The organism is Blautia sp. AM29-29, from assembly GCF_003480555.1.
GTDB classification, from domain to species: Bacteria; Bacillota; Clostridia; order Lachnospirales; family Lachnospiraceae; genus Fusicatenibacter; species Fusicatenibacter saccharivorans.
This window is the reverse complement of sequence record NZ_QUJD01000001.1, coordinates 173,015-230,685: the sequence shown is the minus strand read 5'-3', so window position 1 is coordinate 230,685 and position 57,671 is coordinate 173,015. Positions and strand designations below refer to the sequence as shown.

The window sequence follows — 57,671 nt, the reverse complement described above, 5'->3', positions numbered from 1 at the left end:
GGTTTTGCTATAGACCGTTTCAGACCGAAAAAAATGGGGTCAAAATCGCGGTCGAAAATTAAGGGGAAAAGGAAAAATTTTCCATAAAAAAGTTGATTGTCGGATAGAAAAATGAAAAGGGGAGCAGATATGCAGTTACTAATCAAACAACGTGTATTTTCCTGGTCAGACACGTATGATATCTATGACGAGCAGGGGAACCAAAAGTATTTTGTGAAAAATGAATTTATCTCGCTGGGACACCGTCTGCATGTGTACGATGCGGCGCATAATGAAATTGGGTTTATCAAACAGAAATTATTTTGCTTTCTTCCGACTTTTGAAATTGAATGGAACGGGCAGTTAATGGGACATATCGAAAAACGTTTTGCACTGTTCCGCCCCAAATACGATGTAGATTTCATGGGATGGCGTGCAGAAGGTGACTTCATGGGATGGGATTACGATGTATATGAAGCCTGCAGTGCAGTCGTCCACGTACATAAAAAACTTCTGAGCTGGGGTGACACGTATGTCATCGAATATGATAATCCGAGCAATGAAATTCCGGCATTATTACTGGTGCTGGCGATCGATGCGGCAAACTGTTCACAAAATAATGGATAGCTGGTGGTGTCTGGAATGGCGTCAGGGGAGATGCGGATATGAGAACTTTGGGAAATATTCTGTGGTTTATATTTGGAGGCATGTTCGGCGGACTTGCATGGATTTTTGCAGGATGCATCTGGTGTATTACGATTGTTGGAATTCCGTTTGGACGGCAGTTTTTCAAGATGGCAAGGCTTTCGTTTATGCCATTTGGCACGAGTGTAATTGGATAAAAGGTGTATGGAAAAAGATCGGGTTACCGGTCTTTTTCTATGCATATCATGAGGCGGCCATTCCTTTGATGCAAATAGAAACATGATAAAAGTATTGCGCAGCAGAATAAAGTATGATACCATAAATTTACAGAAAAAATAAAGAAACAATAGAATATTCAGTATTAATTAAAAAATCAGGAAACAGAAGAGGGGAAGTTTATGAAGATAAGACAGACAATCTTTTTATTACCTTTGTTTTTGCTGGCGGGCTGCGCATCTGCAGGAGGATCACAGAGCAGAGATCTGGATTTAAAGGAACTCTGTACAGAGGAGCAGGTTTTCCAGTATGCGGATTTTGAATGGGGAACGGATTCGGAACAGCTTTTCAAACAGAGCTTCCTGAAGTTTGATGAAAAAGATCTGGGACAGGGTGATGAGAGCAGCACAAAGACATACGAGAGCAAAGAAAAATTTTCCCTGGAAAATGCAGAATCTAACATGGATCTGGAATTTTCGGACGGTCAGCTGAGTCAGGTTTCCTTTACTTTTGACATCGAACAGGATGCCAATACATGGATTCAGAAAGAAGTAGACGAACTGAATTCTTTATACGGCGGAGGAATTGCAACTGGACTCGGAAATCAGATTTATCAGTGGCAGGGGGAGCAGGATACGGTTCTGCAGCTGACGGCTTTTACGGAAGGGGATGAAAGCGCAACCGTTATCTTAAGCGTGGCATCGATGGAATACTCGATTGGATCATAAAATTGACAGATACGGGCGCATCAGACGGCAATGTCTGGTGCGCCTGCTTTTTTGTGAAAAAACTTTCCAAAGCTTTTAAAAGCCAGAAAGATAGAATGACAAAAGTGTCACAGATGTGATATAGTAGTAGAATAATGTGAAAAAGAGAAGGATTTGACAAAAGAGATGGAGTTAGGAAATTTTCAGAAATCAGTAGATTCAGATGAAATCAAAACAATGGCATTTGAAATCATCGGAGAACCGGTAAAAGCAGTTTCCCGCATCTGCGAGCAGTGGGGCGAGGCGGAAGATGAAGTGCGGGAGTACGATGTGTATGTGATCGAGACAGATGCAGGAAAATATACACTGAAGAAAACCGGCAGCAAAGAAGCGCAGATTTATGCGCAGTATCTGTCAAAAGGAGAGTTTCACGTACCGCAGTATGTCGGCATGCGGCAGGCAGAGGATGCGGACTGGATCTGCATGAAGTATGTAGAAGGAAACGACATGCGGGATATGACGGACGAGACAACAGAAAAAGCGGCAGAAACCTTAAGTAAAATTCAGTCGTATTTCTGGACACCGTCGATGGACAAAGCGCCGGAAAATGAAGTGGAGCAGAGATTTGTCGAATACTGGAAACGCGTTCTGCGCCGAGCATCGTCCGTAGCGGATGATCCAATTCTGCGGAAAGCGTATCAGATGTTCCTGGACCGCCAGCTGATCTGTCCATGTACGATGTCAAACGGTGATTTCCTGCAGTGGAATGTGATCTATGACGGCGAAAATGTTGTCATGATTGACTGGGGATTTGGTGGAATGATGCCGTATTCTCTGGACATTGCAAGATTCCTGGCACATGCGACTGAGACACGGAGTACTTTCCCGTTCTACATGAACGATGCACAGAAAGAGCTGTTTCTGGATCGGATGTATGAAGCGTTAAAGACAAAGATTTCACGCGAACAGTTCAATCTGGATGTGAAGCTGGCCACGCTGAATGAGTATATCGAGTTTGTGGAAGCAGAAGAGGACGAAGACGGCTGGTATCTGGAGCATGCACAGGCGCTGGCAGAGGAACTTCTCAATTTGTAAAAAAACGGATTGCATTTATCTGTAAGTTGTCCTATAATAGGGAACAGAAAATAAAAAGAAAGAGCACCATTGGTGTAAAGGTGAGGGAATGTTTCTGCGATAATCGACTTTAAGAAAAACACAAAGAACGGACAGCCTGGAAAACAGGCCTGTTTTTCGTGTACGCTTAAAGACGAGAATCGCTGAATCATTTCCCTTTTTTATGAGAATAGAACAGGGATATTTTTTTGCGGGTCTGTTTTGCGTACGCAGGACAGGCTCGTTTTGCGTAAAAAAGCAGAAAAGAGGCTGCCGGAGCAAAGGGGGCTTCTGTATGATGCAGATAAAAAAATTAACACTGACACATAAAAAAGATCTGCGGGTGATTCTCGAAGATTTTCAGCTTGTACTGAATGACGGTGATAAGGCCGTTATCATTGGAGAGGAGGGAAACGGAAAATCGACGCTGCTGAAGTGGATGTACGATCCCGCACTGACGGAAGATTACATCGAATCCACAGGCGAGCGCATCATCGGAAAGGAGCGGCTTGGATATCTGCCGCAGGAACTTCCGGAGGCGGAGAAAACGAAGACGGTGTATGAGTATTTCTATGAAAAAGAAAAGTTCTGGGATCAGACACCGAAGGATCTGGCGGTGCTGGCAAGAAAATTTGGTCTGACGGAAGAATTTTTCTATCGGGATCAGCAGATGAGTGAGCTTTCCGGCGGCGAGAAGGTGAAAGCGCAGATGATGCGTCTTCTCATGGAGGATGCCACGGTCCTTCTGCTGGATGAGCCGTCAAATGATATTGATCTTGCGACACTGGAACTTCTGGAGAAACTGATCCGCGAATGGGAGCATATTGTTGTTTTTATTTCGCACGATGAAACGCTGATTGAAAACACGGCAAATATGGTCATTCATATTGAACAGATTGTGCGGAAGACAAAATCGAGATACACGGTTGCGAAACTTCCCTATCGGACGTATGTAGAGGAGCGCCTGCAGAATTTCGGGCGCCAGGAACAGAAGGCGCAGAGTGACAGGAGAGAGAAAGCGCTGCGCGATGAGAAATACCGAAAAGTATACCAGAGCGTGGAGAACGCCTTGAACAACTGTTCCCGCCAGGCACCGTCCGTGGCGAAAAATCTGAAGGACAAAATGCATACCGTAAAGGCGATGAACCGCAGATTCGAAAAAGAAGATGCCCGCATGACAGAAATGCCGGAGCAGGAGGAAGCGATTTACTTCCAGCTTGGAGGAGCAGAGGCAGCCATGCCCGCCGGGAAAACGGTCATCGAATATCAGCTTCCGAAACTGGAAACGCCGGATGGGGAGCGGGTTCTGGCGGAAAATATCACCTTAAAGATAAGAGGACCGGAAAAAATATGCATTGTCGGCCCGAACGGGGCAGGTAAAACGACACTGCTGAAAAAGATTGCGGCAGAGCTGAAAGAACGGGAGGATCTCCGCGTAGATTATATGCCGCAGAATTATGAGGATCAGCTGGATCTTTCCATGACGCCGGTCGATTTTCTGGATTCCACCGGGGAGAAGAGTGAGAGGACGAAGATTCGGACGTATCTCGGATCGCTGAAGTACACGGCAGACGAGATGGATCACCCCATCCGCGAACTGTCCGGCGGCCAGAAGGCAAAAGTATTGCTTCTGAAAATGAGCCTTGGCAATGCCAATGTGCTGATTCTGGATGAACCAACCCGAAACTTTTCACCCTTATCGGGACCGGTCATAAGAAAAATGCTCCGCGAATTTCCAGGCGCCATCATCAGCATTTCGCATGACAGGAAGTATATCGGAGAGGTGTGCGGGAAGGAGTATCTGCTGGAAAAAGACGGACTCAGACTGATCAGAGAAGAAAAATAAAAATATTCGATAACGAAAAATACGACGGTGGCTGGCCGTCGTATTTTTCCGTAGAGAGATTATGTTTGTCTTAAGAGAAGGTTTCGCAGCAGATTCTGTTCCGGTGAAGTCGGGAAAAATGTTAATTTTATATTGAATTAGGTCGGGAAAAATGTTAAATTAGAGTAAGAATAACCAGGGAAAAATGTGAAATAATAAAAAAGAGAAATGGAGGAAGATCAGCATGCGTCGATTTGCAATGGATAAACTATTAGACTGGAAGAAAAAAAGTAACAGAAAACCACTGATTTTAATGGGAGCCCGGCAGGTTGGTAAAACGTGGTTAATGAAAGAATTTGGTAAGACATATTATGAAAAAACCGCCTACATTTCTTTTTACAATAATCAGAGAATGCAGGCGGTTTTCGATACGGATTTCGATATAAAACGTATTATTATGAACCTCAATATTGAATCAGGCGTAACGATCACCCCAGAGAATACATTGATTGTTCTGGATGAAATTCAAAATGCACCGAAAGCGTTGGAATCTTTGAAATATTTTTGCGAAGAAGCACCGGAATATCATGTAATAGCAGCAGGTTCACTTCTTGGCGTGGCGCTTCATGAGGGAATATCCTATCCGGTGGGAAAAGTAGATTTACTGGATTTATATCCATTCAATTTTAGAGAATTCCTGTGCGCTATGGACGAAGAAGGGCTGGAAAGTGCATTGGAAACAAAGGATTACAATTTAATTGACAATTTTGCGGATAAATATTTGTTCTGGCTGAAAAATTATTATTATACAGGCGGCATGCCAGCAGTTGTGGATGCATTTCGGCTGAACAAAGATTATGCAGAGGTACGACAGATACAGAGTGATATTGTACGGCAGTATGAGGGTGATTTTGGAAAGCACATTGAAGCAAAAGTTCTCCCAAGAATACGAATGGTATGGGATTCTATTCCGATGCAGCTGGCGAAGGAGAATAAAAAATTTTTCTTTGGACAGATAAAGAAAGGAGCCAGAAGCAGCGAATTCGAAATAGCAATTCAGTGGCTTCTGGATTGTGGATTAGTATATAAAGTCAACCGGGTAAATGAGCCTCATATGCCGCTGAAGGCGTATAAAAATATGAATGCATATAAATTATTCGTACTGGATGTAGGACTGCTCGGAGCAATGAGTGAACTGCCAGCAGAATCCATATTGGAGGGTAACGATATTTTTGTTGAATTTAAAGGCGCGCTTACAGAACAGTACGTTCTGCAGCAGTTGATTTCAGATACCCCTTATACGCCATATTATTATGGAAATGAAAAAGCAACTTTCGAGCAGGATTTTCTGATTCAGAAGGCAAAGAGTATTGTGCCGATTGAAGTAAAGGCGGAACAGAACATTCGATCCCATAGTCTTAAAACATATTGCGAAAAATTCCAGCCGGAAGAAGCAGTTCGATTTTCAACATTGAAGTATAAAGAGCAGGAGCGGATGGTAAATATACCATTATACGCTGTTTGCAACTTATAAATTAAAACAGCTATAAATCCCACGAAAGAAGGTGATCCCCATGCCATTTAAAACCATCCGAAACGACATCACAAAAGTTCATGCCGATGCGATCGTCAACACAACCAACCCTTAGCCAGTTTACGTGAAAACGTATCAGAGGGGCGGTTACTTTAATCAAAGCCAGACGTTCCACCCGTTTTACCAGCCGGAGAAGATCAAAAAGGAAGAACTGGACAAAATTCTCGAAGCCGACAGCATCGCTGATGACAGCACAATCCAGAATGCTTTTTACGATGCCCCGACAGTTGTCTATCTGTTTACACCGTATACCTACCCAAACGACGCACAGGACTGCTGCGTTGCAAAATCATTTACGATCAGGCAGAATAAACCGAAAAATCCCGGGGAAATATGTGAACTTCCGGGGTTCATTTTGGATGGAAATATTCTTGCAATTTTACAGCGCAGTTATTATAATAAAGACAAGTTCTGCGGTAAACTCATTTTTCGCAGAAAACGCCAGAAGCGGAGGCTGACGTTCAAAAAACAAAAAAGGAGCGTAAGAGAAATGGCAAAAATTTTAATCAGCCCTTCTAAATATTTACAGGGCGCAGGGGAAATGAAAAACATCGGAACATATGCGGCAAAATACGGAAAGAAAGCACTGGTTCTGATCAGCCAGGGAGGCTACAGACGGATCGGAGCAATGATCGAAGAAAGCTTTGCGGGAAGCGACTGCGACGTTGTTTTTGATTATTTCAACGGCGAGTGCTGTGAGAGTGAGATCAACCGTCTGGTTGCTATCGTGAAAGAAAAAGGCTGTGATCTGGTTATCGGTGTCGGCGGAGGCAAAATTTTTGATACCGCAAAAGCAGTTGCCTACTACGCAGAAACACCAGTATTCATCTGCCCGACCATTGCATCGACCGATGCACCGTGCAGCGCACTGTCTGTTGTATACACAGAAGAGGGTGTATTCGAGAGATACCTCTTCCTTCCGGCAAACCCGAACCTGGTTCTGATGGACACTGACATCATCGTAAAATCTCCAGTCCGCCTGACCGTAGCCGGAATGGGTGATGCACTTGCCACCTATTTTGAAGCAAGAGCCTGCCAGAGAAGCGGAGCTACTTCCTGCGCCGGTGGAAAAACAACCGAGGCAGCGATGGCACTCGCGAAACTCTGCTTTGACACTCTGATGGAAGAAGGCGTAAAAGCCAAAATCGCTCTTGAAGCCGGCGTATGCACCCCGGCAGTCGAGAAAGTCATCGAGGCCAACACCCTCCTTTCCGGAATCGGTTTTGAAAGCGCAGGCCTCGCAGGAGCCCACGCCATCCACAACGGCTTTACCGTACTCGAGGAATGCCATCACATGTACCACGGTGAAAAAGTAGCCTTCGGAACCCTGACTCAGCTCGTCCTGGAAAACGTACCGCTTGATGAACTCGAAGACATCATCTTATGGTGCATCGAAGTCGGTCTCCCAGTCACCTTGGCTGAACTCGGTGCCGGAAACGTAACCGACGACCAGCTCATGGAAGTAGCCAAAACCGCATGCGCAGAGAACGACACCCTCCACAACATGCCATTCGAAGTAACCCCGGAGACCGTCTTCGCCGCCATTAAAGCAGCCGACGCCTACGGTAGATACTATCTCGACGAAGAAGAATAACCCGTATGAAAAAAGATCTCCTGCCAACCCCAGGAGATCTTTTTTCATACCCAAATTTAATCAATACAAAAAATAGAAGTTTCCAACTCCCTTCCTATATGTTAAAATAAACTCACCCCATTTCACAGAAAAAACATAAACCCATGTTAAAGTAAAATGGTAAAAATATCAAACATAAAAACATAACGAGATCAGGAAAAAGCACGAGCGGGCAGGCAGCCGGGCGTTTTCCGTCCGTCATATAAAGGAGACAAAACTCATGGAAAAATTAAAAATCCTAGTAGTAGACGACGAAAGCCGCATGCGCAAACTCGTCAAAGATTTCTTAGTAAAAGCCGGATACGACGTCATCGAAGCCGGTGACGGCGAACAGGCCGTAGACACCTTCTACGCCCAGAAAGACATCGCCCTCATCATCCTCGACGTTATGATGCCCAAAATGGACGGCTGGCAGGTCTGCCGCGAAATCCGCCAGAACTCCAAAGTCCCGATCATCATGCTCACCGCCAAAAGCGAAGAACGCGATGAACTCCTCGGCTTTGACCTCGGCGTAGACGAATACATCTCAAAACCATTCTCCCCGAAAATCCTCGTCGCCCGCGTCGAAGCCATCCTGCGCCGCAGCGGCAAAACCGGCGAAGACGACGTATTAGAAGCCGGCGGCATCCGCATCGACAAAGCCGCCCACATGGCATCCATCGACGGAAAACCGATGGAGTTAAGCTATAAAGAATTCGAACTCCTCACCTACTTCCTCGAAAACCAGGGAATCGCCCTCTCCAGAGAAAAAATCCTGAACAACGTCTGGAACTACGACTACTACGGCGACGCCCGCACCATCGACACCCACGTCAAAAAACTTCGCAGCAAAATGGGAGACAAAGGCGATTTAATCAAGACCATCTGGGGCATGGGCTATAAATTCGAGGCGGACGAATCATGAACGGAACAGAAAAACAAAATGAGACTTCTGTGGAGATGCCTGCAGAAGATTCCCGTGTGACAATGGGAAACCAGACGGAGAAAAAGCACCGGTTTCACTTGAAAATGCCACAAAAGGGAAGAAAACACTCCGTCAAAAAACGAATTGCCTACACTTTTATTGCGACCATGGCAGCTACCCTGCTTATCATCGGCCTGATCAATTACTTCTTTCTCGGGTCCTTTTATATCCGGGATAAAGAACACATTCTGGCAGAGAGCTTTCAGAAACTGAATGCGACAGGCGGAGACAGCGACAATATCCCTGATACCTTCGAGCAGTTCTGCGCTACCAACAACCTGAAAGTCATTATTACCGGACCGGAGCTCAGCAGCTTCGTCTATTCCAACGCAACCGACCGCCAGAGCCTCCAGACCCTGATCTTCGGCCTGATCAGCGGAAATGAGCAGGCAAATACCAAAGTCGTTGACAGCAAAGACAACTATCAGATCCAGAAATTCTACGACAGCCACGCCGATGCCGAGTATCTGCAGATCATCGGCTGGTTTGACAATGGAAATTGCTACTTTGCAAGATGCCCGCTGGAGAGCATCACGGATGCGGTCGGCCTTTCCAACCAGTTTTACCTCTTTATCGGCATTCCGATCATCATCATCGGTGCCATTGTGATCTGGATCATCACCCGCCAGATCGTCCGTCCGGTGCAGGAGCTGACCGAAATTTCGAAAAAAATGGCAGCCCTTGACTTCGATGCCCGCTACGTGAGCGGCGGAAAAGACGAGATCGGCGAGCTTGGAAACAACTTCAATGTCATGTCCGAACAGCTTGAGCAGGCGATTTCCGAGCTGAAAAGTGCGAACGTTGAGCTGCAGAAAGATATTGACAAAAAAACGCAGATTGATGAAATGCGCCGCGAGTTCCTCTCAAATGTCACACATGAGCTGAAAACCCCGATCGCTCTGATTCAGGGTTATGCGGAAGGCCTGAAAGACAACATCAACGACGATGAGGAAAGCCGCGAGTTCTACTGTGATGTCATCATCGACGAGGCGGCAAAGATGAACGAGATGGTCAAAAAACTCCTGAACCTGAACCAACTCGAGTTCGGTGAGGATCAGGTCAATATGGAACGGTTCGATCTGAACGCCGTGATCAGAGGCGTGCTGCAGTCCTCCGACATCCTGATCCGCCAGAAAGAGGCAAAAGTGCTCTTTACCGGCGGCGACCCGCTCTATGTCTGGGGCGATGAATTCAAAGTCGAGGAGGTTATCACCAACTATCTGACGAATGCCCTAAACCATCTGGACTACGACCACACGATTGAGATCACCTGCAAAAAAGAAGGGAATGTCGTAAAGACAACCGTTTTCAATACCGGGGACCCGATCCCGGAGGAGGATCTCGACAAGGTATGGGTGAAATTCTTCAAGGTGGACAAAGCGAGAACAAGGGAATACGGCGGAAGCGGCATCGGCCTTTCCATCGTAAAAGCCATTATGGATTCCTTCCAGCAGCAGTGCGGCTGCCAGAATTACGACAACGGTGTGGCATTCTGGTTCACACTGGAGGCAGATGGAAAAACGGAAGAAGCATGATTGCAAAAAGCGTGCCAGAAAAAGGAAATACAGCCTTTTCCTGGTGCGCTTTTCTTGCATAAAGGAAAAAGATGGTGTAGAATAATAGCACAAACGGTCAAAAAGAGAGGGAGAGAAGAGATGGCGGATTCCAACAGTACAAAGAGTGCGCTTGCAGATGCAATGAAAAAATTGATGGTACGCAAGTCTTTTGCAAAAATCAGTATTTCAGATCTCTGCGAGGAATGCGGTCTGAACCGGAAAAGCTTTTATTATCATTTTAAAGATAAATACGATCTGGTAAACTGGATCTTTTATGTGGACTTTCTGACAAACATGGGCGGAAAGAACTTTGAGAATGAATGGGATGTGCTGGTGGCGGTCTGCAATATTTTCTATCAGAATAAAGCATTTTACCAGAGTGCCCTGAGGATCGAAGGGCAGAACAGTTTTAAGGATTACTTTTACGAGATGCTCGAGCCGGTCATGGCGTTTTTTGTACAGGATCTCTTTCAGGTACAGAATCAGAAACTGTTTGTAACGTTCTTCTGTGATGCCTTCCTGACCGCAGTTCTGCGCTGGTTTTCCATGGAAAGCGAGCTGGAACCGGAAACGTTTGTCGAAGAACTGAAAGAAGTGATATATAGATCATCAGAAAAAATAGCAGCCAAAGCGGAACCAAAGAAATAAAATTCCGCTTTGGCTGTACTTTTATGCATCTGCGAGCAGTTCACGGTAAAATATATTCCGAAGAGACAACTCTTCAAAGGAAACGGTGGGCGTATCGAGTGTGCGGGCCATGTGATCCGGCAGAAGCAGCAGATACGCCGGATGGGCGGTGATAATCTGCTCAATTTTGCGGGAGTCTTCCTGCACTTCGATCGGGAAGAATGGCTGTATGGGGGTGAAGCGGTACTGTTGAACAACATCGGAAACAGCCCGGATACTTTCTTTTGAGCACGAATCATCTGCGACCAGAAAGAAAAAGACACTCTGTTCCATCTGGGAATACAGGTGGTCAAAAGAGAGCAGATAAGCGGCAGCATCTGCATCCTGATAGACTTTGTGCATACCGAACAGCGTTTTCTGATGGCGCAGGGCTTTTGCCATGGAAGCCGTTGAGGGGGCATCAATTGGAAGAGAAACCATCAGGTTCGGGCAGGATAAAAGCAGTTTCTGCTGTTTTTCGGTAAGCGGCGTATTGGAAAGAAACCAGAGAAACGCGCATTCCGGATGCGACTGGATGACGGCAAGGTAGGATTCCATATCCTCATGATGATCCATGGAGCGGAGCTGATAAGAGTAGATGCCGTATGTCAGACCGGTTCTGACCACGGATGCAAAAAACGAGGAATCGTAAGTGTCCGGGATGCGGCTGTCGAGACGGAGCTTGACAACCCAGGGAACAGCAAAGGAAAGTTCTTTCTGCTTCTGGCGCAGAATCTGCGCACCGTAGGTAAAACTGTTGTAGCCGATGTTGATGCCGAACTGACGAAGCGCTTCCGGATCGTTGCTGCGCAGCAGAAAGTCGATCGCCTGATAATACGGGCTTTCATCGTTGCGCAGAAGATCCTGAAAAATGGCAAAAATCTGATTCTGAAAGCGGCCGCGGGAAAACTGGCGGCCAAGATCGCAGAGCTTGCGGACGCTGCGTTTCGGATCTGCGTCCATCTCCACCATCGCGCGTGCAACTGTTGTGTCGATCAGTGCGCGGGTGATGTCCTGTGAATTCATAATGTGTTCCTCCGATCAAGTAAAATAAGCTGTTTTTATCATAGCAAAAAGAACACGGTAAAAACAGGGACAAAGAACAGGAATTGTCTAAAAACTCCATTCCTTAAGGAAAATTTACCAGATCTTCAGAAGAAATTTCTTTTTCTTTTGTGGAAAAAGTGGTAAAATAAAGTTAGATGGTACAAACTATCGATTCTGCCGCGCCAAAAACGCGGCGGAACCATCCGAAACGATTCCAGAAAAATAGGAAAAACGAAATGGTTTTCGAACATGGAAGATAAAAGGAGGCGTTTTGCATGAAATTTGATATGCACTGCCACACAAAAGAGGGTTCGATGGATGGAAAAGTCATGATTGAGGAGTACATCCGAACACTGAAACGAAAAGGATTTGGAGGAATGTTGGTATCCGACCACGATTCCTATGACGGATACCGCGAGTGGAAGAATGCCATCAAGGGAAGAGCACACCAGGATTTTGTGGTATTAAAAGGTGTTGAGTACGATACGTGCGACTGCGGCCACATTCTTGTGATTATGCCGTTCGGCGTAAAATTAAAAATTCTGGAGCTGCGCGGTCTGCCGGGATCGATCCTTGTCAAGATCGTCCATGCGTACGGCGGAATTTTAGGACCGGCGCATCCGTACGGCGAAAAATTTATGAGCATGATCAGCACGAATGAACGGAAGAAAAAGTATCAGCAGCGGATTGCCCAGCTTCTCCCGCAGTTCGATTTTGTTGAAATTTTCAATGCGTGTGAGAGCGCGGAGACGAACGCAAAAGCGAAACGGCTGGCGGAGAAATTCAATAAGCCCGGCTTTGGCGGAAGCGATGCGCACCGGCTGGACTGCATCGGAAAAGCGTATACCGAGCTGCCAGATACTATCAGAAGTGAGGATGATCTGATCGCCTACGTAAAAACGTGCCCACAGATCGAATGCGGCGGCGAACATTACAACGGAACGACGAAAGACCGGATCGGCCGCCTGAACATGGTGCTTGTGGATTCGTTCTATTTCTACAACAAACTTGCAAATGGCTGGCGCTGGCGGAAGCGGAGACGTGAGCTGTTTGATATCATAGAGAAAAAACTCTGATGAATGCCTGGCAAAAAAGCGTGCCGGAAACGTTTCGTTCGGCACGCTTTTTCCTGCCCTGTATTTGAATCGAAAAAGAGAGGAAACATACGTATGCTTGCAATATTTCTTGCGCCGGTCTACATACTGGCAAATGTATTTACCGCCTACTGGCTGCTGCGGTGGATGAAGGAGGTGCATCCTTTGTTCCGCCATCCGGCCGTGCTGGGTGTCATTTTGGTGCTGTATGCATTTTTTGCACTTTCCCTGCTGACGAGCTTTCTGATCAAAAGAGATCCCGTTCACCGGATTTTAAAGGTCATCAGCAACTGCTGGCTTGGCATGTATCTGTATTTTCTTGGCTTCACCGCGATTCTGGTGCTGCTGCGCTTCATTTTTGCGCATACGGCACTGACGAAAACTTGGCTGTATTCTCCGATGGGATTGAAAGCGGTCGGCCTTGGCGCGATCCTTTTTGTGACGGGAATGTGCATCTACGGAATGGTGCATGCAGTCCATATTTACACGACACGATATGAGGTTCCATCGAAAAAGGATGCACATCTGAAAATTGCTCTCGTCGCAGATCTTCATCTGGGGTACAGCATCGGCAGTCATCAGATGGAAGAGATGGTGGAAAAAATTAATGCTGAGGAGCCGGATGTCGTTGTGATTGCCGGGGATATTTTTGATAATGAGTACGATGCCATCTATGAGCCGGACCGCGTGGCGGATCTTCTGGCGGGCTTAAAGAGCCGGTACGGCACGTACGCCTGCTACGGCAACCACGATCTCGATGAGAAGATTCTCGCGGGCTTTACGTTTGAGACGAAGGAGGAGCGCATCGCCGACCGCCGGTTCGGTGAGTTTCTGGACCGCGCGAAGATTCATCTGCTGGAGGATGATGTGGTCTGTATCGATGATGCCTTTTATCTGGCGGGCCGAAAAGATCCCGACCGGATCCGCAAAACGCAGGAGACACGCGACACGCCGTCCGAACTGCTTACCGGACTGGACCAGTCGCTTCCAGTTTTTGTGATTGACCACCAGCCGTCGGAGCTGACCGAGCTGGCAGAGGCAGGCGCAGACCTTGATCTTGGCGGCCATACGCACGACGGACAGCTCTTCCCAGGCAATATCCTTACCGGCCTGATGTGGGAGAATGCCTGCGGGATGAAGAAAGTCGGAGACATGTACAGCATCGTCACATCCGGCGTGGGTCTCTGGGGACCGCCGATGCGGATCGGGACGAAAGCGGAAGTGGTGATCATCGATTACGGAAAATAAGGGTTGACAAAACCGGAACGCAGAATTATAATACAACAAAACTACGAAACAGAGGTTATCAACGATGAACGAGATGCACAGCGTACAGATGCACAGGGACGACGATTGATAGCGCTTGTATCAAAGTGAAGACTACTATACTTCACAGGTACAGGCGCTGATTGTGTTGTACCTGTGTGGAAGATAAGGCAAAGGGAAACCACACTGGGAGAAAAAGAAATACCCCGTGTGGTTTTTCTTTGCCATTTTTTATCCATGCGGGAATGACTTGAAATTTACATCAGAGAAGGGTTGTGATCGTATGGGACATACAGATTATGTCCATATGGATTTTCTGCTGATTTTGCGGCGATAAAGAAAAATCAGAACAGAAAGGCAGAAAAGACTATGAAGACAGAAATGAATACCGTAAAAGTAAGAAAAACAGAGGAACTCGAAGCAGAGCAGTTAGGAGCACACATCGGCGAAATCGTGCGGCTGCATGGAAGCATTTACAAAATCCGAAAAATGAGCTCATTTGCATTTGTGCTGCTTCGGACGAAACGGCAGATGGTACAGTGCGTGTACGAGCCGGCGTATGCCCGGTTTGCATTGGAGGAATTAAAAGAAGAGGCGTGTGTCCGGTTTACCGCGGAGGTGATCCGTGAAGAGCGTTCCAGAAGCGGGTATGACCTGCATCTGTTAGACGTGGAAATCCTCTCCGAGCCGGAAGAAGTACCGCCGGTTGTCATCAACCAGAAGCGGGTCAACACTTCCATCGAGAACCTGCTGGACTACCGGCCTATCACGCTGCGAAATGAAAAAGAGCGCGCGGTTTTCCAGATTCAGGCCAGGATCTGTCAGGCGTTCCGCGAATTTCTGGATGGACAGCACTTCACCGAAATCCACACACCGAAGCTCGTAGCAGCGGGAGCCGAGGGCGGAGCTAATATCTTCTCCCTGTCGTATTTCGGCGAACAGGCATATCTGGCGCAGAGCCCGCAGTTTTACAAGCAGATGATGGTCGGCGTCTTCGAGCGTGTCTACGAGATCGCACCGGTCTTCCGGGCGGAGAAGCACGACACGGCGCGTCATCTGAATGAATATACAAGCGTGGACTTTGAGATGGGCTATATCGAGAATTTTGAGGACATCATGGCGATGGAGCAGGAAATGCTGCGGTACACATTTGGACGGCTGCAGGAGACATGCGGAGCGGAGCTTTCGCTTTTAAAAGCAGAGGTGCCGGTGATCACGGAGATTCCGAGAATCCGTTTTTCCGAGGCGAAAGAGCTGGTGAGCCGCGTATACAAAAGAGCCTTTTCGGAGAAACTGGACTTTGAACCGGAGGAGGAAAAACTGCTGTGCGAATACGTGAAGAAAACGACAGGCAGTGACTTCGTATTTGTGACACATTATCCAAGCGCCAAGCGCCCGTTCTACGCGATGGACAGCAGAGAAAATCCGGCAGAGACGGAAAGCTTTGACCTTCTGTTCCGCGGCCTTGAGGTGACGACCGGCGGCCAGCGCATCCACAATTACCGGGAGCAGGTGGAAAAGCTCGAAAGCCGCGGCATGCATGTTGAAGCGTTTGAGAGCTATCTAATGATGCACCGCTGCGGCATGCCCCCGCACGGCGGCCTCGGTCTTGGGCTGGAGCGGTTTACGGCACGGCTTCTCGGATTTGAAAATGTGCGGAACGCATCCCTGTTTCCAAGAGACATTCACCGTCTGATTCCGTAAACCAGAAGAGTGTAAAAAACTCCGGCGAAGCCGTGGCGCAGATCCACGGGCTTAGCCGGAGTTTCATAAGGTTTCCCTCCCTTTTGAAAGATAGCGTAACCGTTTGGATCTTTCTGTTATACATCAGGGGAGTGAAAATGACAAATTGTTTATTGCAGACAGGATTGCTGTATAAAAGTCAGAATTTTTGCAGAAATGAGCCTTGTAAAGCGTCCGAAAATAGGCTATACTAAACAAGGTTTGGCTGCCGGCAGAATCTGGCAGTATCGGCAAATATTGGAAAAAAGAAAGACGGGAGTTTCCCGGTTTGAGGATAGGAAAATATGAAATTATATGACATTTCCGGAGAGCAGTTTTCCGCAATGGACGCGCCGCGTCATCTGATGACGGAGGAAGGAACGGCGCAGACGACGCTCGACCGGTCACTTGGCATCTGTCAGGTGGCGGAGCTTGAGGGAAAAGTGACAAGAGAAGTGCTCGAGGAGGTCATGGAAGAAGACTGTGAACGTCTCCTGATCCGCGGCGATGCGCAGATTACACGCGATGGGGCAGATTACCTGGCAGAGAAAAAACTGGTGCTGCTCGGTGTGGAGCAGGAAACCGTCGGAAATGAGACATCAGGGAATGATGTTCATCAGCAGTTACTGAAAAAAGGCACGGTGATTGTTGAAAATCTGAATCTGGAGAAAGTGACCTCTGGTCATTATTTTCTCGTGGCTGCGCCGATCCAAAAGAAACACCAATACGGCGGCCCGATCCGTGCGGTTCTGATCGAAAATTAGGAAATGCCCTGTGTGAATCCGAAAATGCAATGTGAAACATAACAGAAAGAGAAAAACAGGAAAAAGTGTTCCCGCGTGGGACACTTTTTTTGATATGTCCAAAACGAGGGAATTTTGGGTTGTATTTTCCAAATATGGAGAATATAATGAGAAAAAGCCAGGATGTGGTATTCAAAACCAGATCAATTCCGGGCGAAAATATTAAACTATTACAAAGGAGATCGTGAACAATGGATGCAAAAATGAAAGTAGAAAGAGCCGCTGCAGGCGCTGCGATCGATGGTGTTTTAAAATATGTGAACCACGGAGACGACAGAACAAAAGCACTGCTGAATCTGACGGATTTCGTACAGAAATTTACCGGAAATATGTTTGCGGAGAAAACGTTCGACAACATCCGCACCATGCTGCAGAACCCGGACAACAAATGGGTACAGTACGTCAACCGAGGACTGGACGAGCTGGATCCGCAGGTGATCAAAATGACCGCTTTAAACCTGGGATTCCAGGCAGCTTTCGTCGGAACGAAACAGATCCGTATGAACCGTGAAAAATACAACTGCAACATTCCATGGACGATGCTGATGGATCCGACAAGTGCCTGTAACCTGCACTGCACCGGATGCTGGGCAGCAGAATACGGCCACAAGCTGAATCTTTCCTATGAGAAACTTTCGGATATCATAAGCCAGGGAAAAGAGCTGGGAACCTACTTCTACATGTTCACCGGCGGCGAACCGCTTGTGCGCAAAAAAGACATCCTGCGTCTGGCAGAAGAGCATCATGACTGTGAATTCCACTGCTTCACCAATGGAACCCTGATCGACGAGGAGTTCTGTGAGGCGGTTCAGAAGCTCGGCAATATCTCCTTCTCCCTGTCTCTGGAAGGCTTCGAGGAGGTCAACGACGGACGCCGCGGCGAGGGTATTTTCGATAAAGTTCTGGCAGCCATGGATCTGATGAAAAAACACGGTCTGCTTTTTGGTACTTCCATCTGCTACACAAGAGCAAACCTCGAGACCGTTACAAGTGACGAGTTCCTGGATCTTTTGATCGAGCACGGATGCCGTTACAGCTGGTATTTCCACTTCATGCCGGTCGGCATGGACGCTGCACCGGAGCTGATGCCGACGGTTGAGCAGAGAAAATATATCTATCACAGACTGCGTGAGATCCGTTCCGATAAGAGCGACAAACAGATCTTTGTTATGGATTTCCAGAACGACGGTGAGTTCGTCGGAGGCTGTATCGCAGGAGGAAGAAACTACTGCCATATCAATGCAAACGGCGATGTGGAGCCGTGTGTTTTCATCCATTACTCCGGCGCCAACATCAACGAAGTTTCCCTGATCGAAGCACTGCAGCAGCCGTTGTTCCAGGCATACCGCGATGGACAGCCGTTCAACCGCAACCACCTGCGTCCATGTCCGATGCTCGAAAATCCGGAACTGCTGCGTGAGATGGTAGAGAAGACCGGCGCGAAGTCAACCGACCTGCAGTCTCCGGAGAGCGCAGAGCATCTGTGCGGAAAATGTGATCTGTATGCTGCTGAGTGGAAAAAAGCCGCAGACGAGCTGTGGGCAGAGAATCCGCATCACAAACAGAGATATGAGAACTATAAGAAAGAGAACCTGGACGAGGAGGCAAAAGCTTCCACAGAGGAGATTCTTTCCGGAATCCGCGGATAACGCGATCGATGAATCGAAGATAAAATAGAAGCAAGACACCGGAAAATGGGACGAAAACCTGTTTTCCGGTGTCTATTTGTGCGGGCAGTGAGCCAAAGTCCGGTCTTGCAGAAAGTGACCGGATCCCGTATACTATAGAGAAGCAAAGCGATATTTTAACGACAGAGAGGATTAAAAAATAGAAGATGAACGATTCATTTTTACAGAAACAGGGCGTAAGCGGGGCGTTAATTGAGAGTGTGCAGAAATTCCGCGAGAGCTATCCAGTGGCGGGGGGCTTAGAGAACCGCATGAGCACGCCGGAAATCCCGTTTTTCGGAAAAGAGATTCTGGAGATGGCAATTGCCGCGCTGCTGCAGGGCGAAAATCTGCTGCTGACCGGCGAGAAGGCAACGGGAAAAAACGTGCTGGCAGAGACACTGGCGTATGTTTTCGGAAGACCGACGTACAACGTTTCCTTCCATGTAAACACAGGAAGCGCCGAGCTGATCGGAACCGATACGTTCCAGAACCAGGAGGTCACACTCCGGAAAGGCAGCATTTACCGCTGTGCAGAGGAAGGCGGTTTTGGCATTCTCGATGAGATCAACATGGCGAAAAACGATGCGGTCAGTGTTCTTCACGCCGCGCTCGACTACCGCCGCATCATCGATGTGCCGGGCTACGATAAAATTCCGCTTCACCCGGCGGCGCGGATGATCGGAACGATGAACTACGGCTATGCGGGAACGAGAGAGCTGAACGAGGCGCTGGTGTCCCGCTTTCTGGTGATTGACATGCCGCCGCTTACAGAAGAGACACTGTTTTATTTGATACAGTCAAAATTCCCGGATCTGAAACCGGCGGCACGCGAAGCGCTGGCCGGCCTTTACCTCGATCTGCAGAAAAAGGCAAAACAGGCGGAAATCACCACGCGCGCGCTCGACCTCCGCGGTCTGTTCGGAGCGATCGGCACGATGCGCCAGGGGCTGTCCCCGTATCTTGCGGTGCAGATCGGCATTGTCAATAAATGCTTTGACCTGTTTGAAAAAGAGATTGTGCGGGATGTCGTGCGCACGCGGATTCCGGAAGAGTGGACGCCGCAGGATATTTTTTAGAGGAAATACGTATGGTGACAGAGGAAACATTAAAAACGCATGAGATGGAGCTGGAAAGCCGGATCCGCAATCTCGTCTGGACTGTCAGCGGCGACTACACGCTGAAGCTGAACCCGGATGTGGAGCGGTATGCGAAAGAGCCGGATACGGTACTGTACGACACAATCCGCCAGGGCGCCTTTTCGTGTTACTTTGATCGGGGAGCCTACAGCCTGTATCTGGTGAAGAAGGTTTACAGCGGCGCAGCGGAGGGAGAACTGATGATGCTCGCCCAGCTGGTGACGGAGGAGGCCGTATCGAAGCGGCTCGAAAGCGAGCGCCCCGGTGTCAAGGGCTTTCGAAGGAGAGCAGCGGAGGAAATACTGGACCACTCTTTTGAAACTCTATCCAGAAATGAGACAGGCCGCCTGAAACTGGAGTATCTACGCGGAAGAAGAGAGGAGGACGAGGGAAAAAGCCCTTCATACTCGGGGAAAACGAGGGAGTGGATGGAGCTGCTGAAGCACGCATCCGAAACAGCGGATACAATGGAACTGATCCGGGTGACGGACGAGCTGTACAATAAGGTCGTCGATCCCGCATTTGTGAAAAAGCACGGTGATCTTGCCTCGGTTCTTGCGGTAACGATCGAGGAGCTCACCGAGTATTCCTGGAAGGATTTCCTTTCGGAGGAACTGTACGAGGACGGGCTCGAGACATATCTGGAGCGAGTTTCGCTTGATATGACAAATTTCACATCAAAAGAGGCGGAAGAGAAGAAAGAAAAAACAGCGGGAAGCGATACCAAAAAGATCGTTGTCGTCGATGAGAAAGCGTTGGCACGGATGTATCAGTACATTCAGCGCAATTACGGAAAAACGTGGCTCTCGGAGAGCGAGGAGAAAAGCCGGAATTACCAGCTCTGCCGCGGCATCCACAGCGACTGCAGCCTCTATTACACGGAGGGTGTGCTGAAAAATCCGGTCGGAAAGTATTATCAGCTCTCCTACGCGCAGAAGCAGAAGGATAAAAACCTTCATGCCTATTACGACCAGCACCGCGCGGTGCGGCAGAACATTTCGCTGCTGTATCAGGAACTGAAAAAAGCGATGCTGCTGCAGGAGGATCAGTCGTTTGCGGATGCAGACCACGGAATTTTACAGCCCGCGCGGATGTGGAAGGTGGGACGGAGCCAGAATGCGGATCTGTTCCGGCTGGAGCAGCGGCGGAATTCGCTGGATTTTGTCGTGGATATTCTCGTAGATGCGAGCGGTTCCCAGCGGCCGCGCCAGGAGAATGTGACACTGCAGACGTACATTCTGGCGGAGACCTTAAGCCGCCTGCACATCCCGTTCCGCGTGATGAGCTTCTGTACGTTCTGGGATTACACGATCCTGCACCGGATGCGCGATTACGACGATCCGCGGGAGAAGAACAGCAATATTTTTGAGTATATCACATCCTCAAACAACCGCGACGGGCTTGCTGTCAAGGCGGCGGGGATGGATCTTTTAAAACGCCAGGAGGACCGGAAGCTGCTGATCCTCTTAAGCGACGGAAAGCCGTACGATGTGCTGGTGAACCGGCCGAATGCGAGAAATCCAAAGCCGTACCGGGATGACTATGCACTGCATGACACGGCAACTGAGGTGCGGCGCCTCAGGCAGCAGGGTGTCTCGGTGCTTGGGGTCTTTGTAGGCGAGGAGACGGAGCTTATGGCGGAGCAGAAGATTTTCGGCAAGGATTTCGCGTATGCGCGCGATATCCGCAACTTTTCCCATATGGTGGGAAGCTATTTAAGAAGAAAAATCGAAGAATAAACGAGCGGAATGCTCCAGGCGGAAAGTGAAAAACTTTTATCCGGAGCATTTTTTTCGATTTTTTTACGCAAACAGGTTGACATTTCCCACAAAATCTCCTAGAATGTTCTATAACGAACTGTTTAATATGAAACAGTCATCTATAGAACAGTTGCTTATGGAACAGTCCTTATTCAAACAGTTTTATAACGAACAGATGGGGACGGCAGCAAAGGGGAAAGGAGGAAAAAAGCAGCGTGTGTTGTAAAAAAAGAAAAATCGGCCACGAACTGCGGACGCTGGACAATATGATGTCACGGAACCTGATGGCAGCCGCCAGAGAGCGGGGCGTCGATGAACTGACGGCCATGCACGGGTGGATTTTGGGCTATCTGTGCAGGAACGAGCACAAAGATATTTTCCAGAAAGATATTGAAGCGGAATTTAAGATCTGCCGCTCTACCGTGACCAACATTTTAAAGCTCATGGAGAAAAAGGGCTACATCAAACGGGAGTCCGTTCCCTATGACGCGCGGCTGAAAAAACTGGTGCTGACCGATACCGGAAGAGAGCTTCACGAGAAGACGAAAGATATGATCGATATGCTGGAAGAACAGACGGTTGCGGGAATTTCAAAAGAAGATCTTGACACTTTCTACCGTGTCATCGATCAGGTCAAAAACAACGTAAAAAATATGTTAGGAGAGACATCATGTTAAAAACACTTGGAGCACAGGTAAAAGAGTTTAAAAAAGCCTCCATTGCCACTCCGATTTTCATGATTCTGGAGGTTATCATGGAGATGATCATTCCTCTTATGATGGCATCCATTATCGATAACGGTGTAGAAAAAGGCGATCTCCATCACATTTACGTGGTGGGAGCATTCATGGTAGTGGCAGCAGCCATCGGTCTGTTTGCAGGTATCATGGGCGGAAAATATGGAGCAAAGGCATCTGCCGGATTTGCAAAAAATCTGCGTCAGGCCATGTTTGAAAATATCCAGGAATATTCTTTTTCCAATATTGACAAATTCAGTACAGCAGGTCTTGTCACCCGTCTGACCACAGATGTGACGAATCTGCAGAATGCATATCAGATGATCCTTCGTATGTGCATGCGTGCACCGGCGAGTATGATCATTGCAATGATTATGTCGTTTTACATCAATGCACGCCTTGCGAGCATTTATCTGGTGGCCGTTATTCTTCTTGGAACGTGTCTGTTTCTGATCATGCGGTCTGCAACCAAATATTTCGAGCAGGCATTTCCAAAATATGATGAATTAAATGCGAGTGTGCAGGAAAACGTATCCGCAATCCGTGTGGTAAAAGCGTATGTGCGCGAAGATTATGAGACAGGAAAATTTCACAAAGCGTCCGAAAATATTTATAAAATTTTCTGTAAAGCAGAAGAAAATCTTTCTTTTAATGCACCGCTGATGCAGCTGACCGTGTACAGCTGTATTCTTCTGATCAGCTGGCTCGGCGCCAAAATGATTGTCGGAAGCAGTCTTTCGACCGGAGAACTGATGAGCCTTCTGACCTATTGCATGAACATTCTGATGAGCCTTATGATGCTTTCCATGGTATTCGTTATGATCACAATGAGCCTTGCAAGTGCGCGCCGTATTTCAGAAGTCCTGAATGAGAAGAGTGATCTCGATAATCCGGAGAATCCGGACTTTTCGATTCCGGATGGAAGCATTACCTTCGATCATGTCTATTTCAACTACAAAAAAGGAGCCGGCGAGCCGGTTCTTTCGGATATCAATCTTTCCATCCAATCGGGTGAGACAATCGGTATTATTGGCGGAACCGGAAGTGCGAAGACAAGTCTTGTCAACCTGATCAGCCGTCTGTATGATGTAACAGATGGATCCGTTAAGGTCGGCGGAAAGGATGTCCGCTCCTACGATATGGAAACGCTGCGAAATGAAGTAGCCGTTGTTTTACAGAAAAATGTGCTGTTTTCCGGTACTATTCTCGACAACCTCCGATGGGGTGATAAAAATGCTTCGGAAGAAGAGTGCAAGCGTGTCTGCCGTCTTGCCTGCGCCGATGAATTTATCGATCGGATGCCGGAGGGCTATAACACCTACATCGAGCAGGGCGGATCCAACGTATCCGGCGGTCAGAAACAGCGCCTCTGTATCGCGAGAGCACTGCTGAAGAAACCAAAGGTGCTGATTCTGGATGACAGTACAAGTGCTGTCGATACCGCAACCGACGCGAAAATCCGGAAGGCATTCCTGACTGAGATTCCTGAAACGACAAAGCTGATCATTGCACAGCGTATTTCCAGTGTGCAGGACGCAGACCGCATCATTGTCATGGAGAACGGAAAAGTAAATGGTTTTGGAAGCCATGAGGAATTACTGAAAACCAATGAAATTTACCGCGAAGTATATGAGTCTCAGACCGGTGGCGGCGGAGACTTTGACGAAAAGAGAGGTGAGTAAGGAATGGCAGAGAGAGTACAGCAGGTAAAGGGGCCGGGAGCAAGACCTCCAAGAGGGGTGAAACCGCAGGTCAAGAATCCGATGAAGATCTTTACCAGAATTATGAAATATGTATTAAAGGATTATACGGTACACTGCATCGCTGTTGTCATTGCGATTTTTGTCAATGTCCTGGCAAATGTACAGGGAACGATGTTTATGAAAACGCTGATTGACGGCTATATCACGCCGATGCTGACCCAGCCGGATCCGGATTTTGGCCCGCTGCTCCACGCAATTTTGCGGGTGGCCGGATTTTACGGAATCGGTATTGTGGCTGCGTTCGTTCAGAACCGTACCATGATTTATGTATCCCAGGGAACCCTGCGGAATCTGAGAAATGATCTGTTCGGCAATATGGAAAAGCTGCCGATTAAATATTTTGATACCCATGCGCACGGCGACATCATGTCGATTTATACAAATGATATTGATACCCTGCGTCAGATGATCAGTCAGAGTATCCCGCAGATCATCAACAGTGCAATCACGATTGTCAGTGTCTTTGTCAGTATGCTGATTCTGAACATCCCGCTGACGATTACAACGCTGGTTATGGTATCTATCATGCTGGGAGTGACAAAAAAGGTGGCCGGATTTTCCGGAAATTTCTTTGTAAAACAGCAGAGGGATCTTGGTAAAGTCAACGGCTTTATCGAAGAGATGATGGATGGCCAGAAGGTTGTCAAGGTATTCTGTCATGAAGAGGAGAATATCGAAAAATTCAAAGAAATTAATAACAATCTGTATGAGAGTGCTTACAATGCCAATGCGTTTGCAAATGTTATCGGACCGATCAATGCACAGCTTGGAAATATGAGCTATGTTGTCTGTGCAATTGTCGGTGGTGCACTTGCCCTTGGCAGCGTCGGTGGCTTTACGCTCGGTGGTCTAGCAAGCTTTCTGACCTTCAACAAGAGTTTTAACATGCCGATCAACCAGGTCAGCCAGCAGCTGAACGCAATTGTTATGGCACTTGCAGGAGCGGAACGTATTTTCCGACTGATGGATGAAGAGCCGGAGCTGGACGAGGGGTATGTAACGCTTGTCAATGCGAAGGAAGAAAACGGAAAACTCACCGAGACGAAAGAGCGTACCGGAAAATGGGCATGGAAGCATACGCACCAGGCAGATGGATCTGTGGATTACCGCGAGCTGCAGGGCCGTGTGGTATTCGAACATGTTGATTTCGGCTACAACCCGGATAAAATTGTTTTGCACGATGTATCGCTGTTTGCAGAGCCGGGTCAGAAGATCGCGTTTGTCGGTTCTACCGGAGCCGGAAAGACAACCATTACCAATCTGATCAACCGCTTCTATGATATTCAGAAAGGTAAGATCCGTTACGATGAGATCAACATTGGAAAGATCAAAAAAGATGACCTGAGAAGATCGCTTGGCATTGTTTTGCAGGATACACATCTGTTTACGGGAACGGTAAGAGAAAATATTGCCTTCGGAAAGCTCGATGCGACGGAGGATGAGGTTGTAGCAGCAGCAAAACTGGCGAATGCGCACGGATTCATTATGCGTCTGCCGCAGGGCTATGACACAATGCTGACCGGAGACGGTGCGAATCTGTCCCAGGGTCAGCGGCAGCTTCTTGCGATCGCGCGTGCAGCCATTGCAGATCCGCCGGTACTGATTCTCGATGAGGCGACAAGCTCCATCGATACCCGTACCGAGCGCATTGTTCAGGATGGTATGGATAAGCTGATGAGTGGAAGAACAACCTTTGTTATCGCACATCGTCTGTCCACCGTACGAAACGCCGATTGTATCATGGTTCTTGAGCAGGGACAAATTATTGAGCGCGGTACCCATGATCAGCTGATGGAACAGAAAGGAAAATATTACCAGCTGTATACCGGAAATCAGGTTTCCGCATAGCAGAAAAAACGGAAAAAGTAAGTCCCGCACGACAGAAAATAAAAATCTGTCTGTGCGGGATTTTTTTGCGAAGCAGCGGCTGGTTTTATGTGCGAGTAGCGAAGCGGATTGCGAATATCCGCTTCGAAATGATGATTGCGAGTGATACAGTAAGTTCCCACAGGTTTTTGGGTCTTGAAAAAGACAGCGGGATTTTATAAAATAGAAGAAGCGTTTGAATATATGCAAAGGAGAAAAACTATGGAATACCTGAATACAGCGCAGGAGCTGCTCGATTTTATCATGCGGGGCAAAAGCCCGTTTCATGTGGTAAAAGAAGCCGGCGATCTGCTGAACGAAAATGGATATACAAAACTGGAGGAGACAAAAGAATGGAGTCTCGTTCCGGGCGGAAAATATTATGTGACGAGAAATGAATCCTCGGTGATTGCGTTCCAGATCCCTGAGAGCGCATTTTCCAGCTACCAGATCATCGCAAGCCACAGCGACTGTCCGACGTTTAAAGTAAAGGGAGAGGACCCATTCGTGACGGATGGTCATTACACCCGCCTGAACGTGGAGGGCTACGGCGGAATGATCCGTTCCCCATGGTTTGACCGTCCGCTTTCCCTGGCGGGCCGCATGGTGGTACGTGACGGAAACAGCGTGAAATCCGTGCTGGTTGATGCCGGACGAGATCTGGTGACGATCCCGAATCTGCCGATTCATCTGAATCGTGACATCAACAACGGAATCAAATACAGTGTGCAGACCGACATGCTCCCGATTCTCGGTGATGAGACAGCGAAAGATCATTTTTATGAGCTGTTTCTGCCGGATACCGCAAAAGAGGATATTCTCTCCATGGAGCTTTATCTGTATAACCGAGTGGAAGGATCCATCTGGGGTGCCGGAAAAGAGTTTTTATCCAGTGGGCGTCTGGATGACCTGCAGAGCGCGTTTGGCTCCTTAAAGGGCTTTCTTGCTGCAAAGGCAACAGGCCAGGTCAATGTCTGCGCAATCTTTGACAATGAGGAGGTAGGAAGCCTCACAAAGCAGGGTGCGGATTCTTCGTTCCTGACAGAGACACTGCAGCATATCAATGCAGCCTGTGGAAAAGACACGATTGCATATCACAGAGATCTTGCGGGAAGCTTCCTTGTTTCTGCTGACAATGCACATGCCTTCCACCCGGCGCATGCGGAGAAATACGATCCGAAGAGCCGCGTCTACATGAACGGCGGCGTTGTCATCAAACAGAGTGCAAACCAGAAATACACGACCGATGCTGTTTCGGAAGCCGTAACAAAGATGATTTGCGAGAAGGCCGGCGTACCGTGCCAGGTATTCGCAAACCACGCCGACATTCCGGGCGGAAGCACGCTTGGCGCAATTCTGAACTCTCTTGTCTCGGTGACAAGCGTGGATATCGGAATGGCTCAGCTTGCGATGCATTCCCCGTATGAGACGGCAGGCGCCAAAGATACTGCTTATCTGGTGCAGTTCGCAAAGACCTTCTATGAGACGACACTGGTGCGGACAGAGCATGGATTTTCTCTGGAAGAAAAATAAAAGTTTAAGATAGAAAAAAGCGGCCGGCGGGACTTTTGAAAAGCCTCTGCCGGTCGCTTTTTGCGTACTTGCAAAGTGTGTTTTAAGGATCAGATTATTCTGTCCGGAGTGCCGTAACCGGATCGCTTTTTGCCGCTTTCTTCGACGGAATCAGACCGCCGATCAGGGTCAGAACGACGCTGAGTGCAATCAGAACAAGCGCCGGGACGAGCGGAAGAGAAGCACTGACCTTCGTCGTATCCGCCAGACGGTGGATCAGAAGGTTACCCGGAATCATCAGAAGCAGCGAGAGCCCGATGCCGATCAGTCCTGCACAGAGTCCGATGATGAAAGTTTCGGCATTGAAGACCTGCGAAATATTGCGTTTCGAAGCACCGATCGCGCGCAGGATACCGATCTCTTTCTTACGTTCCAGAACACTGATATAGGTGATGACGCCGATCATAATCGAGGAAACCACAAGGGAAATGCCGACGAAAGCGATCAGCACGTAGCTGATAATGTTGACGATATCCGTGACGGAGGACATCAGAGTGCCGACTACATCGGTGTACGAGATTACCTGCTCGTTTTTGCCTTCTTTTTCCATCGTGTCATTGTAGCCGTCGAGGATGGAGACAACGTGTTCCTTGCTCTCAAAGTTTTTCGGGTAAATGCTGATCGAAGAAGGTTCGTCAAAATCAGCGTAGCCCAGTTTCTGCAGATTGCCCTCATAGGTGGAAGAGCCGGAAGAACTAAGAGAAGCGAAGAGCTCCTTCATATCATCCTCAGTCATATTCATCTGGAAGGCACTTGCAAAGGCATCGGTGTCAATCTTCATGGCATCGCCCATCGAATCCTGCAGAGAATTCCCGACCTGCGTCATGGCGCGCTCCATCTCGGACTGAATTGCAGAGGCCATCTGCGTCATCATCTGTTCCATCGCGGAAGTGATCTGTGTCTGCAGAACCGAGGCGACAGAAGCGGAGTAGCTTCCCATAACGCCTGCCATATAGTTTGTGAGCGCAGAAGAAACCTGGGACTGCAGTCCGTCGAGATCGACGATTTTTGTGATACCGCTGTTCAGCCGCTGCTGGCCGTCCGCCGTGTTCAGATAGGCGATAAAGTGCTGGCCCATCTCCGTCGGATCCGGCAGGCCGTTCTCCTTCACGTAAGCGAGATAACCGTTGGAAAGCTCCGTCGCAAGCGCAGTGAGCTGGTCGGATGTGATTTCGATATTGCCGTTGTTCTGCATCACCTCGGAAATCCAGTCGTTGATGATCTGAACAGCTTCTTCGGTCTGCAGATACTCCGCAAGATAAGCATCAAACTGTTCCGGATCGGTGTAGCCCATCTTGATCAGGTATGCCTGATACCCTTTGAAGATCCGCTGAATGAGTTCCTGGATCTGTTCCTGTGTAATGGAAACACCGCCGCCGTCTGCAATGATGGTCTGGATGTGGCGCCGCAGGATTTCCTGTGCTTCCGTGGAATTGATGTAGGAGACGAAATCCTCCTGTAAATGGGAATAATCCGCCTCCGGGTGCTCCGAGGCGTAGCCTTGATAGCCCTCCATGAGACTGGAAGCTAGTTCCTGCATGCCGTCTTCGCTGACATTGAGAGTAAGTCCGGATAAAATCTGGCCAAGATCAAGCTGCGGCAGTCCGTCGAAATTAAGAGAGATCTGACTGAGGTCAATCGCACCCGCGAGATCCATGCTGCTTCCGGCGTCCGCAAAGGCACTGGATAAATCAAGGTTCATGGAATCACCGGAAAAAGCACCGGAGAGTGCGGAATCGTCGAACTGGAAAGCGTTCTGCAGCTTGTCCTCATTGACAGTGATAAAGGAATCCATATCAAGACCGCTGTTCTGATCCACGGTGCCGAATTCCTGATTCGTAAAGACATCGATGGAGGAGTCCGCCATCTGCTGTTTCACAATCTCGGATTTCTTTGCTTCCTCCACAACGTGGCGGGTCAGCGATGCCGGGTAATTGATGCCGGCGGTCAGGGCAGAGGCGGCAGAGTCAGGGGACGGCTGGACAATACCGGTGATTGTGAGCTTTTCGCCGTTGGCAACGAGCTTTTTCATATAGTCTTCGTTGTCGCTTTTATCTTTCCAGACCTGATACTGACTGTCGTATTCGTAGCAGTCTGCGCTGTTCACAAGACGGAACGTGGTGCCGAGAATATCATCGTAGGAATACGTGCCGATAGAGGAAGGGGTCTCGACGGTTTCTTCATTTAAAAACTGGCGGACCATCTCATCCAGCTCGAGTGCATCGCGGAGTCCCAGGGTGTAGAGCAGAAAATCACTCATTCCGCCGTCGGAAGTGAGGACAAGCACACATTCGTTATAGTTTTCCGGCCAGTGTCCGGCTTTTAAGTCGTACTGGTTCTCGTACAGGGAAGCGGTGTCCGGCATCTCGTAAAAGACGTTGGTGCTCATCATGGATGACATGATGCTGTTGGAGCTTGCGCCAAGGCCGAGCGAGCGGAACGACTGGTCCGGGTGCACCTGGCGGATGGAATCGCCGTCTTCGCGGTAGATCTGCGGCGTGACGGAGTAGGAATATTCGATGGCATTTGTGTAGTCGGAAATGCCGTCCGCACCGCCGTCAAGGTACTTTTTCAGGGAAGCGAGATCGTTGGAGTTCATGGTGGAGAACATGTTGGTCACGACTTCCTGGACTTTGATTTCATTCTTTTTGCCGGAATCTTTTGCGTCTTTGCCGGCATTCTGTGAGCCGACCATCATCGAAGTGAGGTCAAAGCCGGTGCTCTGGATCTGAAGCGGATATTCGGAGAGAGTTTCCTCTTCCATATTCTGAATATACTCGTTGACACCAGAGGAGAGTGCCAGAATCAGTGCAATGCCGATGATGCCGATTGAGCCGGCAAACGAGGTGAGCAAGGTCCGCGCTTTCTTGGTGCGCAGGTTATTAAAACTTAAGGAGAGCGCCGTCAGAAAGGACATCGACGATTTGCCCATGTTTTTGTGCTTGGGAGGAAGCAGGGTTTCGGAATCCGGCTCAAACGGGTTCGTGTCGGAGCAGATCACACCGTCGCGCAGGGTGACGATCCGGTTGGCGTAAAGCTCGGCGAGCTCTGGATTGTGTGTGACCATGACGACAAGGCGTTCTTTGGCAACTTCCTGCAGCAGGTCCATGACCTGAATACTGGTGTCGGAATCGAGCGCGCCGGTCGGCTCATCGGCAAGCAGAATTTCCGGGTCATTGACAAGAGCGCGGGCGATGGCGACACGCTGCATCTGACCGCCGGACATCTGGCTCGGCCGCTTGTGGAGCTGTTTTCCAAGACCGACCTTTTCAAGTGCCGCGATTGCTTTTTTGCGCCGCACCTCTTTGGAAACACCGGAAATGGTAAGCGCCAGCTCTACGTTTGCAAGGACGGTCTGGTGCGGGATCAGGTTGTAGCTCTGGAAGACAAAGCCGATCGTGTGGTTCCGATAGGAATCCCAGTCGCGGTCCTTATACTTTTTCGTGGAAATGCCGTTGATGATCAGATCGCCGCTGTCGTAGCGGTCGAGGCCGCCGATGATATTCAGAAGCGTCGTCTTTCCGGAACCGCTCGGCCCTAAAATAGCGACAAACTCGTTGTCGCGCAAATTTAAGGACACATCGTCGAGCGCTTTCTGTACCAGCGTCCCGGTCCGGTATTCTTTTTTGATATGCTGAATCTGTAGCATGAAAGGGTAACTCCTTCTGTGATTAATATGTGAACAGTTGTCCTTTATTCTACAACGAAATACGGGAAAAGTCCCGGGCTTTAGAAAAATTTAAGAAAAGTTTATCGACAGAAAAAAAGTTCCGCCTCTGTTTTGGAAAAACAAAAAACGGAACTTTCTTTATCTGTGATACTTATGATGCCGGAAAAGTCAGACTTCCATCAGAAGACCTTTCATATAAGCCTTTAAGATTTTCTTTTTCTCCAGCGAAAGATTATTGTAAAGCGTAATGATTTCCTGCTGTCCTTCGGTGAGCTGCAGAGCGTCCGGCTCATCGAGAAAGAAATCGGCAAGTGTAATGCCAAAGGCGTCGCAGAGCTTCTGCAGGGTAGGGATGGTTGGGATATTGGTGCGGTTTACCATATTGTTTAAGGTAGAATAGGGAATGTCTGCCTCTTTTGCAAGGCGGTAATAAGTCCAGGAGCGCTCGCGGCATAAATCCTGGATATGCTGTATCACATCTTTATCTCTCATAAAAAGATACCTCGTATTCCTATGTAATGTAGCAGTATGAAAAATACTACTCACATATATTATACTTCTGTAAAAGAATAGAAACAGATCTTAAAGAGAGATGCAGAAAAGCTGTACAAATAAGAAATAACTGGATCGTGAGAGGGAAAAAGAAAAACCCGGCAGGAAAACAAGGTCTCCTGCCGGGTTTTGAAACGGTTTCAGATTCTGTGCGCTTACTCTTCGGTGGAATTTTCTTCCAGCTCGTTGAATTCCTCCGTATCCATCAGTTCGTCGAATGCGTCTGCTGCGATTTCGTACTCTTCATCCGAGTCGATATTGTCGAGGTTTGGCTGGCCGTTCTCTTCATAATAGCGGTACAGATAAACTTCGCCGTCCCCGTTCTCGCCGTTTTCATCGAGCGGCAGAAGAGCGATGTACTCTTTCTGGTTCGGGGCCGGGAAAATGGTCAGTACGGCACATTTTACTTCGGTATCGTCGTCCAGTGTCAGGGTAACGGTCGGCTGATCCAGATCCTGGCAGTCGCTGCCGCAGTCTGCGCAGTCTCCGCTGCAGGATGCGCTGTTGAATAATTCTTCACTCATTTGTATTACCTTCCTTTTTCGTGTTCAAGTCTTATCAGGTTCTTGACTGCCATTCTAACAGATAATAAAAAAAAACACAATGGCTGTGCCGGGAAAGCAGAAAAAATGCGGCTGATACAGGAAAATACGGAAAAGATACAACAAATAAGAACGAAAAAATGAAAAATTAGTCGTATTTTCTATTGACTGTTTTCGGGTACAGTTTTATACTATCACTATTGAATCTAAATATACAGGCAGCTGAACAAACTTATCCTCAACTGCCGGGGAGGCAAAAAATGGATATCAGATTTGAAAAAAGAGAACATTTACAGGAAAAACCGGATCAGAAAAATCTTGGATTCGGAAAACACTTTACAGACTATATGTTTGTCATGGACTGGGACAAAGAGCAGGGATGGCATGATGCAGCAATCGTACCGTACGGCGGAATCCCGATGGATCCTGCAACCATGGTACTTCACTATGCACAGGAAACGTTCGAGGGACTGAAAGCCTACAGAACAGCAGAAGGAAAGATCCAGCTGTTCCGTCCGGAAATGAACGCACGCCGTATGATTAAATCCAACGAGAGACTCTGCATGCCGGGCGTACCGGAGGAGATGTTTGTAGAGGCTGTCAAAGCACTGGTTAAAGCACAGGAAGACTGGGTACCGTCTGAGCCAGGTACATCTCTTTACATCCGTCCGTTCATGTTCGCTACTGAGGCAAGCCTTGGCGTACATATGGCAAAATCCTACAAATTCGTTATCATCACCACTCCGGTTGGAGCATACTATGCAGAGGGCATCAACCCGGTTAAGATCCTGGTTGAGGATGAATATGTTCGTGCAGTCAAAGGTGGCACAGGATTTACAAAATGCGGCGGTAACTATGCAAGTTCCATCGCAGGCCAGGTAAAAGCAGAGAAGATGGGATGCACCCAGGTTCTGTGGCTGGACGGCGTACATCGTAAATATGTAGAGGAAGTTGGAACCATGAACATCATGTTCAAGATTGCCGGCGAAATCTACACCGCACCGCTGGAAGGAACTGTTCTTCCGGGCGTAACCCGTGATTCCCTGATCCATATCTTAAGAGACTGGGGATATAAAGTAAACGAAACACATCTGTCGGTTGACGATCTGATGAAAGCAGGTCATGACGGCACACTGGAAGAAGCATTTGGTACTGGTACAGCAGCAGTTGTATCTCCGGTTGGTGAATTTGTATACAAGGACGATTCTGTTGTTGTAAATGACTTCAAGATCGGTGAGCTGACCCAGAAACTGTACGATACCCTGACCGGTATCCAGTGGGGTAAACTGGAAGATAAATATGGCTGGACTACTCCGGTAGAATAAACCATATAAAACAGAAAAATGCAGATAAGGGGGTCCTTCCCGCACAGCGGTGCGGGGAGGATTCTTTCGCTTCAGAAAAAGATTCAGAAATCGTTTGAAAGGAAACAAAGCAGAATGGATCAGAATCGAATGCCTCTTGTGGAGGCGTTACAACAGTTCCGGGAGGAAGCACCGGCCTATTTCCGTATTCCGGGACACCGGTTTGAGCGCGGGCTGGATGAGACGTTAAACGGAGCGTCGCTTGCGGCGTATGACCTCTCGGAGGCAGAAGGGCTTGACGATCTGCATCACGCGGAGGGCGTGATTGCAGAGGCGCAGAAACTGGCGGCGGAAACGTGGAAGGCAAAAAAAACTTTTTTTCTTGTCAACGGCACAACATGCGGCAACGAGGCGATGGTGCTTTCGTCTGTGAAAGAGGGCGAAAAAATCATTGTTCCGCGAAACGTGCACAAATCGGTGCTGATGGGCCTGATTTTAAGCGGAGCCACACCGGTTTATGTGATGCCGGAGTACAGCACGAAATGGCAGATGTGGGGCGGCGTAACGCCGGAGACGATCGAAAAAGCCTTCGCGGAAACGCCGGATGCGAAAGCCGTACTTCTGGTCAGCCCGACGTACTACGGTCTTTGCAGTGATCTGCAGGCGATCGCAGAAATCTGTCACTGCCACAACGCAGCGCTTCTTGTCGATGAAGCACATGGATCGCACCTCTATTTTTCCGAACAGCTTCCTCTCGGCGCACTGGAAAGTGGTGCGGATGCCTGCGCGCAGAGTATCCACAAAACGGCGGGTTCCTTTACACAGAGCTCCTTCTTATCACTCGGTTCTGGCCGTCTCGATGAGGCAAGAGTGGCCGCCAATCTGCAGATGGTACAGAGTACATCGCCGTCCTACCTTCTGATGGCATCCCTCGATGCGGCGCGGCGCGGGATGGCGCTGCACGGAAAAGAGCGAATGGAACGCGCGCTGGAACTCGGCCAGAGGGCGCGGCAGGAGCTTGCAAAGATCAAAGGAATCGAAGCTCTTGGGACTGAGATGGAAGGAACGTGCGGCGTATGGAAGATCGACCCGACGCGTCTTGTATTCTCGGCAAGAGAACTTGGTATTTCCGGCTACGATCTGCAGGTGCGTCTGTACGAGGAATACCGCGTCAGTACAGAGCTTGCCGACGAGGAGAACGTGGTCTGCGTTATTACCTGGGCAAACAGCGAGGAAGATATCACACGGCTGATCGATGCGCTGGCAGGAATTTCGGCAGCAGAGAGCGGGAAAACGACGGGGCGGACGAAGTTTACAGAAAAGCAGTGGCTGTTCCGCAGCCTGCCGGAGATGGTAAAGACACCGCGCGAGGCATATTTTGCGGAGAAGGAAGCCGTTCCGTTTGCAGAAGCGGAAGGACGAATTGCAGCCGAGATGGCAGCCCCATATCCGCCGGGAATCCCGCTCATCTGCCCGGGCGAGCGGTACAGCAGAGAAATGTTGGAACTGATGCGCCAGTATAAAGCAGACGGCTGCGAATTTCACGGACCGTCGGATGCGTCGCTGGAAGTGCTGTATGTTCTGAAAGAGGAATAAAAGAAAACGGAAGTCGGTTCCAAGCGTTTTGCAACAGAAACCGCAGAGAACAGACTGTCAGGAAAAGGAGATGAATTGCGTATGAAAAAAATGATATCCTGGAACGTAAATGGACTGAGAGCCTGCATGAAAAAAGGTTTTCAGGAATACTTTGAGGCGGCAGATGCCGATATTTTCTGCCTGCAGGAGACAAAGCTGCAGGAAGGACAGATCGACCTTGAGCTGCCCGGCTATCATCAGTATTGGAATTATGCGGAAAAGAAAGGATATTCCGGCACGGCCCTGTTTACCAAAGAGGAGCCGATTTCTGTTCGCTATGGTATCGGAATCGAAGAACATGATATGGAAGGCCGTGTGATCACGGCAGAGTTTCCGGAATACTTTGTTGTAACCGTCTACACACCGAATTCGCAGGATGAATTAAAACGCCTTGCCTACCGGATGGAGTGGGAGGATGCGTTTCTTTCTTACTTAAAAGGACTGGAGCAGGAAAAACCGGTGATTTTCTGCGGAGATCTGAACGTCGCAGCGACCGAGATGGATATCAAAAATGCAAAGGCAAATGAGAAAAACGCCGGCTTTACGAAAGAGGAGCGCGAAAAATTTGCTGTGATCAAAGAAAAAGGCTTTGTTGATTCCTTCCGTATGCTGTATCCGGACACCGTGACGTATTCCTGGTGGTCATACCGCTTCCAGGCACGCCAGCGGAATGCAGGATGGCGGCTTGATTACTTTATGGTATCAGAGTCCTTAAAAGATGCAGTTGCAGATGCCAAAATCCATACCGAAATTCTCGGTTCCGACCATTGCCCGGTGGAACTGGATTTAGAGGTATAACAATTGGTAACATTGGTCAATTGACAATTTTATTCAAATGATTTACATTAATAGTATGACAATTGCAACAAATTATAAAAAATAAGGGCGGGAATTATGATACAGACAAAAAACAGAGGAAAATATCGAATTTTACCGGGAAATCCGGAGAAAATGGGCGCATCGGCGACGAAAGACGGATACAATTTTGCCGTAGAAGTATCAGATGGAAAAAAAGCAGAGCTTCTGCTGTACCGGAAAGGTCACCAGAAACCGTTTCTTACCGTGCCGCTTCCGGAAGAGGAGCGCACTGGCGTGATCAGTTCCGTGGAAATCACAGGCCTGACGGTAGGAAAGTTTTCGTATGCCTACCGGATGGATGAAGTTTTCTGCTTGGATCCGTATGCGGGAGCAGTAGAAGGAAGAGAAACCTTCGGTGCACCGATGGAAAAAGAAGAGGGCGCCTGCTGCTGCATTCTCCCGGAGTACCCGGTAATGCGCACCACCTCACTGCACCGGCCGTATGAGGAGACGATTCTGTATAAGCTCCATGTGCGCGGCTTCACCAAAGACGGAAGCTCCCGTGTAAAGAACAAGGGAACGTTCCGCGGCGTGATCGAAAAAATTCCATACTTAAAAGAACTAGGTATCAATGCAGTAGAGCTGATGCCGTCCTACGAGTTTTTTGAGTGGACCTCCCTTACGGAGCCGGCCTATGTATATCCGGCGCCGGCGGAAGAGAAGCGCGTGAATTATTGGGGATACGGCACAAAGGCCCTGTATTTTGCTCCGAAAGCTTCGTATGCTGCATCCTCAGATGCCGTCGCAGAGTTCGCAGAGATGGTCGATGCCCTGCATGAGAATGGTATCGAATGCCTGATGGAATTCTGTTTTGCCCCGGGAACGCCTTCTGGTTTTGTCCTGCAGGTTCTGCACCACTGGCAGCTCCGCTATCAGATCGACGGTTTCCATCTGGTCGGCGATGCATCGCTGGCAGAAGAAGCGTCCAAAGATGCACTCCTTCGGAAGACGAAACTGATTTTCCTCGGTTTTGACGGCGCACGGATCTATCAGGGAAAACGCCCGTGGTTCCGGAATTTAGGGGAACACAATCAGGGCTACCAGTACCATATCCGCCGCTTCTTAAAAGGCGATGAGGGCAGCCTTTCCGACTTCACCTATTATCTGAGAAGAAGCCCGGAGACACACGGTGTGATCAATTATCTTGCGGATCACGACGGTTTTACCCTGTATGACAGCGTTTCCTACGAACAGAAACACAATCTGGACAACGGCGAAGACAATATGGATGGTTCCAACGAAAACCTGACCTGGAACTGCGGCGCAGAAGGCGTGACCCGGAAACTGGCTGTGCGCGCGCTGCGTCTCCGCCAGCTGAAAAATGCCGTTCTCATGCTGATGACAAGCCAGGGAACACCGCTGATTTACGGCGGCGATGAATTCGGCAACAGCCAGAAGGGCAACAACAACGCCTGGTGCCAGGACAACAAAACCGGCTGGATCGACTGGAAAGCAGCCGCCCGGAATCCGGAGTTTGCCGCCTTTGTAAAAGCAGCAATCGCCTTCCGGAAAGCGCATCCGGCGCTGCACGGCGAACGCGAGCCGCGCCTCATCGACTACAAATCCTACGGCTGCCCGGATATGTCCTTCCACAGCCAGAGAGCCTGGTTCTCCCAGATGGAAAATACGTGCCGTTTTATCGGTGTGATGTACTGCGGAAGTTATTTCCAGGACAAAGACGGAAACAAGGACGACGACCTCTATATTGCCTACAACATGCACTGGAATCCGCATGAGCTGGCACTGCCGTCCCTCCCGGAACAGAAGGTCTGGTATCTGACGGCCGACACCAACACACCGGAAGTATTCCTGACAGAAGAAAATCAGAAAAAAGTCAGCGCAAAAACGGTCATCGTGCCGCCGCGCAGTATCATAATTTTAACAGGAAAGCAGGAGAAGAGACAGAATGATGAAAGCATGGCAGCACTTTAAAACCATTACCACACACAAAATATGGGTCATGCGGTACTGCTTCAAAATAGGACTGTACTGGCAGGGACTGACGCACGACCTCTCGAAATATTCGCCGACGGAATTTCTGGTCGGCATGAAATACTATCAGGGCGACCGGAGTCCCAATAACGCCGAGCGCGAAGACACCGGCATGTCAAAATCCTGGATGCACCATAAAGGGCGCAACAAACATCATTTTGAATACTGGATTGATTACGGTATCAATTGTGACACCATCATCAAAGGCGTCCCAATGCCGCGCCGCTACGTCGCCGAGATGATTATGGACCGCATCAGCGCGTCCCGCGTCTACCTCGGAGACGCTTATACCGATCAGGCGCCGTACCAGTATCTCAAAAAAGGAATCGGCCACCTCTGGTTCGTCCATCCCGAGACACTCTCGCAGCTCGAATTTCTGCTGCGCATGCTCTCGGAACGCGGCGAAGACGATACCCTCTACTATATCCGCCACCACTTCCTCAAAGGAGATCCCGTCCCGCGGATGCACCGGTCTGCAGAATGCACCGCCTATGAAGAAGCCATCCGTAAAAAAGTGTTCCCGTCCACTCATTAAGGTATTGGACCCACCCGCCCGCCCATTTACTCTATTGGTGAACCAAGGGAAGCCACCGCAGGACCGCTTCCCTCCATTTACGGGGCCAAAGTCAGCTCAGGAGCATCGGGTGTCCGGGGCGTGGCATTTGCAGGAGGCGTAGGAACCCTTAGGGCGTGGAAATTTGCGTTATTCCCCCAAATCAAACTGTCTGAGCGTATGCGAGTTTTTGATTTGGGGGAATGCTTTTAGCAAATTTTCACACCCTTAGAGTTCCTAGCCTCCGAAACAGCCACACCCCGGACACCCGATACTCCTGAGCGTCCCTTCCCCACAACAAAAATACAACTTGTCACAACAACCGTACAAGTTGTATTATAAATTCCAGAAAGGGGAATCACCAATCACATGGAACCAACCACCGGCAAAGCCAAATACTACACCCTGATGGAAGCCCTAAAAGAGCAGATTCTCTCCGGAACCATAAAACCCGGCCAGAAGCTTCCCTCCGAAAACGAACTGACCCGGGAATACGCCCTCTCACGCCACACTGTCCGAAAGGCCCTCGCTCTTCTCGAAAATGAAGGCTACATCACCGCCCGGCACGGCAAAGGAACCTTCTGCTCCGAGCGCGTAATCCAGCGTCATAATTCAAAAAACATCGCCGTCACCACCACCTACCTGTCCGACTACATCTTCCCCCGCCTCATCCAGGGAATGGATCGAGTGCTGAGCGAAAACGGCTACAGCATTATCTTAAAGAACACCTGCAACAGCCGCTCCAAAGAAGAAAAAGTCTTAAAAGAACTCCTCGACAAGCCCATCGACGGCCTCATCATTGAGCCGAGCAAAAGCCAGATCCTCTGCCGCCACATCAACTTGTACGAAATGCTGGACAAGTACCAGATCCCGTATGTCTTCATCCAGGGCTGCTACCCCCAGATGGCAGACAAGCCCTGCATTCTGATGGATGACTGCAAAGGCGGCTATCTGCTGACCCGGCACCTTTTAGAGACCGGCCGACGAAACATCATCGGCATCTTCAAGGCCGACGACAGCCAGGGCGCCCAGCGCCATAAAGGCTACGTGCAGGCGCTGCAGGAAAGCGGAATCCCGTACGATCCCGAAAACGTCATCTGGTTTCACACCGAGGACCGGAAAACCAAACCGTCCCTGATGCTTTCCATGCTGCTCGACAGCAAAAAGTCCGTCGATGCCGCCGTCTGCTACAACGACCAGATCGCGCTCGCCGTCATCTCCATGCTGGAAGAAAAGGGAATCTCCGTGCCGGAAGACATCGCCGTCACCGGATACGACAACTCGCTGATCGGCCAGAGCAGTCCGATCGGGATCACGACCATTGCCCATCCGCAGGAAAAACTCGGTGAGATGGCAGCAGAGCTCATTCTCGAAAAAATCAGAAAAGTCCCAGAAGAAGAAAGCAGCGTCAAACGCCTGATTTCCCCGGAACTCATCGTAAGAGAATCCACTGCAGGAAAAAATCTGTCAACAGAGACGAAAAAATAGAAAAGAACCCAAGGGAGGAAAAAACAATGGGAATGGATGCAAAAACAGCAATCCTCGAACAGAAAACAGCACTTGGCATTGAGTTCGGCTCAACCAGAATCAAAGCCGTCCTGATCGGCGCAGACAACGCCCCGATCGCATCCGGAGATCACGAGTGGGAAAACCGCTATGACAACGGCGTGTGGACCTACACCCTCGAGGACATCTGGACGGGCCTGCAGGATGCCTATACCAAAATGGCAGCTGATGTCAAAGAAAAATACGACATTACCCTGACCCGCGTCGGAGCCATCGGCTTCAGTGCCATGATGCACGGCTATATGGCATTTGACAAAGCAGGAAACCTCCTCGTGCCGTTCCGCACCTGGAGAAACAATATCACAGAAGAAGCAAGCGAGAAGCTGACCGATCTTTTCGGATTCCACATCCCGCAGAGATGGACTATCGCCCATCTGTATCAGGCAATCTTAAACGGTGAGCCGCATGTGGCAGATATCGACTACGTGACAACCCTTGCCGGATACATTCAGTGGAAAATGACCGGCGAGCGTGTCGTTGGTGTCGGCGAGGCATCTGGAATCTTTCCAATCGATTCTGAAACCAACACTTACTTTGCCGACATGATCGCCAAATTTGACGAGGCAGTCGCAGACAAAGCATATTCATGGAAAGCACTCGATGTTCTGCCGCACGTTCTGAACGCAGGTGACAATGCCGGTGTTCTGACAAAAGAAGGTGCCGCACTTCTCGACATGTCCGGAAATCTGGAAGCAGGCATTCCGCTCTGCCCGCCGGAGGGAGATGCCGGAACAGGTATGGCAGCAACAAACAGCGTCCGCGTCAGAACCGGAAACGTGTCTGCCGGAACTTCCGTTTTTGCTATGATCGTTCTGGAGAAGAACCTTTCCAAAGTATACCCGGAGATCGATATGGTAACAACCCCGTCCGGTCATCCGGTTGCCATGGTGCACTGCCAGAACTGTACTTCTGATCTGAATGCATGGGTCAATCTCTTCCGTGAATTTGCGCAGACCTTCGGCATGGAAATCAGCACGAATGATCTGTTCGGCAAGCTGTACAACAAAGCCCTGGAGGGCGACGCAGACTGCGGCGGACTCCTTGCCTACAACTACTTCTCCGGCGAGCACGTAACCGGATTCAACGAGGGCCGTCCTGTCTTCGCGCGTACTCCGGATGCGAAATTCAATCTGGCAAACTTTATGAGAGTCAACCTGTTTACTTCCCTTGGCGCCCTGAAAGTCGGCCTTGATATCCTGATGAAAGAGGAGCATGTTCAGGTCGACCAGATTCTCGGCCACGGCGGTCTCTTCAAGACAAAAGGTGTCGGCCAGAAGATCCTCGCAGGTTCAATCGACGCACCGGTTTCCGTCATGGAGACAGCAGGAGAGGGCGGAGCCTGGGGCATCGCACTGCTGGCTTCTTATATGATCAATAAAGAAGAGAATGAAACACTCGAGGATTACCTCGATGCAAAAGTCTTCGTAGGAAATGCTGGAACCAAGATGGATCCGGACCCGGCAGACGTCGCTGGATTTGAAGTATTCACCGAGCGCTACAAAAAAGGCCTGCCGATTGAGCGTGCAGCAGTAGAGAGCTTAAAATGAACCATCGTTTGGGAAAGACAGAAAGGACAACACAATGTTAGAAGAACTGAAAAAAAGAGTATACGAAGCCAACATGCTTCTTCCAAAATACGGACTGGTTACCTTTACCTGGGGAAATGTCAGCGAGATTGACCGGGAAAGCGGTCTGTTCGTCATCAAACCAAGCGGCGTGGATTACGACCTGCTGACACCGGACGATATGGTTGTCATGGATCTGAACGGAAACAAAGTAGAAGGACGCTACCGTCCGTCTTCTGACACCCCGACCCATCTGGAGCTGTACAAAGCATTTCCAGAGATCGGCGGCATTGTTCACACCCATTCCTCCTATGCGACAAGCTGGGCACAGGCGGGAAGAAGCATTCCGTGCTACGGAACAACCCATGCAGACTACATCTACGGTGAAGTACCGTGCCTGCGCTGCCTGACAAAAGAAGAGATTGACGAGGCATACGAGGAAAACACCGGCCATCTGATCGTCAATGAGTTCAAACGGATGGGAAAAGATGTAAAAGCCGTTCCGGCCGTTCTTTGCAAGAACCACGGACCGTTCACCTGGGGCAAAGATGCGCATGAGGCTGTTCACAATGCTGTTGTCCTCGAAGAGGTTGCCAAAATGGCATACCGTGCCGAGACCATCAACCCGAGAATCCAGCCGGCACCGCAGGAGCTGCAGGATAAACACTATTACCGTAAACATGGTGCAAATGCTTATTACGGACAGAACTAAAAAAGAGTAAGAAGATAAGAAAAGTGTCATCCACAAACTGCAGGGCACACAGCCCGCAGGTGGATGACACTTTTTTGATAAAAACATTTTTATGATAGAAATCTGCTTTTAAAATCAAGTGGTCGTCTGACGCCGGATCAGAAGCGGCGGAACGGTCTTGTGAACCGGCTCGGCAAGCGGCACCGGGTGGCGTTTTTTCCGTTCCTGCATCTGGGAGACCAGAAGGGAAACAGCCTCGTCTGCAATCTGGTCAATCTGCTGGCCGACAGTGCTGATCGGATAGATAGCCTGCTCGGAAATCGGCGCACCGTCGAAGCCGATGAGTTCGTAATCGTCCGGCAGGGTATGGTATTTGCGGATCAGAAGATTTAAAAGAATATTGGCATGATCATCGTTGGAGAGGAAGATGCCCTTTTTCTGACCGGCATATTTTTGTTCGATGTTGTCAAAGATTTCCTGCAGCGGTGCTGCGGCTTCCTGATAGGAGAGTCCAAAATCCCGAATGATAACCTTGTGCGGTACACCGGCCTTTACACAGGCATCCTGGAAACCGGCGAGACGGCGGTAGGCAGGAACATTTTCTTTGGTCGGTGAGTTCAGATGAATCAGGACATCACAGTGGTTATGAATCAGAAGCGAAGTCGCTTCGTACGCGCCGAGGTAGTTGTCTGTATTGACACTGCTGACGAACTGGTCTTCGCGCTCAATTGCAACGACCGGGATCTGCAGATCGGAGAGTTCGCGGGAGGAGAGTGTATGGGAGAGGACGATGAGGCCCTCGATTTTGTACGACATCAGCTCCTGAATGTAGCGGTGCTCCGTCTCGTCGTGGCCGTTTCCGGCGAAGACGAGGAATTTATAGCCATATTTCTCATAAGAAGCAAGAATCTGATTCAGCATCTCGGAATAGTAGTTCATGGAGAGACTCGGGATCAGGACGCCGACAAATTCGGTCTGTCCGTTCGCGAGAATTTTTGCCACTTTGTTTTCTTTATAGTTCAGTTTATCCAGTGCATCGGAAATGATCTGCTGATTTTCCGGTGTCAGGGAATCCGGGTTGTTGAAATACCGGGAAATGGTTGTTTTGGAAAAATGCGTATACTGTGCAATATCATTAAAGGTTACATTTTTTTTTCGTGCCATAAGTTCAAGTGTCCTTCCCTTCAAAAGTGTTGCGTGAATCATGTAAGCTTTCAGAAAAAAACAAATAATATATGAATATAGTATAACATTTCTCGCCCGCCGGAACAAGCGGGAATCGGTTAAGTAACCGGTTTTGTAAAAGTTCCACAAAAGCCAAAAACAAAATTATGGAAAATCACGAAAAGTAAAGAAAATATTGACGAAACCCACTGTCAATGCTATGATAAAGACAACGAAAGTAACCGGTTACTTGACCGGTTACACAAAACGAAGGACAGGACCAGCTGTCCAGAGATAACAGGAGGAATTGTGATGAGAAAGAAATTTAGTGCCAGGGCGGCAGCTCTTGGAATGTCCGGCGTGCTTCTTACTTCTGCACTGACCGGATGCACCTTCGGCTTCGCAAGCGATCCGGATGACCCGAACGCAGTAAAAGAAGAAGTGCCGATCGACATGACCACTGATACCTTCCAGTACGATACGTCGCTTTCCGGAACGAGTATCGTCATCATGAACACAAAAGCAGAAATCCAGACAGCACTGGAAGAGATTGCAAAAGTGTTCGAGGAGAAAGCAGGCGTACATATTGAGATCATGCCGGTAACGGACGGCGATTCTCCTTATACCAAAGTAGTCAGCCTCTACAACTCCGGAAACCCGCCGACACTTTCCATTCTGGATACGACCGATGTCATTGCACTGGCAGAAGAAAAAGCAGCCGACTTAAGCAATGAAGCATGGACCGGCGAGGCAGAAGAGTACCTGACCAAAATCAACGGAAAGGTTTACAGCTTCCCGCTCTGTATCGAGGGCCGCGGTATTATCTACAACAAGAGCGTGATTGAAGATACCTTAGGTACCGAGTTCGATCCATCCGATATCAAAACCCAGGACGATTTCGCAGCACTTCTCCAGAGCCTGCGGGACAACGGAATGAAGAATCCGATCTCCATGGCAAAAGAAGACTGGTCCCTTGGAGCACACCAGCTGCAGTACATCTACGAGACATACAACGGAACCTCCGACGGTGCAGCAGAAGTCATCAACGAGCTGAAGGACGGAACCTTATATCTGCCGGACTACACCCGCATGAACGAGTTCCTGAATACCTTTGACCTGTTAAAAGAGTACAACGTAGCAAAGGGCGATCCACTCGGCGCAGATTACGATGAGATGGCAATTGACCTGGCAGACGGAAAAACCGCTTTCTGGTTCAACGGAAACTGGGCATGGCCGAACCTTGAGGAGGCAGGAGCCGAGACGACCGACGAGTACGGTTTCCTTCCATACTTCCTGAACAATGATCCGGACGACTTCGTCAACAGCAAAATCCAGGCATCCCCGTCCAAACAGATCATGCTGGATGATATCGTGGCTACCGACGAGCAGAAAGCAGCAGCAAAAGAGTTCCTGAACTGGCTGGTTTACAGTGAGATCGGACAGCAGATGGTTGTAAAGACCTGCAGCCTGATCCCTCCGTTTAAAAACAACCCGAACGAGCCAAGCGATCCGTTAAGCCGCGACATTTACGAAAAAGTACAGAACGGCGGAGCATTCAACGCATCTGCGATCGTGCCGAACGATCACTGGTCTGTCCTTGGTGCGGCAATGCAGAAATATCTGGCCGGAAGAAGTGACCGCGAGGAACTGATAGATTCCATCCAGGCATACTGGGATGAGCAGTAAGCCGGAGGATATGAAGGAGGAACGAAAATGAAATCAAGCAACAAGGGAAAAGATTTCTGTGTATTTGCGCTGCCGGGCCTGTTCTGCTTCCTGGCAGTCGTCATGGTACCGTTTATCTACGGTATTTACCTGACCTTAACCGACTGGAACGGTGTTTCCAGCGTGAAAAACTTTGTAGGACTTTCCAACTTCGCAGCCGTTATGCGCGACGCGCAGTTCTGGAAATCCCTGCTGTTAACCTTTAAATATGTCATTGCGGTTGTTGTTCTCGTCAATGTGATCGCCTTTTTACTGGCTTATATCCTGACCCGCGGCATCAAAGGTCAGAACTTCTTCCGCGCCGGATTTTTCACCCCGAACCTGATCGGCGGTATCGTACTTGGATACATCTGGCAGTTCGTATTCTCCCGTGTTTTCGTCAGCATCGGTGAGACCACAGGATGGAGCCTGTTTGAAATTTCCTGGCTTTCTACCCCGAACAAAGCATTTGCAGCGCTGGTGCTCGTTTCAGTATGGCAGCTGGCAGGCTATATGATCCTGATCTACGTCGCCGGCTTTATGGGACTTTCCGAGGACGTGCTCGAGGCGGCAAGCATCGACGGTGCATCCGGCTGGGTAAAAATGAAAAACATTATCCTTCCGCTGATGATGTCCTCCGTTACTATCTGCCTCTTCCTGACCCTGTCCCGTGCGTTCATGGTATACGATGTCAACCTGTCCTTAACCGGCGGTGCTCCGTACGGAACCACCGAGATGGCAGCCATGCACGTATATGAGAAAGCATTCACATCGAGACAGTTCGGTGTCGGCCAGGCAGAAGCCTTTATCCTGTTTATCATTGTAGCCTGCATCAGTGGTATTCAGGTATACACCACCAAGAAGAGGGAGGTTGAAGCATAATGAATCAGAAGAAAATTGGCGGAACAAAGAAAAAAGTAACTGACGCGCTGGCTATGCTCCTTATGATCATCGTTTTCTGTGCGTTCATGTTCCCGTTTGTCATGGTTATCATCAACTCCTTAAAACAGAAACGTGATATCATCAAGAGCCCGTTCTCCTGGCTGTTTACGATCAAAGGTCTTTCGTTTGACAACTTTGTAAAAGCATTCAATCAGATGAACTTCCTGAATGCCTTCAAGAACTCTCTGGTTGTAACCGTAACAGCAACCGTACTGGTTACGGTACTCGCAGCCATGCTGGCTTACTACATCGTGCGTAATGTCAACGTATTTTCCAATATCATCTTTGCACTGATGGTTGCATCCATGATCATTCCGTTCCAGGCAATCATGATCCCGCTTGTCAGTGTATACGGCGGAACCTTAAACATTCTGAACCACAGACTGACCCTGATCTTCATGCACACCGGATTTTCCATGGCGATGTCCGTGTTCATGTTCCACGGATTCATCCGCGGAAGTATCCCGCTGGCGCTGGAGGAGGCCGCTTACATCGACGGCTGTACCCACACCCAGACCTTCTTCCGCATCGTGTTCCCGCTGTTAAAGCCGATCATTTCCACCATGGTAATCATGAATGCGATGGCATTCTGGAATGACTTCCTGCTGCCGTCCCTGGTGCTGACCGACAAAAAGCTGCTGACTCTGCCGCTTTCCACCTACAGCTTCTACGGAACTTACTCCGCAGATTACGGAACCATCATGGCAGGTCTTCTGCTCTGCGTCATCCCGATCCTGATTCTGTACGTGGCACTGCAGAAACAGATCATCAACGGTGTCGTAGCCGGAGCAGTTAAATAAGTAAATCATAGAAATCAAGAACAAGCCGGGCAAAGGAGGGCGGAATTAAAAATGCTTTCTTTTTCCGGCTTTTCTTATCAGAGACAACAAGAAAGAGACAGAAAGGAAATCAAACACATGAAAAACAGATTACACGTAAAAGCGCCGGGCAACTGGGTGAATGACCCGAACGGCATGATTTATTATAAGGGACAGTATCATCTTTTTTATCAGCATTTTCCGTACGCGCCGCGCTGGGGCACCATGCACTGGGGCCATGCGGTGAGTCCGGATCTGATTCACTGGGAGCATGTCGGCGTTGCCCTGTTCCCGAGTCTTTCCGAGGACCAGAACGGCTGCTTTTCCGGAAGCGCAGTAGAAGAGAACGGCGTGATGCATCTCTTTTACACGGGTGTTCACTATAATCAGGTAAATCCGAAGGATATTCATCAGTGCCTTGATCAGGATTTTACCTCGGCGCAGCTTCACCTTACTTCGAAGGACGGTATGCATTTTGATGTCTTCGGGGATAAGGAGGTTGTTATCCCGGCACTCACCGATCCGGAAATCGGCGACAATACGCACACGCGTGACCCGAAAGTCTGGAAGGGAAGCGACGCATGGTATATGGTGCTTGGAAGCACGACGAAGGATCACAAGGGCGAGGCATTATTCTATAAGAGTGAGGATCTTTCCCACTGGCATCTGGCCGGACAGGCGACGACGAAACAGAAGCTCGGCTGGATGTGGGAGTGCCCGGATCTCTTTAACGTAAACGGACGCAGCGTCTTTGTATTCTCCCCGATGGAACTGATCGAGGACCCCGACGGCTATGCGGATCGGGCGATCTGTATGCTGCCTGAGTTTGATGAAAAAACCTGCACAATGAAATTTCCGGAGAACTGGCAGCTTCTGGACTGCGGCGGTGACCTCTATGCACCGCAGACCATGACGGATGCGGACGGAAACCGGATTTCCATCGCATGGCTTCGGATGCCGGAACCGGTAGATGGTATATGGCAAGGCATGTTCTGCCTGCCGCGTGTGGTGGATGTACAGAACGATCATATTTACTTCCGTGTTCTGCCTGCGATCCGCGACGGATTCTGCAAAAAGACGGATTCCCTCGTTTCGGCATGCGGAGAGTGTGCCATGATCCGCGCCGAATTAAAAGAGGGTGAGAGCCTGGAAATCGGCGGCTATAAGATCTGGCGGCAGAGCGGAAAAGTCTGCGCAGACCGCACGGATGTCTATCCATCCGGTGCAAAAGGATGGCTTCATGCCGAGACGCCGCAGTTAAAAGAGGGCGATCTTCTTGAGATTTTCGTGGATCCGAATATGATCGAAATTTATGCAAACAACGGCGAGTACGTATTAAGCCAGGCGGTTTACGGGCTTGGAGAGACATTCTCCTATAAAATGGAGAAAAAACCGGAAATTTATCTGTGGAATGAATGAATCAGCCCAAAAAGTTCTTGACGCATACGGGATTTTGTTCTAATCTAGTACGTAACAGCTTTCTAACGTTAAAGTGACGGGCTGAAAAACGAGATTTCGAAAGATATCCGAAAAGAACGCAAGGAGAGATTATTATGAAGAAAGTAGTAAAATTCGGCGGCAGCTCCCTCGCGAGCGCAGAGCAGTTTAAGAAGGTCGGAGACATCATCCGCGCAGATGAGGGAAGAAGATACGTGGTACCTTCCGCTCCTGGAAAACGAAATTCTGCTGATACGAAAGTAACCGATATGCTGTATGACTGCTATCGCACTGCAGTTGCTGGAAGAGATTTCAAGAAGAAACTGCAGAACATCAAAGCGAGATATCAGGAGATCATCGACGGTCTGAACCTCAGCCTGGATCTTTCCCCGGAATTTGAAAAAATCGCAGAAAACTTTGCCGCAGCAGCCGGAGAGGACTACGCCGCATCCCGCGGAGAGTACCTGAACGGTATCGTGATGGCAAATTATCTGGGATATACGTATATTGATTCTGCAGAAGTGATCTGCTTCGACGAGAACGGAAACTTCCTTGCAGACAAGACTGACGAAGTGCTCTCCGAGCGTTTAAAAGATCTGGATAACGCAGTCGTTCCTGGATTCTACGGCGCAAAACCGGACGGAAGCGTAAAAACCTTCTCCCGCGGCGGATCCGATATCACTGGTTCCATCGTGGCAAAGGCCGTACACGCTGACATCTACGAGAACTGGACCGATGTTTCCGGTTTCCTGGTAACCGATCCGCGTATCGTCAAGGATCCGGAAGTCATTTCCACCATTACCTACCGTGAGCTGCGTGAGCTTTCCTACATGGGAGCTACCGTCCTTCATGAGGACTCCATCTTCCCACTCCGTCAGGAGGGAATCCCGATCCACGTGCTGAACACCAACGCACCGCAGGATCCGGGAACCATGATTGTGGAGAACACCTGCAGCAAACCGAAATTCACCATCACCGGTATCGCCGGAAAGAAAGGCTTTGCATCCATCACGGTTGAGAAGAGCATGATGAATACCGAGATCGGCTTTGGCAGAAAAGTGCTCGGTGTTTTTGAGGACAACAATCTTTCCTTCGAACATATGCCGTCCGGCATCGATACCATGACGGTATTTGTTCATCAGAGTGAGTTTGCAGCAAAAGAACAGCAGGTTATCGCAGGACTGCATCGTGCCGTACAGCCGGATTCTATTGATCTTGAATCCGATCTGGCGCTGATTGCTGTTGTAGGACGCGGCATGAGAAGAACGAGAGGCACAGCCGGAAGGATTTTCTCCGCACTGGCGCATGCACACGTTAATGTCAAGATGATCGATCAGGGTTCCAGCGAGCTCAACATCATCATTGGCGTTGAAAACCGCGACTTTGAAACAGCAATCAAAGCAATTTATGATATCTTTGTCGTAGCGCAGATCTAAAATGAATCTATAAAAAATCTCTGTCAGGAGTCTGAACTTCCGACAGAGATTTTTTATGGTTTTTATGCCGCCGTATCGCGGAATTCTTTTCGAATGGTGAATGTAAAAATACAGATTACCACACAGCAGATGATCCAGGCCGTCGGTTCGCAGAAGCCGCCGCAAGCGTTCACCTCTCTCCACGGGAATGTCAGCGGATTTTCAAAGCGTATCTGCACCGGACGCCGATGGAATGATGGAATATCTGCAGTGGAGACGGATTCTCGCAGCGGCAGACGATCTGCGGAACACAAACGAATTTTGCCCTTGTCGTTTTTGGGAACAGATGGTATAATCATTTCATAAATGCAAGACATTTGTGAAAAAATATCATAAAGGAACGAGGATGCAAGATGAAACGACGAGTATTACTGAAATTGAGCGGAGAAGCTCTTGCAGGAGAGAAACACACCGGTTTTGACGAGCCGACCGTCACAAAAGTGGCAAAACAGGTAAAAACTCTGGTAGACCAGGGGATTGAAGTCGGCATCGTAATCGGAGGAGGAAACTTCTGGAGAGGACGCAGTTCCGAAAATATCGACCGTACCAAAGCAGACCAGATCGGTATGCTGGCAACCGTTATGAACTGTATCTATGTATCAGAAATCTTCCGTTCCCAGGGAATGATGACCGCAGTTCTGACTCCATTCCCATGCGGAGAGTTCACAAAAGGATTTTCCAAAGACCGTGCAAACAAATATTTCCAGCACAACATGGTTGTATTCTTTGCCGGCGGTACAGGCCATCCATATTTCTCAACCGATACGGCAACCGTACTTCGCGCGATCGAGATCGAGGCAGACGAGATTCTGCTTGCAAAAGCAGTAGACGGTGTCTACGACAGCGATCCGAAAACAAACCCGGATGCAAAGAAATTTGACGAGATTTCCATTCAGGAAGTCATTGAAAAGGATCTGAAAGTGGTAGATATGACCGCATCCATCCTTTGCAAGGAAAACAAAATGCCGATGCTGGTATTTGGTTTAAATGAAGAGAACAGCATTGTAAATGCTGCAAACGGAAAAATCAACGGCACAAGAGTGACGGTATAATTAATAAAAATTCAGCAGTAAAACACTTGCTGTTTTACTGCGTAAGAAAATGATTCAGGTGTGAGCAGCTCTCCTTTTGCGAAGCAAAACTTTAAATGAGAGCTGCGAATGTCACAGTTCGCAGAACTGTGACCGTATAAGAGATAGCAGGAGGACAAATTTAATATGGCAAATCAGATCGACGAGAGAGTAAAACCGTTTGAGGTAAAAATGGGCAAATCCATTGCAAGCCTCGATTCCGAATTCGGAACCATCCGCGCAGGCCGTGCAAACCCGCACGTACTGGACCGCATTACTGTAGATTACTATGGAACACCGACTCCGCTGCAGCAGGTGGCAAACATCTCTGTTCCGGAAGCACGTATGATCCAGATCCAGCCGTGGGAAGCATCCCTGGTAAAAGAGATCGAAAAAGCGATCATGATGTCTGACCTTGGCATCAACCCGTCCGATGACGGAAGAGTCATCCGTCTGGTATTCCCGGAGCTTACCGAGGACCGTCGTAAAGAGCTGGTAAAAGAGGTAAAGAAAAAAGCAGAGGGCGCAAAGGTAGCCATCCGCAACATCCGCCGCGATGCCAATGATGCGTTCAAGAAACTTGCCAAAGAGGACGTTTCCGAGGACGAAATCAAAGAGCTCGAGGAGCAGACCCAGAAATTAACAGACAAATACATCAAAGAAGTAGATCAGATGGTGGACGTAAAATCCAAAGAAATTATGACCGTGTAATACAAAGAAAACGAGGGGCTGCCTGTCATTTGCAGGCAGCCTGTTATCGTTTACGGAGGAAAAAAGTATGGATAATGAATTAAAAGTGCCGAATCACATCGCCATCATCCTGGACGGAAACGGCAGATGGGCGAAAAAACGCAATATGCCGCGCGGCTACGGCCATATCGTCGGATGCGACAATCTGGAAAAAATGTGTGACGTGATCAAAGACATGGGTGTCAAATATCTGACCGTCTATGCGTTCTCAACCGAGAACTGGAAACGCTCCCGCGCCGAGGTGGAGGGCCTCTTAAAGCTGTTCCGCCAGTATCTGAAACGATGCATCAAAAAAGCACATAAAAATCAGATGCGCGTCAAAATCATCGGAGATCCGAGCGCATTCCCGCAGGATATTCAGGACAGCATTCATGAACTGGAGGAGTGCTCCAAAGATTACGATCACATGTACTTCCAGATCGCAATGAACTACGGTTCCCGCGATGAGATTCTGCGCGGCATGACCCGCATGATCGAGGATGTGAAAGACGGAACTCTCGCAGAGAATGCGTTTGATGAGAACGGAAAACTGACGGAGCAGTGTTTTGAGAGCTACCTCGACACCGCCGGAATCCCGGATCCAGATCTTCTGATCCGTACAAGCGGCGAGCAGCGCCTTTCCAACTACCTGATGTGGCAGCTTGCCTACACGGAATTTTACTTTACCGAGGTTCCGTGGCCGGATTTCCACGAAGAGGAATTGAGAAAAGCCATCGAACAATATAATAACAGAGACCGGCGTTACGGCGGCGTGAAGGAGGAATAAAAAAGATGTTTAAGACAAGACTGTTAAGCGGCATCGTGCTCGTCCTTGTGGCGCTGCTTACGATCTGCAGCGGCGGAACCGTGCTCTATATGACGGTTCTGTGCCTGTCGCTGATCGGTGCAGGAGAGCTGTTCCGCGTGATGAAGGTAAGAGAAGATAAATGGAATCTGTTGGAAATTACGGGCTATGCGGGCGTTGTGATTTTCTATCTGTCCCTGCTGCTTCATGACCCGATGTACCAGATGCTCGCGCTGATCCTGGATCTCGTGCTTCTGATGGCAGTATACGTATTTACTTATCCGAAATACAACGCCAATCAGGTGATGCCGGCGTTCTTTGCGATTGTCTATGTCGGCGTAATGCTTTCCTATGTATATCAGACCCGTATGCTGGACGGCGGAAAATTCCATGTATGGCTGATTTTCCTGTGCTCCTGGGGCTGCGATACGTGTGCATACTGTGTCGGCGTACTCTTTGGAAAACATAAAATGGCGCCGGTTTTAAGCCCGAAAAAATCCGTAGAAGGAGCTGTCGGCGGTGTCGTCGGAGCGATTCTGCTCGGCATCATCTATGCGGCTGCGACAAAGGGCGGCATGGTGGAATACGCCATCATCTGCGGTGTCGGCGCGCTGATCTCCATGGTCGGAGACCTTGCGGCATCCGCAATCAAACGAAATCAGGGCATCAAGGATTACGGAAAGCTGATTCCGGGCCACGGCGGTATTCTTGACCGCTTCGACAGCGTGATCTTTACCGCACCGATCATCTATTTCCTGTCGGTGCTTCTGATTCATTAAAAAAGCTTCCCCTACAGCATAAACGGGAAGCAGATGGGAGAAACTGGAATATGAAGAAAATAGCAATTCTTGGTTCAACCGGTTCGATCGGAACCCAGACCCTCGATGTCGTGCGTGCCAACGGCGATCTTGAGGTGGTCGGCATCAGCGCCGGAAGTAATATTACACTGCTCGAGCAGCAGATCCGGGAATTTCATCCGAAGTTTGCGGCAGTCGGCGATGAGGCGAAAGCGGCAGAACTCCGTGACAGAGTGAAGGATCTTCCTGTAAAAATCGGCAGCGGCATGGACGGCATGATCGAGCTTGCCACGATGCCGGAGAGCGAAATCCTTGTGACAGCGATCGTCGGCATGATCGGCATCCGCCCGACGGTTGCGGCGATGAAGGCAGGAAAAGACATTGCACTGGCAAACAAAGAGACACTGGTAACGGCGGGACACATTATTATGCCGCTGGCAGAGGAATGCGGTGTGCAGATCCTTCCGGTGGACAGTGAGCACTCGGCGATTTTCCAGTGCCTGCACGGGGAAAACAGAAAAGAAATTGAAAAACTTCTGATTACTGCATCCGGCGGTCCGTTCCGCGGAAAAACAAGAGCGGAGCTCGAAAACGTAACGGTAGAGCAGGCGCTCCGTCATCCGAACTGGTCGATGGGGCACAAGATCACGATTGATTCCGCGACACTCGTTAACAAAGGACTGGAAGTCATGGAAGCAAAATGGCTGTTCGGTGTTGATCTCGACCACATCCAGGTTGTGGTACAGCCAAAGAGCATTATCCATTCCATGGTAGAATTTAAAGACGGCGCTGTCATGGCACAGCTTGGCACACCGGATATGAAACTGCCGATCCAGTACGCACTGTATTACCCGGAGCGCCGCTTCCTTGCAGGCGACCGCCTCGACTTTGCGGCGCTGACACAGATCACGTTTGAAGAACCGAATATGGATACCTTCCTCGGCCTTCCGATGGCAATGCAGGCGTCCCGGACGGGCGGCTCCATGCCGACGGTCTTCAATGCGGCAAATGAACGCGCCGTTGCACTGTTCCTCGCGAAGAAGATCCGTTTCCTCGAGATTTACGACGTGATCGCCGGTGCAATGGAAGCACACAAAACGATTGCCGATCCGACGCTGGAGCAGATTCTCGCGGCGGAGCAGGAGACGTATGAATGGATTGCGAACAGATATAAGATGGGAGAATAAGACAGCATGATTGTAAAAATCCTGATAGCCGTACTCATTTTCGGAATCACCGTCATTATCCATGAGCTGGGGCATTTTCTTTTGGCGAAAGCGAATGGTATTACCGTGACGGAATTTTCGATCGGCTTTGGCCCGACGGTGGTAAAGACAGAAAAAGGAGGAACGGTCTATTCCTTAAAACTTCTGCCTTTCGGCGGTGCGTGCCAGATGCTCGGCGAGGACGGTGAAGAGGAGGGGGAAGGAACCTTTAACAGCAAATCCGTGTGGGCAAGAATTTCCGTCGTTGCGGCGGGACCGGTGTTCAACATGATTCTGGCATTTTTCTGCGCAATCTTTGTGATCAGTTACGCGGGAAGTTCCCCGGCGCGCGTCACAGAAGTGGCAGACGGTTCGCCGGAGGCAGAGGCAGGCCTGGAAGCGGGAGATATCATCACTTCCTATGAAGGAAGACATATTTCCATCGGAAAAGAGCTGAACTCTGTGATGACGGTACGGGGTGTGCCGACGGATGAGATTACGCTGGAGGTTAAAAAGGCCGACGGGGAAAAGAAAACGATCACATATGAACCGACGGTGACAACGCGGTATATGATGGGCTTTAACTACGATGACTGTGACCGCGGCATGGAATTCACGTATGTGCAGCAGAATATGCCGCTTGCCGCTGCGGGTGTTGTCGCGGGCGACCTGCTCGTATCGATCAACGGAGCGCCGATCACCTGTGTGGCAGATTTTACTGCTTACCAGACAGAGCATCCTTTCGATGGAAGCGCTGTGACGCTGGAGTATGAGCACAGCGGAAAGACGAAAGAGATTACGGTGACACCGGTTGAAAATACGTATGCGAATGTACAGTTTTCGTATCAGCTCCGGGAGAAACAGTCCCCGATCGGCGTGCTGAAATACAGCGTGCTGGAGATCAAATACTGGGTGCGCACCGTCATTGACAGTGTCAGTATGCTGATCACCGGACAGTATTCTGTGAACGATCTTTCCGGCCCGGTCGGCGTGGTGGATGCGATCGGAACCGCCTATGATGATGTAAAATCGCAGGGCGTTCTGGTTACGGTGATGACGATGCTGAACATGGTGATTCTGCTGTCATCAAACCTTGGCGTCATGAACCTGCTGCCGCTCCCGGCACTCGACGGCGGACGGCTTGTCTTTCTGATCATAGAAGCCATCCGCAGAAAACCAATCCGGCGAGACCTGGAGGGTATGGTTCACTTCGCGGGCCTGGTGCTTCTGATGGCGTTGATGGTCTACGTCATGATCCACGACGTCCAGCGGATCCTGTAAATCGAAAAATGAAAAGCAACAAAGCCTCATATTCTGCATACCATAAAAGGAGTGCAGGATATGGGGCTTTTTTATGAAAAATTTGCGTATGCAGCAGGAAATGACTGACCGCGGGCGGCTGGAAATCCGGGTAAATACAAGAATCCAGGCGCGGCCTGTTTCCGGGGCGCGGGTGACGGTTTCGTATACGGGAGATCCGCAGAATGTGATCGAGGAGCTGATTACCGACGGGGACGGCAGAACGGAGACGCTGGATCTGGCGACGCCGCCGCTCGAGTACAGTCTGGAACCGAATGTGAATCAGCCGTATTCCGAATATACGGTGAAAGTGGAGGCGGAAGGGTATGAACCGGTTGAAGTGACGGGCTCCGAGCTTCTTGCAGGAGAACAGTCCGTCCAGCAGGTGGACCTCAAACTGGCAGAGGGCGCAGCGTTTGCGGATGTGACGATCCCGGACCATACGTTGTTCGGCGAATATCCGGCGAAAATTCCGGAAAGTGAGATCAAGCCGACGAGGGAGAGCGGTGAGATTGTGCTGTCCCGTGTCGTGATCCCGGAGTATATCATCGTCCACGACGGAGCGCCGACCGACAGCACGGCACGCGACTATTATGTGCGGTACCGCGACTACATCAAAAACGTGGCGTGCTCGGAAATCTATGCAACATGGCCGGATGCGGCGATCCGGGCGAATATCCTCGCAATCATGTCATTTACGCTGAACCGTGTCTATACAGAATGGTACCGCAACAAGGGATACGATTTTACGATCACTTCGTCGACGGCCTACGATCACAAATGGATTTACGGCAGGAATATTTTCGACAGCATTTCCCTTGTGGTCGATGAGATTTTTGCTGATTACCTGTCGCGCCCGAATGTGAAACAGCCGATTCTGACGCAGTACTGTGACGGAAACCGTGTGAGCTGCCCGAACTGGATGAGCCAGTGGGGGTCCAAAAACCTGGCGGACCAAGGGTATTCAACGATTCAGATTCTCCGCAATTATTATGGAGACAATATGTATATCAACACGGCGGAGGAGATTTCCGGCATCCCGTCCTCCTGGCCGGGGTATGACCTCACCATCGGCTCGTCCGGGAACAAGGTACTGCAGATGCAGGAGCAGCTGAACGTGATTGCGGAGGTGTATTCATCGATTCCGACGGTCTATGAAAATGGCTATTTCGATGAAGAGACGCAGGACGCCGTCGAAGCGTTCCAGCGGCTGTTCGGCCTGCCGGTTTCCGGCATTGTGGATTATCCGACGTGGTACAAAATCCAGTCGATTTATGTGGCTGTGACGAGGATTGCGGAGCTGCAGTAGGTATACAAAAGTCTTTATAAGGGGCGTGTTTTCTGCGAAAAAACGCGGAAAATGCGCCTTTTCTGCGGCTTTTGAAACGGATCAGAAAAATTTTAAAACTGTCAAGAAAAAATACTTGACACCCTGCGCCTTTTCGTGTATGATAACCAAGGTGATCGCAATGGAAAAAATATTGGAACAGACATTACTGTATGATTTTTACGGCGAACTTCTGACTGAACATCAGCGTCAGGTATATGAGGACGTGGTGCTCAACGATTTTTCCCTGAGCGAGGTTGCGGCAGCGCGGGGTATTTCCCGCCAGGGAGTTCACGATCTGGTCAGACGCTGCAACAAGACACTGGAAGAGTATGAAGAAAAGCTTCATCTGGTACAACGCTTTGTGCAGATCCGGGAGAATGTAAACGAGATCCGAAAGCTGACAGACCCTTCTGGTGATACCCCGAAAGAAGATGTGATGCAGCGGATTGCAGCAATTGCATCGGATATATTAGAGGAGCTTTGAGCATGGCATTTGAAAGTTTAACCGAGAAACTCCAGAATGTTTTCAAAAATCTCAGAAGCAAGGGCCGCCTGACCGAGGCGGATGTAAAGACTGCGCTGAAGGAAGTAAAAATGGCACTTCTCGAGGCGGATGTCAGCTTCAAAGTAGTAA

The 57,671-nt window shown here is 49.3% G+C and carries 50 protein-coding genes (2 of these 50 running past the window's edge); 44 read left to right on the top strand and 6 right to left on the bottom strand.

Annotated features, from left to right (window positions below):
• The 11 genes from DW769_RS01055 to DW769_RS01000 form a co-directional block, all read left to right on the top strand.
• Positions 1–13: the 3' end of a type IV toxin-antitoxin system AbiEi family antitoxin domain-containing protein gene (locus tag DW769_RS01055; protein ID WP_117804027.1), read on the top strand. Its footprint begins 581 nt before the window's first position; the window shows 13 of its 594 coding nt (coding positions 582–594); its start codon lies beyond the left edge, outside the window; the stop codon is at positions 11–13.
• A gap of 116 nt (positions 14–129) precedes the next feature.
• Positions 130–606, top strand: a complete 477-nt coding sequence (locus tag DW769_RS01050; RefSeq protein WP_022463307.1) for an LURP-one-related/scramblase family protein — start codon at positions 130–132, stop codon at positions 604–606.
• 38 nt (positions 607–644) lie between these two features.
• On the top strand, positions 645–821 hold the full coding sequence (locus DW769_RS01045) for a YccF domain-containing protein (RefSeq protein ID WP_082424435.1): 177 nt from the start codon (positions 645–647) through the stop codon (positions 819–821).
• 201 nt (positions 822–1,022) lie between these two features.
• A complete protein-coding gene (locus DW769_RS01040) occupies positions 1,023–1,568 on the top strand; it encodes a hypothetical protein (RefSeq protein WP_117509083.1) in 546 nt (181 codons plus the stop codon).
• Between the two features lie 153 nt (positions 1,569–1,721).
• The gene (locus DW769_RS01035) at positions 1,722–2,642 is read left to right on the top strand and encodes an aminoglycoside phosphotransferase family protein (protein ID WP_118749854.1); all 921 of its coding nucleotides are present in this window, start codon (positions 1,722–1,724) and stop codon (positions 2,640–2,642) included.
• A gap of 313 nt (positions 2,643–2,955) precedes the next feature.
• On the top strand, positions 2,956–4,506 hold the full coding sequence (locus DW769_RS01030; RefSeq protein WP_118749853.1) for an ATP-binding cassette domain-containing protein: 1,551 nt from the start codon (positions 2,956–2,958) through the stop codon (positions 4,504–4,506).
• 223 nt (positions 4,507–4,729) lie between these two features.
• Entirely contained in the window at positions 4,730–6,019 is a 1,290-nt protein-coding gene (locus DW769_RS01025) for an ATP-binding protein (RefSeq protein ID WP_118594709.1), read from the top strand.
• A gap of 550 nt (positions 6,020–6,569) precedes the next feature.
• Positions 6,570–7,673 carry a glycerol dehydrogenase gene (locus tag DW769_RS01015; RefSeq protein ID WP_118749877.1) on the top strand — a complete coding sequence of 368 codons (1,104 nt, stop codon included), beginning with the start codon at positions 6,570–6,572 and terminating at the stop codon, positions 7,671–7,673.
• A gap of 259 nt (positions 7,674–7,932) precedes the next feature.
• Entirely contained in the window at positions 7,933–8,616 is a 684-nt protein-coding gene (locus DW769_RS01010) for a response regulator transcription factor (RefSeq protein WP_055218183.1), read from the top strand.
• Positions 8,613–10,211, top strand: a complete 1,599-nt coding sequence (locus DW769_RS01005) for a sensor histidine kinase (protein ID WP_243036448.1) — start codon at positions 8,613–8,615, stop codon at positions 10,209–10,211. Before DW769_RS01010 ends, DW769_RS01005 begins: the two co-directional genes overlap by 4 nt.
• Before the next feature lie 120 nt (positions 10,212–10,331).
• The gene (locus DW769_RS01000) at positions 10,332–10,880 is read left to right on the top strand and encodes a TetR/AcrR family transcriptional regulator C-terminal domain-containing protein (protein WP_055226495.1); all 549 of its coding nucleotides are present in this window, start codon (positions 10,332–10,334) and stop codon (positions 10,878–10,880) included.
• A 21-nt stretch (positions 10,881–10,901) separates the two neighbouring features.
• Here DW769_RS01000 and DW769_RS00995 read toward each other — a convergent pair whose 3' ends face one another.
• Entirely contained in the window at positions 10,902–11,924 is a 1,023-nt protein-coding gene (locus DW769_RS00995; protein ID WP_118749852.1) for a hypothetical protein, read from the bottom strand.
• A 296-nt stretch (positions 11,925–12,220) separates the two neighbouring features.
• Here DW769_RS00995 and DW769_RS00990 point away from each other — a divergent pair, with 296 nt between their 5' ends.
• The 11 genes from DW769_RS00990 to DW769_RS00940 all read left to right on the top strand — a co-directional run bounded on the left by DW769_RS00990 (position 12,221) and on the right by DW769_RS00940 (position 27,295).
• Positions 12,221–13,021: a PHP-associated domain-containing protein gene (locus DW769_RS00990; protein WP_055218178.1), complete on the top strand. Its 801-nt coding sequence runs from the start codon at positions 12,221–12,223 to the stop codon at positions 13,019–13,021.
• Positions 13,022–13,114: 93 nt separating this feature from the next.
• Positions 13,115–14,287, top strand: coding sequence for a metallophosphoesterase (locus DW769_RS00985; RefSeq protein WP_022463295.1), 1,173 nt, complete (start codon positions 13,115–13,117; stop codon positions 14,285–14,287).
• Between the two features lie 387 nt (positions 14,288–14,674).
• Complete coding sequence (aspS, locus tag DW769_RS00980; protein ID WP_330425640.1) at positions 14,675–16,009, top strand: aspartate--tRNA(Asn) ligase; 1,335 nt, start codon at positions 14,675–14,677, stop codon at positions 16,007–16,009.
• Between the two features lie 323 nt (positions 16,010–16,332).
• Positions 16,333–16,791 (top strand): hypothetical protein, encoded by a 459-nt coding sequence (locus DW769_RS00975; RefSeq protein ID WP_117800885.1) that lies wholly within the window; start codon positions 16,333–16,335, stop codon positions 16,789–16,791.
• 230 nt (positions 16,792–17,021) lie between these two features.
• Entirely contained in the window at positions 17,022–18,479 is a 1,458-nt protein-coding gene (locus DW769_RS00970) for a radical SAM protein (protein WP_055226489.1), read from the top strand.
• Positions 18,480–18,664: 185 nt separating this feature from the next.
• Positions 18,665–19,576 (top strand): AAA family ATPase, encoded by a 912-nt coding sequence (locus tag DW769_RS00965; RefSeq protein WP_118749851.1) that lies wholly within the window; start codon positions 18,665–18,667, stop codon positions 19,574–19,576.
• Between the two features lie 11 nt (positions 19,577–19,587).
• Entirely contained in the window at positions 19,588–21,375 is a 1,788-nt protein-coding gene (locus tag DW769_RS00960) for a cobaltochelatase CobT-related protein (RefSeq protein WP_118697214.1), read from the top strand.
• Between the two features lie 236 nt (positions 21,376–21,611).
• A complete protein-coding gene (locus DW769_RS00955; RefSeq protein WP_242991099.1) occupies positions 21,612–22,073 on the top strand; it encodes a MarR family winged helix-turn-helix transcriptional regulator in 462 nt (153 codons plus the stop codon).
• The gene (locus DW769_RS00950; protein WP_117760378.1) at positions 22,067–23,815 is read left to right on the top strand and encodes an ABC transporter ATP-binding protein; all 1,749 of its coding nucleotides are present in this window, start codon (positions 22,067–22,069) and stop codon (positions 23,813–23,815) included. The genes DW769_RS00955 and DW769_RS00950 overlap by 7 nt, the downstream gene beginning before the upstream one ends.
• 3 nt (positions 23,816–23,818) lie before the next feature.
• Positions 23,819–25,744 carry an ABC transporter ATP-binding protein gene (locus DW769_RS00945; protein ID WP_117509074.1) on the top strand — a complete coding sequence of 642 codons (1,926 nt, stop codon included), beginning with the start codon at positions 23,819–23,821 and terminating at the stop codon, positions 25,742–25,744.
• Between the two features lie 240 nt (positions 25,745–25,984).
• Positions 25,985–27,295 (top strand): M18 family aminopeptidase, encoded by a 1,311-nt coding sequence (locus DW769_RS00940; RefSeq protein ID WP_118749850.1) that lies wholly within the window; start codon positions 25,985–25,987, stop codon positions 27,293–27,295.
• A gap of 94 nt (positions 27,296–27,389) precedes the next feature.
• On the opposite strand, the gene DW769_RS00935 is transcribed toward DW769_RS00940, so the two are convergent.
• From DW769_RS00935 to DW769_RS00925, 3 genes are all read right to left on the bottom strand, one after another.
• A complete protein-coding gene (locus tag DW769_RS00935; protein WP_118749849.1) occupies positions 27,390–30,983 on the bottom strand; it encodes an ABC transporter ATP-binding protein/permease in 3,594 nt (1,197 codons plus the stop codon).
• Between the two features lie 189 nt (positions 30,984–31,172).
• Positions 31,173–31,496, bottom strand: a complete 324-nt coding sequence (locus DW769_RS00930; protein ID WP_117800904.1) for a helix-turn-helix domain-containing protein — start codon at positions 31,494–31,496, stop codon at positions 31,173–31,175.
• A 215-nt stretch (positions 31,497–31,711) separates the two neighbouring features.
• Positions 31,712–32,080 (bottom strand): DUF1292 domain-containing protein, encoded by a 369-nt coding sequence (locus DW769_RS00925; RefSeq protein WP_118639905.1) that lies wholly within the window; start codon positions 32,078–32,080, stop codon positions 31,712–31,714.
• A gap of 278 nt (positions 32,081–32,358) precedes the next feature.
• On the opposite strand from DW769_RS00925, the gene DW769_RS00920 reads away from it, so the two are divergent.
• The 8 genes from DW769_RS00920 (at position 32,359) to DW769_RS00885 (ending at position 42,283) form a co-directional block, all read left to right on the top strand.
• A complete protein-coding gene (locus DW769_RS00920; RefSeq protein ID WP_117509070.1) occupies positions 32,359–33,423 on the top strand; it encodes a branched-chain amino acid aminotransferase in 1,065 nt (354 codons plus the stop codon).
• A 114-nt stretch (positions 33,424–33,537) separates the two neighbouring features.
• Positions 33,538–34,998, top strand: a complete 1,461-nt coding sequence (locus DW769_RS00915; RefSeq protein ID WP_158576401.1) for an aminotransferase class I/II-fold pyridoxal phosphate-dependent enzyme — start codon at positions 33,538–33,540, stop codon at positions 34,996–34,998.
• Positions 34,999–35,079: 81 nt separating this feature from the next.
• Positions 35,080–35,835, top strand: coding sequence for an exodeoxyribonuclease III (locus tag DW769_RS00910; protein ID WP_117509068.1), 756 nt, complete (start codon positions 35,080–35,082; stop codon positions 35,833–35,835).
• 96 nt (positions 35,836–35,931) lie between these two features.
• Positions 35,932–37,827, top strand: coding sequence for an alpha-amylase family glycosyl hydrolase (locus DW769_RS00905; protein ID WP_117804038.1), 1,896 nt, complete (start codon positions 35,932–35,934; stop codon positions 37,825–37,827).
• On the top strand, positions 37,805–38,422 hold the full coding sequence (locus DW769_RS00900; RefSeq protein ID WP_243104817.1) for a DUF5662 family protein: 618 nt from the start codon (positions 37,805–37,807) through the stop codon (positions 38,420–38,422). The genes DW769_RS00905 and DW769_RS00900 overlap by 23 nt, the downstream gene beginning before the upstream one ends.
• 387 nt (positions 38,423–38,809) lie before the next feature.
• Entirely contained in the window at positions 38,810–39,928 is a 1,119-nt protein-coding gene (locus DW769_RS00895; RefSeq protein WP_118639903.1) for a GntR family transcriptional regulator, read from the top strand.
• A 32-nt stretch (positions 39,929–39,960) separates the two neighbouring features.
• A complete protein-coding gene (locus DW769_RS00890; protein WP_334295193.1) occupies positions 39,961–41,553 on the top strand; it encodes a xylulokinase in 1,593 nt (530 codons plus the stop codon).
• A 34-nt stretch (positions 41,554–41,587) separates the two neighbouring features.
• Positions 41,588–42,283, top strand: coding sequence for an L-ribulose-5-phosphate 4-epimerase (locus DW769_RS00885; RefSeq protein WP_022461490.1), 696 nt, complete (start codon positions 41,588–41,590; stop codon positions 42,281–42,283).
• 114 nt (positions 42,284–42,397) lie between these two features.
• Here DW769_RS00885 and DW769_RS00880 read toward each other — a convergent pair whose 3' ends face one another.
• Positions 42,398–43,426, bottom strand: coding sequence for a LacI family DNA-binding transcriptional regulator (locus tag DW769_RS00880; RefSeq protein WP_055266684.1), 1,029 nt, complete (start codon positions 43,424–43,426; stop codon positions 42,398–42,400).
• A gap of 312 nt (positions 43,427–43,738) precedes the next feature.
• On the opposite strand from DW769_RS00880, the gene DW769_RS00875 reads away from it, so the two are divergent.
• The 5 genes from DW769_RS00875 to DW769_RS00855 all read left to right on the top strand — a co-directional run bounded on the left by DW769_RS00875 (position 43,739) and on the right by DW769_RS00855 (position 49,763).
• Positions 43,739–45,112 (top strand): ABC transporter substrate-binding protein, encoded by a 1,374-nt coding sequence (locus DW769_RS00875; protein WP_117760371.1) that lies wholly within the window; start codon positions 43,739–43,741, stop codon positions 45,110–45,112.
• Positions 45,113–45,139: 27 nt separating this feature from the next.
• The gene (locus tag DW769_RS00870) at positions 45,140–46,012 is read left to right on the top strand and encodes a carbohydrate ABC transporter permease (RefSeq protein ID WP_022461493.1); all 873 of its coding nucleotides are present in this window, start codon (positions 45,140–45,142) and stop codon (positions 46,010–46,012) included.
• Positions 46,012–46,872 carry a carbohydrate ABC transporter permease gene (locus DW769_RS00865; RefSeq protein WP_022461494.1) on the top strand — a complete coding sequence of 287 codons (861 nt, stop codon included), beginning with the start codon at positions 46,012–46,014 and terminating at the stop codon, positions 46,870–46,872. Before DW769_RS00870 ends, DW769_RS00865 begins: the two co-directional genes overlap by 1 nt.
• A 117-nt stretch (positions 46,873–46,989) precedes the next feature.
• Entirely contained in the window at positions 46,990–48,309 is a 1,320-nt protein-coding gene (locus DW769_RS00860) for a glycoside hydrolase family 32 protein (protein ID WP_117801219.1), read from the top strand.
• A gap of 134 nt (positions 48,310–48,443) precedes the next feature.
• A complete protein-coding gene (locus DW769_RS00855) occupies positions 48,444–49,763 on the top strand; it encodes an aspartate kinase (protein WP_117800910.1) in 1,320 nt (439 codons plus the stop codon).
• 62 nt (positions 49,764–49,825) lie between these two features.
• Here DW769_RS00855 and DW769_RS00850 read toward each other — a convergent pair whose 3' ends face one another.
• Positions 49,826–50,056, bottom strand: coding sequence for a hypothetical protein (locus DW769_RS00850; protein ID WP_117509062.1), 231 nt, complete (start codon positions 50,054–50,056; stop codon positions 49,826–49,828).
• A 99-nt stretch (positions 50,057–50,155) separates the two neighbouring features.
• On the opposite strand from DW769_RS00850, the gene pyrH reads away from it, so the two are divergent.
• From pyrH to ffh, 9 genes are all read left to right on the top strand, one after another.
• A complete protein-coding gene (gene pyrH, locus DW769_RS00845) occupies positions 50,156–50,854 on the top strand; it encodes a UMP kinase (RefSeq protein ID WP_022461497.1) in 699 nt (232 codons plus the stop codon).
• A gap of 210 nt (positions 50,855–51,064) precedes the next feature.
• Positions 51,065–51,583 (top strand): ribosome recycling factor, encoded by a 519-nt coding sequence (frr, locus tag DW769_RS00840; protein WP_373141022.1) that lies wholly within the window; start codon positions 51,065–51,067, stop codon positions 51,581–51,583.
• A 67-nt stretch (positions 51,584–51,650) separates the two neighbouring features.
• Complete coding sequence (gene uppS / locus DW769_RS00835; protein ID WP_118639900.1) at positions 51,651–52,388, top strand: polyprenyl diphosphate synthase; 738 nt, start codon at positions 51,651–51,653, stop codon at positions 52,386–52,388.
• Between the two features lie 5 nt (positions 52,389–52,393).
• Positions 52,394–53,185: a phosphatidate cytidylyltransferase gene (locus tag DW769_RS00830; protein WP_022461500.1), complete on the top strand. Its 792-nt coding sequence runs from the start codon at positions 52,394–52,396 to the stop codon at positions 53,183–53,185.
• A 50-nt stretch (positions 53,186–53,235) separates the two neighbouring features.
• Entirely contained in the window at positions 53,236–54,390 is a 1,155-nt protein-coding gene (locus DW769_RS00825) for a 1-deoxy-D-xylulose-5-phosphate reductoisomerase (RefSeq protein WP_117760369.1), read from the top strand.
• A 6-nt stretch (positions 54,391–54,396) separates the two neighbouring features.
• Positions 54,397–55,689, top strand: coding sequence for an RIP metalloprotease RseP (rseP, locus tag DW769_RS00820; RefSeq protein ID WP_022461502.1), 1,293 nt, complete (start codon positions 54,397–54,399; stop codon positions 55,687–55,689).
• A 73-nt stretch (positions 55,690–55,762) separates the two neighbouring features.
• Positions 55,763–57,016, top strand: coding sequence for a peptidoglycan-binding protein (locus DW769_RS00815; RefSeq protein WP_118749847.1), 1,254 nt, complete (start codon positions 55,763–55,765; stop codon positions 57,014–57,016).
• A gap of 160 nt (positions 57,017–57,176) precedes the next feature.
• Complete coding sequence (ylxM, locus tag DW769_RS00810) at positions 57,177–57,521, top strand: YlxM family DNA-binding protein (RefSeq protein ID WP_330377042.1); 345 nt, start codon at positions 57,177–57,179, stop codon at positions 57,519–57,521.
• 2 nt (positions 57,522–57,523) lie between these two features.
• Positions 57,524–57,671, top strand: partial view of a signal recognition particle protein gene (ffh, locus tag DW769_RS00805; RefSeq protein WP_117509057.1) — the 5' end (the start) only. The gene runs 1,202 nt beyond the window's last position; the window shows 148 of its 1,350 coding nt (coding positions 1–148); the start codon lies at positions 57,524–57,526; its stop codon lies off the right edge, out of view.

Bases quoted from the DNA above. Each gene is read 5' to 3' on its own strand.
- DW769_RS00970 (WP_055226489.1), top strand. From the start codon at position 17,022: ATGGATGCAAAAATGAAAGTAGAAAGAGCCGCTGCAGGCGCTGCGATC.
- DW769_RS00945 (WP_117509074.1), top strand. From the start codon at position 23,819: ATGGCAGAGAGAGTACAGCAGGTAAAGGGGCCGGGAGCAAGACCTCCA.
- DW769_RS00920 (WP_117509070.1), top strand. From the start codon at position 32,359: ATGGATATCAGATTTGAAAAAAGAGAACATTTACAGGAAAAACCGGAT.
- DW769_RS00875 (WP_117760371.1), top strand. From the start codon at position 43,739: ATGAGAAAGAAATTTAGTGCCAGGGCGGCAGCTCTTGGAATGTCCGGC.
- DW769_RS00815 (WP_118749847.1), top strand. From the start codon at position 55,763: ATGAAAAATTTGCGTATGCAGCAGGAAATGACTGACCGCGGGCGGCTG.
- DW769_RS00965 (WP_118749851.1), top strand. From the start codon at position 18,665: ATGAACGATTCATTTTTACAGAAACAGGGCGTAAGCGGGGCGTTAATT.
- DW769_RS00885 (WP_022461490.1), top strand. From the start codon at position 41,588: ATGTTAGAAGAACTGAAAAAAAGAGTATACGAAGCCAACATGCTTCTT.
- DW769_RS00825 (WP_117760369.1), top strand. From the start codon at position 53,236: ATGAAGAAAATAGCAATTCTTGGTTCAACCGGTTCGATCGGAACCCAG.
- DW769_RS00860 (WP_117801219.1), top strand. From the start codon at position 46,990: ATGAAAAACAGATTACACGTAAAAGCGCCGGGCAACTGGGTGAATGAC.
- frr (WP_373141022.1), top strand. From the start codon at position 51,065: ATGGGCAAATCCATTGCAAGCCTCGATTCCGAATTCGGAACCATCCGC.
- DW769_RS01010 (WP_055218183.1), top strand. From the start codon at position 7,933: ATGGAAAAATTAAAAATCCTAGTAGTAGACGACGAAAGCCGCATGCGC.
- DW769_RS00930 (WP_117800904.1), bottom strand. From the start codon at position 31,496: ATGAGAGATAAAGATGTGATACAGCATATCCAGGATTTATGCCGCGAG.
- DW769_RS00985 (WP_022463295.1), top strand. From the start codon at position 13,115: ATGCTTGCAATATTTCTTGCGCCGGTCTACATACTGGCAAATGTATTT.
- DW769_RS01050 (WP_022463307.1), top strand. From the start codon at position 130: ATGCAGTTACTAATCAAACAACGTGTATTTTCCTGGTCAGACACGTAT.
- DW769_RS00995 (WP_118749852.1), bottom strand. From the start codon at position 11,924: ATGAATTCACAGGACATCACCCGCGCACTGATCGACACAACAGTTGCA.
- DW769_RS00935 (WP_118749849.1), bottom strand. From the start codon at position 30,983: ATGCTACAGATTCAGCATATCAAAAAAGAATACCGGACCGGGACGCTG.
- DW769_RS01000 (WP_055226495.1), top strand. From the start codon at position 10,332: ATGGCGGATTCCAACAGTACAAAGAGTGCGCTTGCAGATGCAATGAAA.
- pyrH (WP_022461497.1), top strand. From the start codon at position 50,156: ATGAAACGACGAGTATTACTGAAATTGAGCGGAGAAGCTCTTGCAGGA.
- rseP (WP_022461502.1), top strand. From the start codon at position 54,397: ATGATTGTAAAAATCCTGATAGCCGTACTCATTTTCGGAATCACCGTC.
- DW769_RS00905 (WP_117804038.1), top strand. From the start codon at position 35,932: ATGATACAGACAAAAAACAGAGGAAAATATCGAATTTTACCGGGAAAT.
- DW769_RS00925 (WP_118639905.1), bottom strand. From the start codon at position 32,080: ATGAGTGAAGAATTATTCAACAGCGCATCCTGCAGCGGAGACTGCGCA.
- DW769_RS00880 (WP_055266684.1), bottom strand. From the start codon at position 43,426: ATGGCACGAAAAAAAAATGTAACCTTTAATGATATTGCACAGTATACG.
- DW769_RS00940 (WP_118749850.1), top strand. From the start codon at position 25,985: ATGGAATACCTGAATACAGCGCAGGAGCTGCTCGATTTTATCATGCGG.
- DW769_RS00830 (WP_022461500.1), top strand. From the start codon at position 52,394: ATGTTTAAGACAAGACTGTTAAGCGGCATCGTGCTCGTCCTTGTGGCG.
- DW769_RS01015 (WP_118749877.1), top strand. From the start codon at position 6,570: ATGGCAAAAATTTTAATCAGCCCTTCTAAATATTTACAGGGCGCAGGG.
- DW769_RS00975 (WP_117800885.1), top strand. From the start codon at position 16,333: ATGAAATTATATGACATTTCCGGAGAGCAGTTTTCCGCAATGGACGCG.
- DW769_RS01040 (WP_117509083.1), top strand. From the start codon at position 1,023: ATGAAGATAAGACAGACAATCTTTTTATTACCTTTGTTTTTGCTGGCG.
- uppS (WP_118639900.1), top strand. From the start codon at position 51,651: ATGGATAATGAATTAAAAGTGCCGAATCACATCGCCATCATCCTGGAC.
- DW769_RS00915 (WP_158576401.1), top strand. From the start codon at position 33,538: ATGGATCAGAATCGAATGCCTCTTGTGGAGGCGTTACAACAGTTCCGG.
- DW769_RS01025 (WP_118594709.1), top strand. From the start codon at position 4,730: ATGCGTCGATTTGCAATGGATAAACTATTAGACTGGAAGAAAAAAAGT.
- aspS (WP_330425640.1), top strand. From the start codon at position 14,675: ATGAAGACAGAAATGAATACCGTAAAAGTAAGAAAAACAGAGGAACTC.
- DW769_RS00990 (WP_055218178.1), top strand. From the start codon at position 12,221: ATGAAATTTGATATGCACTGCCACACAAAAGAGGGTTCGATGGATGGA.
- DW769_RS00870 (WP_022461493.1), top strand. From the start codon at position 45,140: ATGAAATCAAGCAACAAGGGAAAAGATTTCTGTGTATTTGCGCTGCCG.
- DW769_RS00890 (WP_334295193.1), top strand. From the start codon at position 39,961: ATGGATGCAAAAACAGCAATCCTCGAACAGAAAACAGCACTTGGCATT.
- DW769_RS00960 (WP_118697214.1), top strand. From the start codon at position 19,588: ATGGTGACAGAGGAAACATTAAAAACGCATGAGATGGAGCTGGAAAGC.
- DW769_RS00855 (WP_117800910.1), top strand. From the start codon at position 48,444: ATGAAGAAAGTAGTAAAATTCGGCGGCAGCTCCCTCGCGAGCGCAGAG.
- DW769_RS01005 (WP_243036448.1), top strand. From the start codon at position 8,613: ATGAACGGAACAGAAAAACAAAATGAGACTTCTGTGGAGATGCCTGCA.
- DW769_RS00910 (WP_117509068.1), top strand. From the start codon at position 35,080: ATGAAAAAAATGATATCCTGGAACGTAAATGGACTGAGAGCCTGCATG.
- DW769_RS00900 (WP_243104817.1), top strand. From the start codon at position 37,805: ATGAAAGCATGGCAGCACTTTAAAACCATTACCACACACAAAATATGG.
- DW769_RS01030 (WP_118749853.1), top strand. From the start codon at position 2,956: ATGATGCAGATAAAAAAATTAACACTGACACATAAAAAAGATCTGCGG.
- DW769_RS01045 (WP_082424435.1), top strand. From the start codon at position 645: ATGAGAACTTTGGGAAATATTCTGTGGTTTATATTTGGAGGCATGTTC.
- DW769_RS00865 (WP_022461494.1), top strand. From the start codon at position 46,012: ATGAATCAGAAGAAAATTGGCGGAACAAAGAAAAAAGTAACTGACGCG.
- DW769_RS00950 (WP_117760378.1), top strand. From the start codon at position 22,067: ATGTTAAAAACACTTGGAGCACAGGTAAAAGAGTTTAAAAAAGCCTCC.
- DW769_RS00895 (WP_118639903.1), top strand. From the start codon at position 38,810: ATGGAACCAACCACCGGCAAAGCCAAATACTACACCCTGATGGAAGCC.
- ylxM (WP_330377042.1), top strand. From the start codon at position 57,177: ATGGAAAAAATATTGGAACAGACATTACTGTATGATTTTTACGGCGAA.